Source organism: Hanstruepera sp. CR43 (assembly GCF_055227665.1).
Map to the genome: position 1 here is coordinate 2,537,308 of NZ_CP200078.1, position 56,058 is coordinate 2,593,365.

Consider the following 56,058-nt stretch of genomic DNA (forward strand, 5'->3'; position numbering starts at 1 on the left):
TCTTATGTATAGATTTATTTGAATTAGAAGATATTTTATTTTTATTGGATTATCATGGTTATGATGAGACTGTTGTAGTAAATTCATACTGTTCTTTTGTTCCTGGTGGAGAGTTCTATGCGATACAGGGTCAGAGTTTGTATGATTATAATTCTAATGGGTGCGACAATAATGATATTAATGCGTATAATATTAATTTTAGTATTACAAATGGAACATCTGCAGGAACAATTATTTCAAATACATCAGGTGAATATTTTTTCCCTGTTCAAGAAGGCTCGCATACTATAGTGCCTCAATCAGAAAATTTAGATTATTTTATAATTACACCTCCTAGTGTTATTGTCGAATTTCCAAATGATTCAAGTTTATTTAATCAAGATTTTTGTGTGACTCCAAACGGGATTCATAATGATTTAGAAATTTTTATCATTCCAATGCAATCTCCACGGCCAGGGTTTGATACAGATTATAAGGTTATTTATAAAAACAAAGGCAATACAACACTTTCAGGAACTGTATATTTTGATTTCAATGAGCCTGAAGAAACAATGTCTTTTGTTACATCAACACCAGGGCATGATACTTTAGAGAACAATATATTAAGTTGGAATTATACCGACCTTCATCCTTTTGAAAACAGAGAAATTTTAATCACCTTAAGTATGAATACGCCAATGGATATACCACCTTTGAATGCGGGAGATGAAGTTGGTTTTGTAGCAGATATTTATCCTAAAGATATTGATGAAACGAGTAATGATAACAATTTTCAATTAAAAGAAACAGTCGTCAATTCTTATGACCCTAATGATAAAACTTGTTTAGAAGGGGCAACTATTACACCCGAAAAAGTGGGTGATTATTTACATTATTTAATTCGTTTTGAAAATACAGGAACAGCTAATGCTGTAAATATTGTTGTAAAAGACGAATTAGATTTAACCAAGTATGATGTGTCTACATTAATCCCTTTATCTGGTAGCCATGACTTTTTGACAAGAGTAATAAATGATAATGTTATTGAGTTTATTTTTGAAGGTATCGACTTACCTTTTGATGATGCTAATAACGATGGTTACGTATTGTTTAAATTAAAGACATTGAATTCTTTGGTTATTGGAGACTCTTTATCAAATGATGCAGAAATTTATTTTGACTATAACTTTCCTATTGTAACTAATGACGAAATAACAACTGTAGCTGCTTTAAGTACTGAAGAATTTGAATTGACAAATAATATATCTCTTTACCCAAACCCAACAACCAATACATTGCATGTTGAAGCAAATAATGAGATATCTTCTTTAAACATTTTCAATCTTTTGGGTCAACAGATATCTGGTTTTAAGACTAATACCTTATCAACGGTTGTTGACCTTGCCAATTTTAAATCAGGTATATATTTAGTTAAGATTGTGATTGGAGAACAGACAGCGACTTATAAGATTGTTAAGGATTAGCTTTCGTTAAGACGTTGTTAATTAGTTTTATATGTAAAATTTTGTTTGTTAACTTGATGACATCTTAAAAACCATAAACTATGAAAACACTCGCCAAATTATTGGTCATACTTATTATGACTGTGTCCGTAAAAGCTCAAAACACGATTGGTCCCATGGACGATTACTCACCTCAAGTTGGCACCTTGGTGTCCATGCTTAACGATATGAAAAATCGTGTTGAACGTACAGTAAAAGATTTATCAGTAGAAGAATTGGATTATTTAATGGATGATAAAGCAAACAGAATAGGTTCCTTAATTATGCATTTGGCAGCTACTGAAGCTTTTTATCAAGTCTATACCTTTGAAGGGAGAGAATTTAATAAAGAAGAGGAAGAGCAATGGGGAACGGCTTTGAGTCTTGGTGACGAGGCTCGTGAGAAATACCAAGGGCATGATGTGCAATATTATTTGGATGCCTATACTGAAGTTAGAAATAAGACCATGCAGCTTATGAAAGAAAAGGATGATGCTTGGTTAGCAAAGCTAAATGCGAGTGGTAACATGAATAACCATTGGGGCTGGTACCATGTTATGGAGCATCAATCCAGTCATTTAGGTCAGATTTTATTATTGAAAAAACGGTTGCCAAATAATTAGATAATGAATTTAAAAAATAAAGTAGCATTAGTAACAGGAGGAAGTAAAGGCATTGGATTTGGTGTCGCACAAAGTTTACTTCAACAGGGTATTCATGTGGCCATTACAAGTCGGAGTAGTGCGGCTGCAAGTGAAGCTGCAGACTTATTAAACGCCAAAAACAATACCGAAGCAAAAGCGATTGGTTTACAAGCAGATGTTCGCAATTTAGAAAGCCAAAAAAATGCAGTGAACCAAGTTTTACAAAGTTTCGGGTCTTTAGATGTTGTGGTTGCCAATGCTGGCATAGGACATTTTGCGAGCATTGAAGACTTAACTAGTGATCAATGGCAAGAAACCATAGATACCAATTTAACAGGGGCTTTTTATACTATAAAAGCGAGTGTAGATGCTCTAAAAGCTTCTAAAGGTTATTATATCACTATTTCAAGTTTGGCAGGCACAAATTTCTTTGCAAATGGGTCAGCTTACAATGCGAGTAAGTTTGGAGTTACCGGATTTACGCAAGCAGTCATGCTAGATTTAAGGAAATACGGTATTAAAGTGAGTACTATAATGCCAGGTTCTGTGTCTACATATTTTAATGGTCATGAACCTAGTGACAGTGATGCCTGGAAAATACAGAGTGAAGATATTGGTGAACTGGTTGTTGATTTATTAAAAATGCATCCAAGAACACTACCAAGTAAAATTGAGGTGCGTCCAACGACACCACCAAGTAATTAAAATAAAGCTTCAAATTTTGAAGCCTTTTTTGTTTAATTGATAACCGATATTCTAACACCTTCACTATGACTGCTGAATTCTGGTGCATACATACTTTGAATCGTTGTAATGCCATCGCTCATTTTGCCAGCATTATTAACGCATAAGCCATATTCAAACATGTAAACACCAGCAAGATATTTTATATTTTGGTTTAGGGAAGTTGGCTATTTTTTGAGTGAGATAGAAAGGTTATCTTTGTAAAACCGACGTTTTCAATGTTATGCAAAAGCTTTGTTTCCTATTATTAATTCCTTTCACCCTAAATTCACAGAATGTGGTTCAGGAAACAGAATTCTTACTCGACAAGAAAAAATACGAGCAAGCCGAAGTCATTATAGAAGACCACCTGCTGGAAAACCCAAATGACCCAAAAAGTATAGAATTACTAGGAGATGTTTATGCCTATCAGGAAAAGTGGGATGACGCCATTGAACAGTATGAAAAACTAGTGAGATTAAGTCCCGATAATGCGGAATTCCACTATAAATATGGTGGAGCCATGGGTATGAAGGCTCTGGAAGTTAATAAAGTGACCGCCTTATTTATGATTGATGATGTGGAAGAAGCCTTTTTAAAGGCCATTACTTTAGATAAAAACCATATTAATGCGCGTTGGGCTTTGGTGGAGTATTATGTGCAATTACCGGGAATTATTGGTGGTAGTGTCAGTAAATCGTTGCAATACGCCAATGAGCTTGAAGCTATTTCAAAAGTAGATGGCTATTTGGCTAAAGGCTATATTTATGAATATGATGACGAACCCGAATTAGCCGAAAAATACTATAAGATGGCGATAGAAACGGGAGGTTCTTTAACCTGTTATGAAAAGCTAACGGCTTTTTATGAAAAGCAACAGCAGCCTGAACATGCCATTCAAAATATGGAGGCATCCCAGAAAAAACACCACCGAAATGCATTGCACTACCAAATAGGAAAGGTAGCCGCAGAATATAACGTGCAATTGGATAAAGGCGAAGCCTGTTTGCAAATCTACCTCAAGAATCACTCTGCTGAAGATGGTGTTCCCAAAGCATGGGCACATTACCGATTGGCGCAGATCTATAAGCATCAAAACAACAAAGACTTGGCGCTCACTCATATTGACCAAGCCATTACACAGCTTCCAAAAATTAAAGTATTCAGGGAAGAAAGAAGCCATATTTTAAAACTGTAATTGCCTAAAAAACTTCGGGCTAGCCACTTCACACTTCCAATCGCAATCCTTATATTTGAATTCTACAAAATCATTCTATGAACGTACATTTTATAGCTATTGGAGGCGCTGCTATGCATAATTTGGCCATTGCATTGCATAATAAAGGATATCACGTAACTGGCAGTGACGATACTATTTTTGATCCTTCCAAATCTCGTTTGGAATCCAAAGGCTTGTTGCCCGAACAGTTTGGGTGGTTTCCTGAAAAAATCAATGATTGTTTAGACGCCATTGTTTTGGGTATGCATGCCAAAGCGGATAATCCGGAGTTGTTGAAAGCCCAGGAGTTAGGACTAAAAATTTACAGCTATCCCGAGTTTTTATACGAGCAGTCCAAAGATAAAACCCGAGTCGTTATTGGTGGCAGCCATGGAAAGACCACTATTACATCCATGATTTTGCACGTGATGCATTATCATAATCGCGATGTGGATTATATGGTTGGCGCCCAATTAGAAGGTTTTGATGTGATGGTAAAACTCACCGAAGACAATGATTTTATGGTTCTGGAAGGCGATGAGTATTTGAGTTCACCTATTGACAGACGACCAAAATTTCATTTGTATAAACCTAATATTGCTTTGTTAAGCGGTATTGCCTGGGATCATATTAATGTGTTTCCAACTTATGAGAATTATGTGGAGCAGTTTAGCATTTTTGTAGATAGTATTGTACGTGGAGGTAGTATCACTTACAATGCCGAAGATCCTGAAGTGGCTAGAGTGGTAGAAGCTTCTGAAAACACCATTCGGAAGTTACCATATTACACACCCGAATACACGGTTGATAACGGCGAAACCTTATTGGAAACTCCCGAAGGGCCTCTGCCCATTGAAGTATTTGGTAAACACAATCTGAACAATCTGGCAGGTGCCAAATGGATTTGTCAACACATGGGCATAGATGAAGACGATTTTTATGAAGCCATTGCGACTTTTAGAGGTGCCAGTAAACGTCTGGAAAAAATTGCCGAAAGTAAAACCAGTGTGGCTTATAAAGATTTTGCCCATTCGCCCAGTAAAGTGGCGGCAACCACCAAAGCCTTAAAAGAACAATTTCCTGATAGAACCTTGGTAGCCTCTTTGGAATTACACACTTACAGTAGCTTAAATGCCGAATTTTTAAAGGAATATAAAGGTGCTTTAGATGCTGCCGATGTAGCTGTAGTATTTTATTCACCTCACGCAGTTGAAATTAAAAAGCTGGAAGAAGTTACCCACCAACAAATAGCTGATGCCTTTGAACGTGATGACCTCATTATTTATACCAACCCAGGCGATTTTAAAAACTACCTGTTTTCCCAAGATTTTAACAATAAAGCCTTATTGCTCATGAGTTCTGGTAATTATGGAGGATTGGATTTTGATACTGTGAAAAGGTTGATTGACTAGTCGTGTCATCATGACAAGTCGTTTGGTCAATATATGGAAGTGCGACCAAAGTAATCCGTGTGTTAAGATTAGTGAACTTGATATGGTCTCCAAACAAACGAACTGGCAATTACTTATAGTTGGTGTTGTACTTCGTTAATTATCATTTTTCCATTTTTCCAATTCAATATCCAATTTTTCCATTTCATTAGTAATATCAATGGAATCCTTTTGAAGGTTTCTTAAATAGGGTTCTTTATCCAGTAAATTCTTATCAGATGTAATTTTAGTGTCTAAAATTTTAAGAATTTCGGTTGCTAGATTTTTTCGATGTATAGATCTTTTTATTAAGTGGTTTGAAGTGCTTCTTGAATAATCAAGTGCTATTTTAAATTCGTTAGATTTTTTTAGCTTTTCAAAATCATCCGGTACAGCTTGTCTTCCTCTATAGCTCGTGAAGTAATTGGGATAAATTTTCTCTTCTAACAGCTTTTCAGCAAGATCTCCTCGGTCTTCTAAAGTTTTTGAGTCTTCATAATAATGGATAACTTCATTGATAAAGTCTTTATCATCCAATATTTCTATACCTATGTTCAAAAGTCTATCATATACCAAATAGTCAGCTCTTGTGCTTTGTACCCTTGAAATTAACGCTAAAGATGAGTCTAATGCTTCTGTATATGGTAAATCTTCTTTTACGACCCGCTGTAATAGTTCGGCATTTAAATAAGCAGATTTTAATCTTGCTTTTTCACGGGTTAGGGCAACAGTATCAGCCATGATTTTTGCCTTTAGTTCTATCAAAAGCCCTTGTTTTAATTTTTCTCGTTTCCAATTTTCATTCGCATTATTAATTTGTAGAGCAATGAGTATTCCTAGTACAACAAGAATAATTTCGCCAATGGCATATTTTAAATATTTTCCAGTCTTGTTTTGTTCCATAAGATTGAATCTAATCTTTCTAAAAAACTTTATCATGGTTTGGTTGTTGGTTATAATAAAGCATTGCAGCTATTACACTTACATGTTGTTGGTAAACGTATTTATATTTCATCCCAAGTCATTTTGATTTGACTTTCTCCGCACTTTTCAAGCGATTTAATTAGGCCATCTTTGTCATAATACATTTTAAATTTTTCAGGGACTATTTTGTTTATCAATTCTATCGATGGGCTTAAATCTTTTTGGTAGTAATTTTGAATCTGAATTTGTTTTGTTTTTCCATTTTTGGTAAATCGGTAAACTTTTATATCTCCATCAGATATACAGGGATTGGAATAAAAAACTCCTAAACTATCTAAATTTATTTTTGACAATTTCCTCATTTCCTTTTTTGGTAAGTCTGTCGATGTGTAAAGTATAATGTCTTTTTCATTTTCTAATTCTCCACGAAAAGTTATTGTCAGCTTTTTGTCTGTTAATTTGTAGAGTACTGAATAGGCAAGAGAGTAATTATAATCGGCCACTGACAATTCAAATGGTTTAATTGGTTCAGATTTGCAAGACCCTAATATTGAAGTTAGTATTATAAATCCTATAATTTGTAGATTTCTCATAAGGTTGCCAACAATGGAATAAACACAATTGTGTTTATTATCCATGATGTTTATCCCACTAAAAATAGTTAAAATTCTTACAATTTATGTGGGTTTTTACTTGTAATTATATAGCTTATCCTACTTTCCTTCGAGAATCGTCCCTAAAAGTGTTGTAAAGTTAGTTTCTTGTTGTGGATAAATACACTTACTTTTTTTGTAAATTTAAATACGTAACTTTTATCTATAAACCAATGAAACAATTAAATACATCAGGAAGATTTTCCAAAATCGTTAAAGTCTTCTTCTTAACCATGGGGTTGGGTTTATGGTCATTTAACGGAGTATGGGCTCAGGATATTAAAAAGGAGCAGGTGCATTTTAAAAAAGGTAGCACCAGTGCTACCATAGAAGCCAGTATTACGGGCTATGAAATTATAGATTATGTGTTGAACGTTAGTAAAGGGCAATCCATTAATGTGAGTATGGCAACCGATAATACGGCCAATTACTTTAACGTTATGGAACCAAATGAAGATGCAGTAGCTATTTTTAATGGTTCCATAAATGACAACATGTACGAAGGTGTGTTGCAAAAAAGCGGCAATTATACTATTCGCGTTTACCTCATGCGAAGTGCTGCCCGAAGAAATGAAAAGGCCAATTTTAGATTGGAAATGATAGTGAGTGCCTTGAATCAGGTAGCTCATGATGCTAAAGTAGCTGGAACCAATTACCATGCAACCGGTAAGATTACATGTCAGATAGGCAGTGGACAATCAGCCGGTAATTGTGATTTTGGTGTGGTGCGAGTGGGTAATGGGACAGCTCAAGTAACAGTTACCAAACCTGACGGAAATACACGAACTATTTATTTTGAAATGGGTAAAGCCACGGGATACGATAAAGCAGATTCTGAAAACCTGGAGTTTAAATCATCCAAGCAGGGTTACGATCTTTACATCATTCACATTGGTGACGAACGCTATGAAATTCCGGATGCCGTTATTTCTGGTGGGTGATTATCTAGAATCAAATACCTTGTCCAAAAAAGCATGAATGCTTTTTAATATGGGGCTTTATGGGTTAATTTTTAAAGAACTTTAAGCTTCTGTTATCGCCATTTTTAGAAAAATTAATAATATAAAATCCTTTGGACAGCTTTGATGTGTCAATATAATTTCGGTTAGCAGCGAATTTTGTTTTCACAACAGTTTTTCCTTGCATATCCATAATTTGAATAGTATCAAATTGCGTATTTGAGATGTAGAAAAGTTGATTTTCAACAGGGTTGGGATATATTTTAATAGGCTTTTGCAGACTTTCATAATGACTCATTCCCAAAGTAGGGCAGTTGGGTTCCAATAATCTTAAACTTAAAGCATCATAATAACTATCATTATCACTACCAGCCAATCTATTGCCCCGTAAGGTAACTTTTAGGGTACGGGTTCCTACAGGTATAATGGCATTACTGCTCTTTAAAGTCCAATTTGGTGTGGCATTTGATACAGAGGTTGTTGTACTGATACTTATGTCGTTTTCGTTTAAAAACTCCACAAATAATTCAGGTAAATCATTGTTGTTGGCATACGATCTTAAATAGCCGGAATATTCAACAAGGTAGTTTTGTGCATCTATTTGTGATGCAAAACTACTAACATCAATGTTTTGAAATGCGATTCCTGTATCTTGCTCATTGGCACAAACACCACCTACAGCAAAAAAGCGCGAACCCTCATAGGTTGGAACAGAGTTACATTCGTTGCTGGTAAGTGACTCAATATCGCCTATCCAATTGGAAGTTCCGGATTCGGCATCACTATTTAATAACAGATTGGCTGTAATGTAATTGGGCTCGGTAGTAGAAAAACTCAAGGGAGTAGACCAATCACTCCAAGTAAGATTTTCGTTTCTATAGCGAACACGCCAACAATAGTTAGCATTAGCCGATAGAGAAAATATTTCTTCATCGGTGAGATCGTCATTTAGTTGCGTGTTGACTTCATTGTACCAGTTTTCTGATTGTTTCCATATATCAATTACGGAAGAATCATTAAAATCACAGCCTTCAACTATTTGCCAATGGGTAGCTTGGTGGGAATTGGAGCTGTTTACAAAATCTGAAGCTTTCAAATTCACACAGCTTATAGAGGTGCTTCCACTGGGTGATATGCCAATTGGCGTATCAGGTGCTGTATCAAACCGTTTTATGGTTATTTCGTCGCTCAAGGTATTGTTTTCAAACGTGTTTTGATCGCCTTGCGAATATCGCTTTAATACAAATTTAGGGTCTGATCCTGCTTCAACTTCGAGCATTACAAAACCATATTCATCTTCACTTAAAGTAAACTCTTCATAATCGGCATTTGGAAATTCTCCCCAATTATCTATGGCACCACCAGCAGTGGCCACATTAACCCAAAGATGATTGTGGTCTCGAGAACTGACCTCTGGAATAGGCATGGGTATGGCCAAAAAAATGAATGGACGGTTTCCCATAAGTTGTTGAAAAGGTTTCCAAAAGCGTAATGATTTCTCCGGTAAAATCTAATTCACCTGGTGTCCAAAGTTCTGATTTAAAGGGATGGTGCAATTGTACAAAAACAAAATCTATGGTATCATCGGTTCCTGCTTCATCTAAAACCTGTTGTAACCATGTTTGCTGTGTTGTTAAATCGACCGCTGGGCTGTTGGAATTCAAACCAATAATTCGCGTATTGGAAATATCTTTATACCACCATTCTTCAGGATTGGATGCTGAACCATTTAGAGGTAAATTAAAGTAATTTAAAAATAATGATACGCCAGAACCGTAGTATTCGTGGTTCCCCGGTACTGGATATATGGGTACAAAGGGAGAAATATTATCTGCAGGTCTAAAAAAGTCGTTTCGCCACGAATTATAACTACCGGTTGCAACCAAATCACCAGGAATCAATATAGCTTCTAAATCATCTATACCGTTGGTATAATTGGATACAGCAATAGGTATAATGCCACTATCAACTATAGTTTCAAAGACATTAGGGTTGGAACCATCTCGTTGCATATCCGACATGGCGACAAGATTGATATTACTCTCTGAAATTTTGGTTGGATGTGTGTTGAAGGTGTAAAGCGAAGAAATGACACCAGTACCAGTTCTAACCTTATAGTAATATTTAGTGTTTTCAGTTAACCCGGATAATATAGCCGTATGAATTCTATTGCTGCCGTCATTTGCAATGGAGGTGCTGGTAACTGTATTGTCTAAAGAAAAAGCATCTGTTCCCCAATCTACAAAACCGTCATTAGTACCATCGGTTTCCCACATAATAAGCATACTGGTTGAGCTTCCATTCTGTAAATATGGCTCGACAATAATGTTTTGGGATTGAATTACAGAGCTAGTGCATATAAGAATTACTACCAGGAAAAATCTCTTTACTGCAAACATTTTTTAAGGTGTTGGTTAGGATATATAAGATGAGTAATGTACAAAATTTGTGTAAATTTTAAGCTATTAGAAAATGCTATTCAAAGTGGTCTTAATACCTTTTCGTTCTCACAAAAAAGTTTGACGATTATTATGAATGGGCATGAGAAACAGGTAACATTTTTTAGTTAATCAAATTATCCGTTCCCTTTTCAGACTTTGGTAGTTCTTTAATGTGCACATCCCGTTGTGGGAAAGGTATCTCAATACCCAGTTCCTTGAATTTATTATAGATGGAAATGGAAACATCGCTTTTGGCTTGCAAGCCAATTTCATAAGATACCCAAAAACGCAACGTGAAGTTTAGGGAGCTGTCACCAAATTCGGTAAACAGTGCTTGTGGCGGCGGTGTTTTTAACACACTTGGATAATTATTGGCAATGTCATTAAGGATTTCTATAATCCTGTTGGGGTCGGCATCATAAGTGGTCCCTATGGGAATCTCAACCCGCTTGATACTATCAGAAAGTGTCCAGTTAATAAGGTCATTGGCTATGAGGTTATTATTGGGTACAATAACTTCGGCACCATCAAAGGTTCTGATACTGGATGAACGTATACCAATTCGGCTCACAATGCCCAGGAGGTTATTCACTTCAACAGTGTCGCCAGGTAGTATGGGCCTTTCAAAAACCAATATCAATCCGGATATAAAATTGGATACCACGGTTTGCAATCCAAAACCAATACCAACACCCAGCGCTCCTGCCATCAGGTTGAATTTGCTCAATTCGATTCCCAAGGATGACAATGCCAATACAAAACCAAATGCAATTACAAAATATCTGATAACCAATGAAATAGCGGCCGGAACACCTTTTGGGAGTTTTAAAAACCTTAAAACACCTTCGCCATCGTTAATGATAAAGGCTACAAAACGCGTTATGATATAGGAACACGATAATATGAGTATAAATGAAACAATGGCTCCTAGTGTAAAGTTTAGATCACCTACCTTATAAGGTTCGGTTAAAACATCCCTTAAATATTCTACCAAAGGACGCAACTGGTCTATCATTCCCAAAAAGAAAATAAACCAAAGTATGAAAACCGTGACTTTGATGGCATGTAATAACTTGTCCTCTACAGCTATTTTTTTTGATAAATCGACTGTAGATTTAACGCCATAGTGCCTATGGATTAATCCCATGGCGATGCCTTCTGTTATAAGTAAAATACAGAAGAAAATCACAGATATCACACCACTTTGCGTGCATATATCCAAGGTAATATCGGTTAAATTTGTGTAGCCTAAAATATTTGAAACAATTGAGACAATACTCAAGAAATACAATAGGGGTGTAAGCCTCACGATAACGATACTTAACTTATTTAGAGGGAGTTTACGTGTTTGTAAATAAGGGTGGGTAAAGTAAAATAAAGCAGCAACGACCAAGGCCGCCTCCAATAGCAGATAAATTCTGTACAAAGACGAGTTGAACCATATAAATGTTTTGGCGGCATCAATGATATAGAAGACCATAATGACATAAACAATCTTCTTGAATTTTGGATGAATACTCGGTTTGATAATTTCACCTCCAAAAAACAAAATGGATAGAGTAATAATATTGCCTAACAACTCGGGTGAATCGGTAAAAAAGAACTCACCAAAAAGTAGGGCTAAAAATAAGATGCAGGCTAACGTATGTTCTACAATGACGCTTTTGGCAGTCTGAATATTGATGTTGGCGTTGTCTATTTCGTATTTTAGGAACCCTTTCTTTAAGTAAAGCACGAGCCATACCAAAACCAGGGAGAAAATAATAAAAGTAACTATATGGTTTATGCTGTTTTTAAGGTAATTGACAGAATCAGTAATATTGGCGGTAATCGACTCGGCTTTATCGATGTTGTTTTTTGGAACGTTTTTAAAGGGCGTTTGCCATAGGGGTTCGTGCCGTAAATTGAACAAATCATAAACTTCAGAGTTTTTCAATTCCAACAAAGAGCCCATGACATTATCTATTTCGCCTACTTGCGAATTGATTTTTGACTCGAGCTTCAGGAATTCATTGTTTTCATTAATGATATTGGTCTGTACCGCTTTGGTTCTGTCCCAAATATCCTTGATACTAGTCAACAGTTCTTCGGGGGCTTCCTCATTGGTGGTGTTTTCATAGGTAAGTTCCCATGTTTTTTCATTGAAAGCAACCTGCTCATACAATCTAGAGTTACGTTCTTCCTGAATGTTTATGATAGAAAGCCAATTTTGTAATTTGGTTTTGTTGTTGAACCATTTGGAATGTAGGTTGTTTATTTTTTGTTTGTTAGGGTTGGCTTTAATAAAATTTTCGGTATAGGTTTTTTGTTCTTCAAAACTGCTTTGGAATATTGAAAACAGGGAATCTATTCGTTTAATATCGCCTGAAATAGCTGTTTTCTTTTCAATGATTTTAAGTTCGTCAATGGCCTCGCTAATTTTTTGAATGACATTTATAGTAGGAATGGCCGTTGGCATGACTACCTGTGTGGAGTCCGTGGTACTCTCGGTTGACGGGTTTTGTGAGAACAGGCTCGAACTCAAAAGAAAACAACAAACGGTTATGGTAGTTTTCAATATTGGCCTTAATTGTGTTATCATGTTTACGTAACGTTAATGGTGAAACATAAATAGTGGTCAGTTGGCATCATTGATTTCTATCCAATATCCATCCGGATCTTGGATAAAGGTTTGCCTGACACCATCAGGCCTTTTTTGAACGTCATATTTTTTGGCACCACCCAAACTGGAATATTCCACGCCTTGGGATTTTAAATAAGCCAAATAACCATCTAGATCATTGGTTGATAGGGCAAAATGGTTAAAACTGCTGGGATTGATTGCCACACCCGCAACTTCACCAACATGCAATTCCAAATTGTTGCCCAAGGATAGGAACATCTGGTTTTTTGGTAGCCAGTCGGCATTGAGGTTTCGCAAGCCCAGTATTTCGGTATAGAACTTTTTACTCACCTTAAAATCGCTGACAACCAAGGTGGTGTGTTGCAAGGTTAGATTGAATTTGGTCGTTATGGAATCTGTGGCAGCTTTTGATGGTTTGACATTCTGCGCATTTGTAGAAAAAACAGCTAATGAAAACAGAACTATTAATAAAACCAATCTACGGGTAAATACATATGATTTCATAATGCTAAAGTTTTGGTTGGTTAAAATGTTATGATGTATCACAATCATACCATTTGTAAACGAAGTTCGGGTATTTTTTTAATAAAATCAAATTATGCAGAAAGAGTATGCTTATAATGAACAGTGTGTTTTGACGTATATTAAAAGTAATCAACAACCCAATTCCAGCTATAGAAAGACGCTTGGATTCTTAAGCTGTGCAATAAGTGAAAGTATTTTATTTAGAATAGTTTTGCCACCCAGAACTTGATTCAGGGTCTCAAAATGGATTCAGCATCAAACTTAGCTATCTTTAGGCAGAACGGAATGAGAGAAAGGTTGGTGTTTTACTACGGTACTTTGTCATGAGTAGTTATTAAGTGTTATGATTAATACAAACTAGGAGCCTCCTTTTGGGAGATAAAATGTAAAAATCGATATCACCAACCAATTCTTCAGAATGCATATTATAACTATATGCATAATAATTCCCATGTTCTTTTAATATACTTCGAATCAATTGCACTCTTTCGTCCTGATTTGATTCGTCAAATCTACTATTCACCCGTACAGCAAAATTCACAAAATTATTTTCTAGACTATCATAAGGTGTTTTTTTCCATTTTACTTTTTCCCATTGATCTCTTGATGATTTAGGATATTGTTGAAAAAATAAAGAATCTGGTTTGATAAATTCGTTTGCTATACTTTCGCTAAACGACAAGAAATGTATTGAGTGACCATCACCATTAAATGCTCTTGGTGAATCCATATTATAAACTTCTTTGACCCAAAATGTTTTACCTGTAATGTCTTTTACATAAAACAGATCACTAACCTTTTTTGATCCCGGTATAATTTGAGTTTTATATCCAATAAATAGAAAAGTCGCAAAGAAAAGGATTATATTAATGATAATAGTTCCTTTCGATTTGGAATCTCTATTTTTCCATATCCAATATGCCCAAAGAACAATTATGGAAACAAAGAACAGAAGAATGACTAATAATATTATCATAAATAGTAATTTCTAACAACGTTTTGGATATGAAGTCGTTTAAGTGTTTTATATCCATCGATAACGAAGTACGGGTATTTATTTGATAAAGCCAAATCAAAACACCTTGTCCAAAAATGCTTTAATACTTTCTTGGTTTTTTTGAATCAATTCGGTTTTAGCGTTTTGGGTGTCAGCCGTTTTCTTGTCTTGAGAGAGTTTAAATTTACCTTCCCAATCCGTAATGGTTATTTCAAACATCTTGATATAGTCCAAATTAGCTTCCAATCTGGGGTTATTGGGTTCCAATACGTACTTATGGTCTGGGGCTTCCAAAAATGCTGTCATGGTAATCAAAGACTGCTTAAGAGCCTCCTTGCTTTCAATGGCTTTTACGGTCCCTTTTAAATGTACTTTAATGTAGTTCCAGGTTGGTAGCTGGGTGGTTGTGTATACCGTTGGCGAAATATAACACTGTGGTCCAGAGAAAATGAGTGTTACATTATTGTTGTTTTTTAGAAGTGGTGTTTGCGGATTGTAAATATCAATATGTCCAATAAGTTTACCATCATTATTCAATATTAATGGTAAGTGTGTTATGAGTGGTTCTTGGTCCTTTACTGAAATAACCGTTGCCAATGGATAGGTTTTGATTACTTCAACCAGGTGTTCCCTGTGGTTGTCTTGATGGTGTGGTGGTGGATAGGTCATTACACACCAAATTGCGTTAAATGATGATCTAGGTGTTTATATTGCATTTGTCCCCAATGATCATGTGAAAAATATCCAAACATAGGATGTGGTGGCCATTCGGTTTGATCTTTTTTGGCGTAAAAGTCCTGAATATCGTTAAGGAGTTTCGTTTTTTCAGTACTGAAATCAAAATCATTGGACACTACAAACTCCTTCGAAGTTGGCAGACTTTTTTGCCAAGGCTTATCGTTGTAAAGCGACGATTTAAATAATGAAAATATGGAACGCTTTATAAAATTTGTTTTTTTTAATTGTAATTTCCCTAAAGCAACTTCCAATGGAAATTGGCAGTGTTTCAACATTTGAGAGACGTTCATTTCGCCCCATTTGGGAGTTTGTTCTTGGGAGAGTTTGTCTATTCTGGAATTAATTTCAGCTACAGCGTCTTCGGAAAACAGAGATTTCATATGTTTAGTATAAGGATGTATATTAAAAATTGCTTCTGAAAGTTACAATATTTATATTTACTAAATGACTGAAAAACCTGCTTCATTTTCCATAAAAAATTGGTCACAAGATGATCAGCCTAGGGAGAAACTCCGCGACAAAGGCAAAGCGGCCTTGAGTGATGCCGAGCTGGTTGCTATTTTAATTGGTTCTGGTACTAAAAATGAAAGTGCTGTGGACTTGTGCAAACGCATTTTGGCTTCTGTTGATAACAACTTGAATGAGCTAGGCAAGCTGTCTTTAAAACAATTGATGGCGTTTAAGGGCATTGGTGAGGCCAAAGCGATAACCATTGCTGCGGCTATGGAATTGGGTAGAAGACGTAGAGGCGAAGAAGCTTTGGAAAAGAAGAAAATTTCTTCCAGCATTTCAGTGTTTGAATTGATGCAGCCTATTATAGGCGAATTACCGCACGAAGAATTCTGGATTATTTATCTGAACAATTCCAATAAAGTCATTCAAAAACAGCAATTAAGTAAAGGCGGCATTACTGGAACACTGGTTGATGTTAGATTGGTTTTAAAGATGGCTCTGGAATTGGGTGCTACGGGTATCATTTTGGTGCACAACCATCCATCAGGTACTTTAAAACCTAGTGAAGCTGATAAACAGATTACCCAAAAATTAAAAAATGCTAGCAATAGCCTTGATATCAAAACACTCGATCATTTAATAATAACAGAAGAGGCTTACTATAGTTTTGCCGATGAAAATTTACTTTAAATGATTCTAGTTTATACGCATAAAATCTCGCCACGTTTAAAATATGCTTTTAAACATATTTTCACCAGAATTTTAGGAATACCGGTTTCATTTACTACGGTTATTGAAGAATTTATTGCCCATGATAGTTTGAAAATGTCGTATACCAAACAACCTTTGGGGAATGAAATATTTGTTAGAAGTCATGAACTGATTTATGAGCAAGGCCTTTCGGATTTGGATATTCAGGTTCATGATTGGGAGGGTGTGAAATGCTTTTTTATGACCAATGATCGAGGAGAAATACCCTACGATTTATTTTCAGCAACATTTTATCTGTTGAGCAGGTATGAAGAGTATTTGCCGCATGTTAAAGATGAATATGGACGCTACACGGCTGAAGAAAGCTTGGCATTTAAAAATAATTTTTTACAAGAACCCATCGTTGACATATGGGCTTATAAGTTTAAACAGATTCTTTCAGATCGGTTTCCAGATTTTGTTTTTCCGGTGCGTCAGTATTCGGTTAAACCCATAATAGATGTCCCATCTCCCTATAGTTTTAAATTAAAGGGATTTATGCGGAATTTTGGTGGAACGGTTAAAGATATATCAGGCTTAAAGTTTAAACGACTTTATAATAGATACTTGGTTTTATTTGGCTTAAAGCATGATCCAGATGATACGTTTAAATATATTTTAAATAGACAGAAACAATCACCCTTTAAATTTTTGTTTTTCTTTTTAATAGGGGATTATTCAACATATGACAAAGGAATTAATGCGCAAAAAAAACAATATGTGTCGCTTATAAAACATATAGCAGATTATTGTTCTGTGGGATTAAAGGCCTCGTTTTTTGCATTAGATGATATTCAAGTGCTCAAAAAAGAAAAGAATAGGATGGAAGGTATTTTAAATACCACATTAGTGGCTTCAAGACAGTCGTTTTCGAAACTTAATTTGCCAACTTCCTATAGAAACCTGGTCGATTTGGAAATCTCTGAAGATTATACCATGGGTTATGTAAACCATGTTGGGTTTCGCGCGGGAACCTGTACACCATTTTTCTTTTATGACTTGGATTTTGAAATTCAAACACCATTGAAAATTAATTCCTATCATGCTTTGGATTATACTTTGTTGAAACATAATTCATTATTGGACAAAAAGGAAACATTACTAAAAATTATCAAGCAAGTTCAGGCCGTTGAAGGGGAGTTTGTTCCTGTTTTTCATAATTATACATTTAGTGAAATAGAACGGTGGAAAGGGTTTAAGGAATTGTTTAATGTTATTTTGGAATCTGCTGATGGGAATTAATAGTATTACCGATATATTTTTTGATTTGGATCATACACTTTGGGATTTTGATAGGAATTCGGCTTTGACTTTTGAGAAAATTTTTCGAATTCATAATATTCGTGTTGACCTTCCTGAATTTTTGGAGGTTTATGAACCTATTAATCTGGAATATTGGAAACTGTATCGTGAAGATAAGATTGACAAGCCTTCATTGCGCTATGGTCGTTTAAAAAATAGTTTTGATAGAATTTCCACGTCTGTTTCCGATGAGGTTATTAATTTATTGTCTGAAGATTATATTAACTATTTACCTGAAAACAATTTTTTACTTGAGGGGGCATTTGAAATTTTAAATTATTTAAAACCGAAATATAGTTTACATATTATCACCAATGGATTCCATGAAGTACAACACGGTAAATTGGATAAATCCAAAATTGCATCTTACTTTAAAACGGTCACTACTTCAGAAATGGTTGGTGTCAAAAAGCCTAATCCCACCATTTTCCATCATGCTTTGGGTTTGGCAGGTGTCGAGGCAAAAAACAGTCTGATGATTGGTGATAACCTGGAAGCCGACGTTATGGGTTCTTTGAATGTTGGATTGGACGCCATTTGCTTCAATATTCATGGAACAAAGGTTGCTGAAAATGTCAAGCAGGTATCAAATTTGTTAGAATTAAAATCGATTTTGTAATCCAAAGCGTATCTTTACACTTTGTAATAACAAGCATTATGTTAAGAAAAATATCTTTAGTTATTTCAATGATGTTGTTGAGTTTTTCAATTGATGCTCAAGAAAACATCAATCATTATAAATATGTCATAGTCCCTGAAACGTTTGACTTTATGAAGGAACCCGATGAGTATCAATTAAGTTCATTGTCAAAATATTTGTTTGGTAAATATGGTTTTGTTGCTATTCTTGATAATGAGCCTTTACCTAATGAACTTATAAAAAATGGCTGTTTGGCACTCAACGCAAATTTCATCAAAGATCCAGGAATTTTTAAAACTAAAATCTCATTTGAACTTATAGATTGCAGAAAACAAGTTATCTATACATCTGGTATAGGAGAATCTCGGGAAAAAAAACTAAAAGTTGCCTATAATCTGGCCTTACGGGAAGCTTTCGAATCGTTGAAGTCTTTGAACTATCATTACAAACCCGCCAGCCCGAATGAAACTGTAGCTGAAACTGTGCATATAGCAACTAATTCGAATATTAATCAACCGGTTGATTTGTCTCAAGGAAACTCCGCTGATGATATGGAATCTCAAGTACTATACGCCCAACCCGTAAATAATGGATACCAATTGGTAGATAGCACGCCGAAGATTATTTACACATTAATTTTTTCAGGGAAAAAGGATTTTTTTATGGTAAAAGGCAGAGATGCAACCGTATATAAATTGGATGGCACCTGGGTCATTGCTGAAACAATTGGAGACGACTTACAGGTTAAGACTTTAAATATTAAATTTTAATATCCATACTTGTCTTTCCATCGCTTTTTTAGAAATTCCCGTTGCGCTATTTCCCGACTGTTGTTGCCTGGTTCGTAGAGCGTAGTCCCTTTGATAGGTTCTGGCATAAATTCCTGATTGGCAAAATTGTCATCATAGTTATGGGCATATTGATAATTATCGCCATAACCCAATTCTTTCATCAATTTGGTTGGTGCATTTCGTATTTCCAGAGGCACACTCAAATCACCTGTCTGTCTAACCAATTTTTGCGCGTTATTGATAGCTTGATATGAGGCATTACTCTTAGGCGAACAGGCCAGATAAGTAACACACTGACTTAAAATAATTCGTGATTCCGGGTATCCAATTGTCGAAACAGCTTGAAACGTATTATTCGCAATTACCAAAGCAGTAGGGTTCGCATTGCCAATATCTTCACTGGCCAAAATGAGTAAACGTCTTGCTATAAACTTGACGTCCTCACCGCCTTCAATCATTCGAGCCAAATAATAAACGGCCGCATTGGGATCACTACCGCGAATAGATTTTATCAATGCCGAAATAATATCGTAATGTTGCTCGCCAGTTTTGTCATAACGAACCATATTATTTTGAACATGTTTGGAAACGAGGTCATTCGTGATAGTGATGGTATCTTTTGACTCTGAATTCACCAAAAGCTCAAAAATATTCAACAATTTTCTGGCATCTCCTCCAGAAAGACGTAATATGGCATCGGTTTCTTTGAGTTTTATATTTTTTTTGGATAAGATGTCATCTTTTTTGATGGCACGCTTTAAAAGTGCCTCTAAATCGTTTTTGTCAAATGAATTCAAAATATACACTTGGCATCGTGATAAAAGAGCAGAAATAACCTCGAAACTTGGGTTTTCTGTTGTGGCACCAATTAGAGTAACCCATCCTTTTTCAACAGCTTGCAAAAGGGAATCCTGTTGTGATTTACTAAACCTGTGAATTTCATCAATGAACAGGATAGGGTTTTTGGTTGTAAACAGGCCCCCAGATTTTTTTGCCTTGTCAATGACATCCCTGACATCTTTAACACCGGAGTTTATGGCACTTAATGTGTAAAATGGTCTTTCAGATTCATGGGCTATAATATTGGCAAGGGTTGTTTTGCCAACACCTGGCGGACCCCAAAAAATCATGGAGGGAATAATACCCGATTGAATTTGTTTAGTCAAACTCCCGTTAGGCCCAACAATGTGGCTTTGACTAATGTAGTCATCCAATGTCTTGGGTCTTAAGCGTTCTGCCAAAGGTTCGTTCATGATGTAAAATTAACCATTTATGGTCAATAAATTGAGAATTCCTGCAATGACTTTAAGGAGTTTTAATTGAAGAGAATGACAATTTATCAGCTATATTTAGTTTGGTTTGTATTTTGTAAGTACATTGTTATATGAGCAAGACACAAGAACAGTTCAAATTCACAAATGGCGTAATAGTTTATCCATTGCTATTTGTTTTAGTATTATGGCTGGTATTTTGGTTTGAAATACGATTTGGCTATGATTTTACAGAATTTGGAATTTATCCTCATCGAATAAGTGGATTAAGAGGTATTCTGTTTAGTCCGTTTATTCATTCAGGAATAGAGCATTTATATCACAACACTATTCCTTTATTTGTTTTATCTGCAGGGCTTTTTTATTTCTATAGGTCTATAGCCTGGAAAATATTGTTTTTTGGTATTTTATTGTCTGGATTATTGACATGGATAATTGGAAGGCCATCCTATCATATAGGCGCAAGTGGATTGATTTATGTTTTAGTGAGCTTTTTATTTTTTAAAGGAATAATCGCTAAACATTATCGTCTCATCGCATTATCATTGTTGGTGGTATTTCTTTATGGTAGTATGGTTTGGTATGTATTACCAATTAAGCAGGGAATGTCCTGGGAAGGACATCTATCTGGATTGATGGTTGGTATCCTGTTTGCGTTATTATTTAAAAAAGATGTGCCTAAACCCAAAAAATATCGTTGGGAAGAAGCAGATTACAATGAAGAAGAAGATGAATTCCTGAAGCATTTTGATGAGAACGGCAATTTTATAGAAACAACTACATTGGAGGATCTGGAAGAGAATAAAACAATCACAAAGATCAATTATATCTACAAAAAAGATAATGATTAATTGCGTTGTCTAACGGCTTCATAGAGAAAAGCGCCACAGGCCACAGAAACATTTAGCGATTCTATCTCACCCAAAATAGGGAGTTTAGCTTTGTGATCAGCAAGTTTTAATACCGAAGGATTTATACCACGTCCTTCAGAACCCATAATAATGGCACAGGGTTCTGTAAAATCTATTTGATAAAGTGTATGGTCTGTTTTTTCAGTTGCGGCAATAACTGTAATACCCGAAGCCTGCATATGAAACAGGGCATCCTTAATATGATCAACCTTACAGATAGGTATTTTAAAAACGGCACCGGCACTTGTTTTAATAGTGTCTCCATTTATGGGAGCACTACCTTTTTTCTGTATGATAATGCCATGGACACCTGTGCATTCAGCAGTTCTGATTATAGCACCAAAATTGCGGACATCATTAATCTGGTCAAGTAATAAAAACAAAGGGGTTTGGCCAGATTCAAAGACGTTTAAAATAAGCTCGTCAATATCATGGAATGCTATTGGTGATATTTGAGCAACAGCACCTTGATGGTTTTTATTTGTCAATCGGTTGAGTTTTTCAACTGGCACAAAAGAGTGACTAACATTTGCTGTTTTTAAAAGGGCTTCCAATTCTTGAGCAAGGGCACCTTGCAACCCTTTTTGAAGAAAAACTTTTTCTATGGTTTCTCCAGAATTAATAGCTTCCATAACAGCTCTTAAACCAAATATCTGTGTGTTGTTTTGCATGGTGTAAAAGTATAAAAAAACCACCTCTTTTTGAGGTGGTTTAATATAATATATTGGCTTTATTCTTTAATGACTTTTCTGGAAACCATACCAGATTCATTATATATCAATGCCAGATAAATACCCTTGCTACAGTTTTGTAGATTAATTTGATTGTTACTAATTTCAGTATTGATCAATTGCCCCAGTGCATTATAAATTTCAATTTTAGCGACTTTAGATTTGGAGTCTACCTTTATTAAACCAGAAGTAGGGTTCGGGTATAATTTTAAATCATCATTGAAAGTGTTATCAGCGATGCTCAACAATGTGCAATTACTTAAATCAGGATTAATTTCAATTGGGTCACCAGGTGTTAAATCCCTGCCAGTAAAAGCCGGGTAGTCATAGGAGAATTTTTTTACTCGAAAGACATTGTTTTGGCTAGCTGTTTGACCTTGCGTTAAAATACCACCTACGGTATTTGGATTGATGTATTCCCATACAATTTCATTTGATGGTGTTATTTCAAAGAAGTAACCTGAGTCACCATCACAAATTAATGTATTGCCGTTGGGTAGTCTCTCACCACTGGATAGAATGGCTGAAAAGAAATCAGGAGGATTTGGACTGGTATAGGTCCATTCAGCAGTTGCTGGCTCAAAACCAGTGGTATTATTATAACTATAGACACCTGGTGAACTTTCTTCTGGATCAATTAAATCAATTGAAGAATATCCTCTGCCGTTGCCATTATTGAATATTAATAACTTGCCACTATCCGTTAAACCTTCATCAATCCAATGTGGATAATGTTGTGAATCAAGAGTCTGATCACTTATGGTGCCTTTATCATAGGCTATCGGGTTTCCCCAACGGAATAAAAAATCGCCACCTTTAGCATAAGTACCACCTGCATGAGAGGCTGCCTCTTCAGTTGTTGTAGAATGGTCAATTATATAAATTTCACTCAATCTTCTGGAACTCATGACAATTTGGTCTAATGTGGAATTATATTGAATGGAATTTATATGTAGCCAATTAGCTTCCCCATTATTGTTGTTTAAAAAATTTATATCCAACAATTCCGGGTTATCAGCAACTACGCCAAAATTATCTTTGGTAGCATCAAAATCTTGAACTAAATGATCATTAATATTCCACTCCCATACAATATTTGCTTGATTGGTTCCTACAGGTTCGAGTTCTAAAATTTGCTCATTATATAATTTATTTTGTGTTAGCATACCTGGGTCTCTTCCTGCTTGAATCGCTTCTGCTTGAGTCATAGTTGTCACCGCTAACATTAAAATATTGCCATTTGGAAGAGGATAGATGTCGTGATGTTGAGAAAATGTAGATGAAGAGTAATTAAAAGACCATAATAGGTTATTATCCCAATCAAATAGTTCAATTCTACCACCTACACCACCAAATGTAATGTCGCTATTTGAAATTTGACCTGTTCGCAATAAATTGCCATTTTCTAACAAGTAAACTGAAGCTGAAGGGTTATAGTTGCTTGACCATTGATGAACAACTTCCCCGCAATTATTAATTAGATAGGTTTCAGTAGAGTGTAAGGGTGCAAACAAACTTAACCCATTATATGATTCAGCATTATTTGTTAAAACCCCGACTGTATTTTGTGTAAAGCTGTTCAATGAATAATAGAACAGTAAAAGGAAAAAAGTATATTTCATTTCATGATTTTTAGCACATGCAAAATTACTAATAAGCATTAAAAGTTTAAGGTTTAAAATAAAAAAACCGTCTCTATTGAGACGGTTTTTTTAAATATGGTAAAGAATTTATTAATTACAAGTACCAGAAACCACTTCCCCTTCTGTAGGGATTGGTCCATCAGTGTATTCAGTTCCATCAGGAGCTGTAATAGTATACACATTCTCACTTTCCCATCCTGGGCCAGCACCAGTTCCACCACCAGAAACATAGTTGATAGTGAAATCAGCATCTTTAGAGATTTGTACTACAACAGTAGTTGTTTCAGGAACATTAACTGCACCATCTTCGTCCATTGCATAGAACTCTCTAGTGACACCTTCAGAAATAACTTCTAAATAACCACCATTCCAGCCATCGCCGTAAAGGTCAGTCATTTCAAAAGTCCAAGGACAGTATTCATAATCCAAAATAGTCAAATTCACAACATAATAAGGCTCTGGTGTTAAGATAGTTCTTACACCTGCAGCTGAAATTTGTAATTGAACTGTTTCAGATCCTTCTGTTTGATCTAAATCACGAATTGTTTCAACAGGAATATCAAATGATGTTGCATAAGCTGGAACAGTAATTTCGAAACCTTCATGAGGTACACCTGTATCAGCATCCATATCTCCGTCACCTGCTGTGTAATCTACATTTTGTTCAGCATTACCGGAAAGTACAACTATTTTGAATTGAGAAACTTTATTAATCGCACGACTAATAGTAAATGGAATGACACCTGATTCACCTTCCAAAAGTGTTAAACTTGTTGTTGTAGTGGTTGCAACTGGTTTTGGTTGCGTATCCATTCCATCTAAATCATCATCTGTACAGCTTGAGAAAGCAATTAAGCCTAATGCAACTGTAAGTAATTTTATATTTAATTTATTTATTTTCATCTTCTATCAAGTTTTGAGTTAAAATTATTGAGGTACATATTCAGATGGTCCTAAATCAAACCAGATACCTGAACTTGGAGCACTACCGTTATAGATTGTTAAGTAATCAAAACTAATAATACCCGTAGCATCGTCTACTGAACCAGTTCCCTCTGCAAGAGTACCAGCTACCCAATCACCTGAAAAATTAACATCACCACAAACATTTGTGAAATCAATCCAAGCTGGAGACCCATCAAGACCACCAAATGCAATATAAGGCATTGATTCAATTCTGTAAGTGTTAGGCGCTAATTCAAAGATATTTGTATTAGGACGTCCACCGTCAATAGTTTGAGCACAAGTGTATGGTCCAGCATGATCTGATTGACATCCTACAAACGTAATAGTATAGGTATCATTGATCGATGATACGGACGCACCACTAGCAGAAGTTAATTTTAAAACTAAAGTCGTTGGTTGGTCTGGATCTAAACCTCCCGTATTAATTTGTAATGGTAAAAATCCAAATGAGCTACCAGACTCAATAGTAAATGAATTTCCTAAAAGCGTAAATTCGTTACCTTCTGTTGCTGTACTTGAAGGATCAACAGCATAATTCACATCCACGTTGTTAGGAAGTGCAATACCTGAATTACCACCAAGAATATTAACTGTAATATCAATGTTCACTGCTCCTACGTCCTCAAAATAACTCTCAAGAGTAGAAGATCTAGCAAAACCTAGTGTGTAAGGGCTCGATTGGAACCCGTTGTCGTTTTCATCGTCTACTATACATGACACAGACAAAAGTGGCAAAATTAGTAGAACAAATAGTTTTCTTAAATTTTTCATAATTATCAATTTTTTTATTTTAGTTAGCGTCCCAGAAAATGTTATCTGTAAAAGCATCAGATGCTGATTGACTTGGAACGTTTGCCGAATTCGTTGAATATTCAGATGCAGGATATAATAATCTAACAGGTCTAGCAGGCTGTTCAGCTATAATAGATAATGGTACATTAGGGTATCCTGTTCTTGTAAAATCAATCCAAGATTCAATAGCATTGTAACCACATAACGCAATCCATTTTTGAGTCATAATAGCTTCAATTTTATTAGAAGAACCAGTCCATCCAATTAAATTAACATTTTCACTAGCTGTAATATAAGCAGCAGCACCTGAAGCACCTAATCTGTTGAAAGATGCTGTTATACCATTGTGGAAAAATGATTGAGCATCTCCTGAAATCCAACCACGGTGAGCCGCTTCAGCTTGTAAGAAATAGCTTTCTGCAGCTGTGAATAGTGCGTTAGGTTGTGAAGAACCTACTAATAATCCAGGTCCTAATTCAGATAATTCTGGAGGAGCCGTAGTATTAGTTGCACCTTGTTGTACTCCAACAACGCCACTAGCACCACTTGCTCCTGGAATTGGTCTAAACAAGCGTAAAATACGTGGATCTTCAACACCTGTAGAGATACCATTTTCAGTTACATCACCTTGTAAAAACTTAGCCATGTAATCAGAAGGTACGATATAATCATTATCGAATGTATCAACACCTTCAGTATCTTGACCGTAATTAGCGAAGAAAGGCTCTTGTTTTCCTGGTGCATTTTCGTAAGGAGGATCAATTAATGCATCTGAAGTCAAGAAGTTTTGATCTAAAGCTGCAAATTGTTCAGCCAAATAAGTTGAACTAGAAGATAATTCAGACTCACGCATTAAAATACGTAATTTCAATGTATTGGCAAATTTCACCCAACTTGATAAGTCACCTCCAAAAACAATATCTTCAGTTCCTAAAGGGTTATTGTTGTTTTCAGCAGCAGTTAAAGTTGCAAGGGCACCGTCAATATCCTCAATCAATGCACGGTAAATAGCCATGTCATCATCATAAGCTGGTGTAAAATTTTCACCAAATTGTAAAGCTTCAGAATATGGACAGTCTCCATAAATATCTACTAAATACTGAAAGTAGTAAGACTTCAGGATTCTGGCAACCGCCTTGTGGTTATCATAACCTTCACCATCATAAGTAATTATAGATTGATAAGTACCCATTCCTCTGTAAAGGTTTTGCCAGATAGACGTGTAGAAGTTTTGAGTGACATTCAATCTGAACTCATCTAGCATACCACCTGTTACATTGTTAACATCTGGTCCCCATTGGTTCATCCAAATACTTCCTAATTCGCTCGTTGTTACTGAAAATTGTGCTCTTGGCGCTGTAATAGCACCAGCCAATAATAAATCAGGTGTAACAACATCTACAGTAGCATCAACTTGAGATTCGTTAATATCCAATGTGCTTTCACATGAAAATACCGCAACCGCTAATGCTAGTAATAAAATTGTTTTATTAATATATTTTTTCATAATTATTTTTTTTAAAAAGTTAAGTTAACACCTAAACCAAATGTTCTTGTTGGAGGATAGTTACCAGCTTGTGTTGTAATACCCTGAGCGTTACCAGTTGAGAAACCAGATTCTGGATCGTTGTAACCTCTGTTTTCAGATGGTAAGATGACGATTGGGTTTCTAGCAGTAGCACTCACACTAACACCTGTAATAAAAGTATTTCTTAATAAATCTTTGTTCATATCATAACGTAATGATAATTCACGAACCTTAAACGCTGTAGCATCTATAACATGGTTTTCTCCAATACCTCTATATTGGTTGAAGAAGTTAATGAATGATCCTGCATTAGTACCACCAGAAGGAACCGTTGTGTTAGCAATGTAACTTCCTGGGTTGTTAGGATCTTCGATAGCTGAATTAGGGAAAATAAATGCCCCTCGACCACCTTGAGCGGTTTCAACTGCGTGGCCAGACCATGTCATGTTTGATTTCGTATCAGAATAGAATACGTGACCTGTTCTGTAATCCATAGTTGCTTGAAGCGTAAAGCTTTTATAAGTAAATGATGTATTTAAGTTCACCGTATACTTAGGAGTTGTTCTTCCAGCAATTTTAAGACCAGATGCCTCAATTGGGTTACCACTGGCTGCGTCTATTATAACACGACCTTGATCATCTCTCTCATAATAGTTAGTTTGGATTACTGGGAAAGCTTCACCTTCAATAGCGAAAACTTCAGCATAACCTAAGAAACCACCAAGAGATACTTGAGATGCCTGATCAGATACTTTAACAACTTCGTTGTCTGAAGCATAATAACCAATATTTACATCCCATTTGATGTCATCAGTTTTGATAACTTTAACACCTAAATCAATTTCGTAAGCAACACCTTTTGTTTCACCAACGTTGATAGTTGCTCTGCTCAAACCAGATGCAGCCGATGTACCAATATTGGTAATTTGATCGGTTGTATTAAAAGCTTGGTAACTGGCATCTAAAGTAAGTCTGTCTCTAAAGAATCCTAAATTAAGACCTGCTTCAAAAGTAGTTGTAAACTCAGGCGTTAATAATGGGTCAGTTTGTGTTTGGTCAGCCACAAAAGAGTTTTGACCACCTAGTGGGAAACCACCGGCTCCATTATATACTTGTTGGATTGCATATGCACCAATACCACCATCGTTACCTACTTTTACGTAAGATGCTGTTAATTTCATGTAGTTTAACACATCACCACCAAAATTATCAAATGCCTTGGTTGGGATGAAAGATAAACTAGCAGAAGGATAGAAGAATGATTGATTTGATTTAGCTAATGTAGAAGACCAGTCATTTCTTCCTGTTAAGTTTAAGAATAAGAAATCCTTATAACCTAAATCCACATTGGCAAAAACACCAATTCTAGAACTAGAACGTCTGTCGTCAGTAGTTGTTCCATCAGAAAAACCATTATTTAAGAATCCTGAATTGTAGATACCTGGAATAGTTAGACCAACACCACCAACTCTAGCAAAACTACTTTTGAAGTATTGGTTGTTAGCACCTATTACAGCACCAAACGAAATATCATCAGTTAACATATAATCAAAGTTCACGAATAAATCCGTATAGTATTGACTACTTCTTGAGTTAGAATAAGAGAAATTAGATGCCAAAGATCTATTTGCACCAGTGTTACTAATAATCTCTTGTGGCTCAACATACTCATTCTGGTAAGCAAGACCAGATGCGTCATTAATACGCGCGTTACTTAATAACTTTACAGAAATGTTATCATTAACAGCGTACTGTAAGTCACCAGTCATACTGATATTGTTTGATTCTGTATCAGCTCTTTGGTTATCACGGTTCCAATAAGGGTTTGTAAAATAAGCATTCCAGTGACCTTCGTTACCTGAATACTCAAATTGTCTAATTGGCACGTTTGTAGGTGTTTGAATTAACTGCGTATATAAATCACCATTGTGAGCAGATGCAGATGTGTTAGTGTATAAAACATTAGCACTTGCAGACCATTTTCCTAAAGTCTTACCTGCATTTAAAGTGAAAGTATTTCTTTTACGAGTATCATTGGCGATAACGAACTCAGTATTTACATTTCTACCGCTTAAGTTAAAGTAGCCATCAGCATCACCTGCAGAAAGTGAAAATGAGTTTTGTCTTGTTAAACCAGTTTGGAAAAATTCTTTCATATGGTCACTACCTCTTGAAGAGTATGGCGCCATGATGAAAGTTCCATCAGCTTGTGGTAAACCTACAGGAACCATTTGACCATCAAATTCAGGTCCCCAACCACCATTTTCATAAACTACGTTTTCAAAGCCGTTACCTAAATCCCAGCCTTGTCCATAACGCGTTTGCTTTTCAGGTACATAGTGAACTGATTCAAAATCCAATGAACTGAAAATCTGCAAAGTCATCTTTTCATTTCCAGTAGCTTTTTTAGTAGTAACTACAATCGCACCGTTGGAACCTTGAGAACCATATAAGGCCGAACCAGCTGCACCTTTAATAACGTTGATAGACTCAATAGTATTTGGATCTAAAGCGTTAAGAAACGTTGTACTAGAAATTGCACCATCAATAACAACTAAAGCTTGGTTGTTTCCAGAAATAGAACGGTTACCACGCAATACGATACGTGTTCCACCGTTTACACCATTACTGTTTTGTGTAATTTGAAGACCAGTTACCTTACCAGATAAACTGTTTACAACATCTGGGTTGTTAGCTTTAACAAGTGCTTCAGTGTTAACTTCTTGGTAAGCTGTTGTTATCTCGTCTTTCTTTCTTTTGATACCAAGAGCTGTTACAACAACTTCCTCTAAAGCCTCGCTATCAACTTCCATTGCAAAGCTAATGTTGCTGGCTGCACCAATAGTCATTTCTTTTGTGGTGTAACCTAAAAAGGAATAAGATAGAACATCTCCGGTATTGGCAGTGATGGAGTAGTTACCATCAAAATCTGTCTGAGTACCAGTTGTTGTACCTTTTACAATAATATTAACTCCAGGGAGCGGCAATCCGTTTTCATCGGAAATAGTTCCTGAAATTGTTTTTTCTTGTGCGAACGTAAGTTGCACAACAAACGCTAGGAATAGCGTTAAAATTCCACTAAACTTTGTTTTCATTTTATATTTTATTTGAATTAGTCTACGCCAAAAATCATAATAAAAAGTTAATTAAACAATAATTATTGGTTAAAATTTTCATTTTTTTTTCAAAAAAAAAGCTTTTAAGAGGTTATTATACCTAAAAAATTGCAGTCAAGCTCAAATGGATTTGTGAGTTGGAAAACTTGAAACTTTGGTTTTCTGTTTTTCCATTGGCATAGTTGAAACGCAAAAGCCCTGCTTTTGTTAAAAGACCAAACCCAATACCAAAACTGTAAAGCTTTTCTTTTTGGTTTATTAAATCATTCTCAAGGTATGCAATATCAATTATGGAATGGGCATAGATACTTTCGCTTAACTGATAACGATATTCTGTATTTAGAAGTGTGTAAAATGAAGCGCTTAAGCTGTTTTCATTAAAACCACGAATCGAATTTATGCCGCCAAAACGAACCAGTTCATTTTCAAGATAATTATCTGAAATTAAACTAAACCCTTGCGAGCGCAAAAAGATACTGTTCCTGTTGTTTAAATTGAAAATTTTAAAGGCATCCAAAACAAATTGGACCTGGTTGGTTTTTGTGTCGGGCAATTTTCGATTGCCAAATCCAACTTCAAAGTCTATGAATGCATTTTTACGAAAAAGTCTACTCTCATTTTGTCGTAATAAAAACTCATACCTTACATTATATAAATTGACTGTGTAATCTTTTATATTCGGGTCAAAGGTTTCGTTTTTTAAAAGATTATTGGATTTCGCCGATTTCAACCCAACTGAAAATCGATGCTTTGAATTCATTTGGTAGAATATCCGAAGATTTTGGTTGGCCGTTGTAAAGGAAGAATCTTTTTTGAAAATCCGTAATTCAAACTCCGTTCCAATAGGTGTGTTAAATAAGTAAGGTAATGTCAAGCGAGCATTAAATGTTTTTTGGTCGTTCTCATCACTTTTGTAAATAAGGGATAGTGTTTCGCCAAAGTTCAGATTGTTTACAAGATCCAAATTCAAGTAGCCATTAAATTCAAGGTTGCCACTTTCCTCATTGGTACCAAACCCCAAAAAACCATCAAAGCTATTACTGCGATTTTTTTCTACATATATATATAATATGGTAGAGTCTTTACTAAATAGAATTTCTGGTTCTTTGATTTGATTGGCAAACTGTAAATCCTGCAGGTTTTTTGCCTTGGTTTTTATTTCGGTTAGGTTAAGCGTATTTCCTGTTCGTAATTTCAGATAATGTTTTAAATAGGATTTTGGAAATTTCTCATAGCCTTTGACGATTATTTTGTCAATGGTTCTTTGATAATCGATTTTTCCTGAAATCAGTTTGGCCACTAATTGATCTTCACCAACCTTTTTAATTTCTGACAGGGTTATTTCGTTGAAGGGGAATCCCTTTTCTGATAATTTCAGATTAATAAATTCCAACGACTGTTCTATAGAGTGAAAAGGAATGATAAAAGTACTATCCGTTACGGTTTTTGTAATCGCTTCAATGATATTCTTGGATACTAATTCGGAATTGTAGTGAATTTCGATTGACTTGTATTTTGGCCCAAGCATTATGGTTGTTTTAAAGAGGGAGTCATTAGCTCTTGCAATTGGAACTTGATTACTTTCAATATACCCTAATGTTTCGATTCTTTTTTTTAAGTCATTTATCTCATTTTCTATCGACTGAAAGTCTTGGTGTGATTTTCGGTAATTTAAAGAGTCTATGATAAATGTTTCAGCTTCGCTACTACCAATGATTTTTAACTGTAAATTTTGACCAATGAGTCCCAAAGAAAAACCTATATATATAATAAGGAGTAAAAGAAGTGATTTTCGCACGTTATCATTTTAGGTTTGCTGTGTAAAATTAACGTAAAAAGTTATGTGTTTGTATGCTAAAGGAATCGATTTTTAGTTTCCCTTGAAAATTAATCTATTAACATTTGAAAAATTAAAATTAATTTCTACCTTTGCAGCCCTCAAAAGTGAGGTTAAACAAAAATTATATAGAAATATATGCCAACAATTTCACAATTAGTACGAAAAGGAAGAGCCAAAATAACCAAGAAGAGTAAATCGGCTGCTTTAGATTCGTGTCCACAAAGACGTGGGGTTTGTACGCGTGTTTACACTACAACACCAAAGAAACCAAACTCGGCAATGCGTAAAGTTGCAAGGGTAAGGTTAACTAATGGTAAAGAGGTGAACGCTTACATCCCAGGTGAAGGTCATAATCTACAAGAACACTCGATAGTATTGGTTAGAGGTGGAAGGGTAAAAGATTTGCCAGGAGTTAGATATCACATTGTTCGTGGTGCCTTAGACACAGCAGGTGTTGCAGGTAGAACACAACGTAGATCTAAATATGGTGCAAAACGCCCTAAGAAGTAATTAAAAAACTTTAAGAAGAAGACATGAGAAAAAGACAAGCGAAAAAAAGACCGCTTTTGCCAGATCCACGTTTTAACGACCAGTTAGTAACGCGTTTTGTTAATATGATGATGTGGGATGGTAAAAAGTCTGTAGCTTTTAAAGTGTTTTACGATGCTATTGATATCGTAGATCAAAAGAAAACAGATGACGAAAAAACAGCTTTAGAGCTTTGGAAAGATGCGTTATCAAATGTGATGCCTCACGTAGAAGTACGTAGTCGTCGTGTTGGTGGTGCTACATTCCAAATTCCAATGCAAATTCGTCCAGACCGTAAAGTTTCAACAGCAATGAAATGGTTAATTGGCTATTCACGCAAAAGAAACGAAAAATCTATGGCTCAAAAATTAGCTGCAGAAATTTTAGCTGCTGCTAAAGAAGAAGGAGCTGCTGTTAAGAAAAGAGTTGATACTCACAAGATGGCAGAAGCAAACAAAGCATTCTCACACTTTAGATTTTAATTTAGGATGGCACAAAGAGATTTAAAATATACAAGAAACATAGGTATTGCTGCACATATTGATGCAGGAAAAACAACAACTACAGAGCGTATCCTTTTCTATACAGGTGTATCTCACAAAATTGGTGAAGTACATGATGGAGCGGCTACAATGGACTGGATGGAACAAGAGCAAGAAAGAGGGATTACCATTACTTCTGCTGCTACAACTTGTACATGGCAGTTTCCATTAGAGAACGCGCAACCAACTCCTGAAACAAAAGGATATCACTTTAACATTATCGATACTCCAGGTCACGTTGATTTTACGGTGGAAGTAAACCGTTCTTTACGTGTATTGGATGGATTGGTATTTTTATTTAGTGCGGTTGATGGTGTTGAACCACAATCTGAAACTAACTGGAGATTGGCTGATAACTATAAAGTTCCAAGAATAGGTTTCGTTAATAAAATGGACCGTCAGGGATCAAACTTTATGGCTGTTTGCCAACAGGTTAAAGATATGTTGAAGTCAAACGCTGTTCCAATTGTATTGAACATTGGTGACGAAGCTGACTTTAAAGGTATTGTTGATTTAGTAAAAAACAGAGCTATTGTATGGCATGAAGATACGCAAGGGGCAACTTTTGATGTTATCGAAATTCCAGATGATTTAAAAGCTGAGGCTAAAAAATACAGAGCGTTACTTATCGAAGAGGTTGCCACTTATGATGAAAACCTTTTAGAGAAGTTCATGGAAGATGAAGACTCAATCACTGAAGACGAAATCCACGCGGCATTACGTGCAGCGGTTATGGATATGGCAATCATTCCAATGATTTGTGGTTCGTCATTCAAGAATAAAGGTGTGCAGTTTTTATTGGATGCTGTTTGCCGTTATTTACCATCGCCTGTAGATAGAGATAATATTGTGGGTACTAACCCAGATACTGGTGCTGATGAAGTGCGTAAGCCGGATGTTACTGCGCCTTTCTCTGCATTGGCATTTAAGATTGCTACTGACCCATTCGTAGGTCGTTTGGCTTTCTTCCGTGCCTATTCAGGACGTTTAGATGCCGGTTCTTATATATTAAATAACCGTTCAGGTAAGAAAGAGCGTATTTCTCGTATCTACCAAATGCACTCAAACAAGCAAAATGCTATCGAATATATCGAAGCTGGTGATATTGGAGCGGCAGTTGGATTTAAGGATATCAAGACTGGTGATACCATGTCAGATGAGAAACACCCAATCGTATTGGAAAGTATGGATTTCCCTGATCCAGTAATTGGTATTGCAGTTGAGCCTAAAACAAAAGCTGATGTTGATAAATTGGGTATGGCTTTGGCTAAATTAGCTGAAGAAGATCCAACATTTACTGTAAGAACAGACGAAGCTTCAGGACAGACCATCATTTCTGGAATGGGTGAGCTTCATTTAGATATTATTGTTGACCGTTTGAAGCGTGAGTTTAAGGTTGAAGTAAACCAAGGACAACCTCAAGTAGAGTACAAAGAAGCTATTACACAACGTGCTGAACACAGAGAAGTTTATAAGAAACAATCTGGTGGACGCGGTAAATTTGCTGATATTGTATTTACATTGGAGCCTGCTGAAGAAGGAAAACAAGGTCTTGAATTCGTTTCAGAAATTAAAGGTGGTAACGTTCCAAAAGAATTTATCCCTTCTATAGAAAAAGGATTTACTATGGCTATGGTCAATGGTCCATTGGCAGGATACGAAGTTGATGCTATGAAAGTAACATTAACGGATGGTTCTTACCACGATGTGGATTCAGATCAATTGTCATTCGAATTGGCTGCAAAATTAGGATTTAAAGCTGCTGCAAGAGCTGCAAAAGCCGTAATCATGGAGCCTATCATGAAATTAGAAGTACTTACTCCTGAAGAAAATATGGGAGATATTGTAGGTGACCTTAACCGTCGTCGTGGTCAAGTTAACGACATGAGCGACAGAGCAGGTTCAAAAGTTGTTAAGGCAAATGTGCCGTTATCAGAAATGTTTGGTTATGTAACAGCGTTGCGTACTCTTTCTTCTGGTAGAGCAACATCAACAATGGAATTTTCACATTATGCTGAAACACCTTCAAACATATCTGAAGAAGTGATTAAGGCAGCTAAAGGAGTTGAAGCTTAAATCTTAAGAAAATGAGTCAAAAAATTAGAATAAAATTAAAGTCTTACGATCACAATTTAGTAGATAAGTCTGCTGACAAGATTGTAAAAACAGTTAAAAGTACGGGTGCTGTGGTTACGGGTCCAATTCCGTTACCAACTCACAAGAAAATTTTTACTGTATTACGTTCACCTCACGTAAACAAGAAGTCAAGAGAGCAATTCCAATTAAGTTCTTACAAGCGCTTATTGGATATTTATTCTTCTTCTTCAAAGACTATCGATGCTTTAATGAAACTTGAATTACCAAGTGGTGTTGAAGTAGAGATCAAAGTGTAAGTAAGACAAGCGAACATGTCCTTGACGATGGTCAGGGAAAAACGGAAAAAATACAATTCAAGGCTGAAACGTATTTTTCAGCCTTGAATTTTAATAAATAGAATAATAACAATTAATAATTAATAAATATGTCTGGGTTAATAGGAAAAAAAATCGGTATGACCAGCATCTTCGATGAGAATGGAAAGAATATTCCATGTACAGTTATCGAAGCAGGTCCATGTATCGTTACCCAAGTCAGAACCGAAGAAGTTGATGGTTATAATGCCGTGCAACTTGGTTTCGATGACGCGACAGAAAAAAGTGCTACAAAAGCTGATCTAGGTCATGCTAAAAAAGCAGGTACTTCTGTAAAACGCAAAGTTGTTGAATTCCAAGGTTTTGAGGAGGAGTACAAATTAGGTGATGCTATCACTGTAGAGCACTTTATTGAAGGAGAGTTTGTTGATATCTCAGGAACTTCAAAAGGTAAAGGATTCCAAGGTGTTGTCAAGCGTCATGGTTTTGGTGGTGTCGGTCAAGCTACGCATGGTCAGCACAACCGTTTAAGAGCACCTGGTTCTATTGGAGCCGCTTCTTACCCTGCTAGAGTATTCAAAGGAATGCGTATGGCCGGAAGAATGGGTGGAGAAAAAGTGAAAGTTGAAAATTTAAGAGTTTTAAAAGTAGTTCCTGAAAAGAACTTACTTGTTGTAAAGGGATGTGTTCCTGGTCACAAAAACGCTTATGTAATTATTAGAAAGTAATGAAGGTAGCAGTTTTAGATATAAACGGAAAAGACACAGGTAGAAAGGTAGACCTTTCTAATGATGTGTTTGCTATTGAGCCTAATAATCACGCAGTATATTTAGATGTTAAGCAGTATTTAGCTAACCAAAGACAAGGTACACACAAGGCTAAAGAACGTGCTGAAATAGCAGGAAGTACTCGCAAGATTAAGAAACAAAAGGGAACTGGTACAGCAAGAGCTGGTAGCATTAAGTCTGGAGTTTTTAAAGGTGGTGGTCGTATGTTCGGTCCAAGACCAAGAAACTACAGCTTTAAATTGAACAAAAGTTTAAAGCGTTTGGCTCGTAAATCGGCTTTATCAATGAAAGCTAATGAGAAGTCAATTGTGGTGTTGGAAGACTTTAATTTTGATACACCAAAGACTAAAAACTTTACAGCGGTTTTAAAGGCTTTAGACCTTGAAAACAAAAAATCTCTCTTTGTGTTGGGTGCGTCAAATAATAATGTATATTTGTCGTCACGCAATTTGAAAGGCTCTGAAGTCATAACTAATTCAGAATTAAGTACTTACAAAATACTTAACGCAAATCAAGTTGTGCTTTTAGAGAGTTCTTTAGAAGAAATTGAAACGAATTTAAGTAAATAAGAAACAGATGAACATCTTAATTAAACCCATAATCACGGAAAAAGCGACTGCAGATAGCGAGTTAAGAAACTGCTATACATTCGCTGTGAATACGAAGGCGAACAAGGTTGAAATCAAGAAAGCGGTTGAGGCTGCTTATGGCGTTTCTGTTGAAAAAGTTCGTACTATAAATGTCCGTCCAGAAAGAAGTACCAAGTATACAAAAACTGGTATTCAACATGGTAAAACAAATGCTGTTAAAAAAGCAATTGTACAACTGGCGGAAGGTGAAATGATTGATTTATACAGTAACATGTAATTAAAGACAAATGTCAGTAAGAAAATTAAAACCAATCACACCAGGGCAGCGTTTTAGAGTAGTAAATGGGTATGACGCCATTACTACTGATAAGCCGGAGAAAAGTTTATTAGCTCCGAAAAAAAGGTCTGGTGGTAGAAACAGTCGCGGAAAAATGACCATGCGCTACATTGGTGGTGGTCACAAGAAAAGGTATCGTATTATCGATTTTAAACGTAACAAAACTGGAATTCCAGCAGAAGTTAAGTCTATCGAATACGATCCAAACAGAACAGCGTTTATTGCGTTGTTGAACTATCAAGATGGTGAGAAACGCTATATCGTTGCTCAAAATGGTTTACAAGTTGGACAAACTGTAGTTTCTGGTAAAGAGAATATTGCTCCAGAGATTGGAAATACCATGCCGTTATCGCAAATTCCTCTAGGAACGATTATTTCTTGTGTTGAATTACGTCCAGGTCAAGGAGCTGTTATGGCTCGTAGTGCTGGAACGTTTGCACAATTAATGGCGCGTGATGGGAAGTTTGCTACTATTAAATTACCATCTGGTGAAACACGTTTAATATTAGCTGATTGTATGGCTACTATAGGTGTTATTTCTAATTCAGATCATCAGTTGTTAGTATCAGGTAAAGCTGGTAGAACAAGATGGTTAGGTAGAAGACCACGTACAAGACCAGTTGTTATGAACCCTGTCGATCACCCAATGGGTGGTGGTGAAGGTAAGTCTTCAGGTGGACACCCACGTTCTAGAAATGGTATACCTGCTAAAGGTTACAGAACCCGTTCTAAAACAAAAGCGAGTAATAAATATATTGTAGAACGTAGAAAGAAATAATAAGTCATGTCAAGATCATTAAAAAAAGGACCTTACGTTCATTATAAATTAGAGAAGAAAGTTGCTGCAAACGTAGAAGCTAACAAAAAAACGGTTATCAAAACGTGGTCAAGAGCCTCAATGATAACACCTGATTTTGTTGGTCAAACGATCGCAGTGCATAACGGACGCCAGTTTGTTCCAGTTTATGTAACTGAAAACATGGTAGGACACAAGTTAGGAGAATTTTCACCAACACGATCTTTTAGAGGTCATGCAGGTGCTAAAAATAAAGGTAAAAAGTAGTAAGCTATGGGAAGTCGTAAAAAACAAATGGCAGACGCTATTAAGGAAGAAAAGAAGCAAATAGCTTTTGCTAAACTTAATAACTGTCCTACGTCACCGAGAAAAATGCGTTTAGTAGCCGATTTAGTAAGAGGTGAACGCGTAGAGAAAGCGCTTAATATTTTGAAATTTAGCCAAAAGGAAGCGTCTAATCGTTTAGAGAAATTGTTATTGTCTGCAATTGCAAACTGGCAAGCTAAAAACGAAGATGCAAGTATTGAAGAGGCTGAATTGTTTGTTAAGGAGATTAGAGTAGATGGTGGAACAATGCTAAAAAGATTGCGTCCAGCACCTCAAGGTCGTGCACACAGAATTAGAAAACGTTCAAACCATGTTACATTAGTGGTTGGAGCTAACAATAACACACAAGCTTAAGTAGAGATATGGGACAAAAAACAAATCCAATCGGAAATCGTTTAGGAATTATCAGAGGATGGGAATCTAACTGGTACGGAGGAAATGATTATGGCGATAAACTTGCCGAAGACGATAAGATCAGAAAGTACGTTCACGCACGTCTATCTAAAGCTAGTGTTTCCAGAGTAATTATTGAAAGAACTTTGAAACTTGTAACCGTTACTATCACTACGGCTCGTCCAGGTATCATTATTGGTAAAGGCGGTCAAGAGGTAGACAAGTTAAAAGAAGAGCTTAAGAAAATTACCGGAAAAGAAGTTCAGATCAACATTTTTGAAATCAAAAGACCTGAACTAGATGCATTTTTAGTAGCATCAAGTATTGCACGTCAAATAGAAAATAGAATTTCTTACCGTCGAGCAATTAAGATGGCTATTGCTGCTACAATGCGTATGAATGCTGAAGGAATTAAAGTTCAAATCAGTGGTCGTTTAAATGGTGCTGAAATGGCACGTAGTGAACACTACAAAGAAGGACGTATTCCTTTATCAACATTTAGAGCCGATATTGACTATGCTTTAGTTGAAGCCCATACTACTTACGGTAGATTAGGTGTTAAAGTATGGATCATGAAAGGTGAAGTATATGGTAAAAGAGAACTTTCTCCGCTTGTTGGTTTATCTAAAAAGCAAGGAAAAGGTGGACGTGGTGGTGCAAGAGAAAACAAATCACGTCGTAGAAAGTAATTTTTTAAAGAAAAGAAAGCATGTTACAGCCTAAAAGAACAAAATTTCGTAAGCAAATGAAAGGTCGCATGAAGGGCAATGCCGAAAGAGGGCATCGTCTATCAAGTGGAACCTTTGGTATAAAGTCGCTAGACTCAAATTTTATCACAGCTCGTCAAATTGAAGCTGCGCGTATTGCTGCAACCCGTTACATGAAAAGGGAAGGATCAATCTGGATTAAGATATTTCCAGACAAGCCTATCACTAAAAAGCCTCTTGAGGTACGTATGGGTAAAGGTAAAGGTGCCGTTGAATATTGGGCAGCAGTTGTTAAACCAGGTCGTATACTTTTCGAAGTAGGTGGTGTGCCATTAGAAGTTGCTAAAGAAGCGTTGCGTTTAGCTGCACAGAAGTTGCCAGTTAAAACTAAATTTATAATTGCTAGAGATTACGAAGCATAATTTATTTGATACTATGAAACAATCAGAAATTAAAGAATTATCAGTAGCTGAGTTACAAGAGAAACTTGGTGAGACAAAAAAGAGTTATTCAGAAATGAAGTTGGCTCATGCAATTTCTCCTCTAGAGAATCCAATTCAATTGCGTTCAGTAAGAAGAACAATAGCTAGAATTGCAACAGAATTAACAAAAAGAGAATTACAATAATTCTGCAGAAAGATGGAAACAAGAAATTTAAGAAAAGAACGTATAGGAATTGTTACTAGTAATAAGATGCAGAAATCTATTGTAGTTTCTGAAGTTAAGAAAGTAAAACATCCTATGTATGGAAAGTTCGTGTTAAAGACTAAAAAATATGTTGCGCACGACGAGACAAACGATTGTAACATTGGAGATACTGTAAAGATCATGGAAACAAGACCTATGAGTAAATCCAAATGTTGGAGATTAGTTGAAATAATTGAAAGAGCGAAGTAATTATGGTACAGACTGAATCAAGATTAAAAGTAGCTGATAACACCGGAGCGAAAGAGGTTTTAACCATTCGCGTATTAGGTGGAACCAAAAGAAGATACGCTTCTGTAGGAGACAAAATTGTTGTATCTGTCAAAGATGCAACTCCTAATGGAAACATTAAAAAAGGAGCTGTTTCTACCGCAGTTGTTGTACGTACTAGAAAAGAAGTAAGAAGACCAGATGGTTCTTACATTCGTTTTGACGACAATGCATGTGTATTATTGAACCCAACAGGTGAAATGAGAGGTACACGTGTATTTGGTCCTGTAGCTAGAGAACTTCGTGATAAACAATTCATGAAAATTGTATCATTGGCACCTGAAGTGCTTTAATGAAAAATAAAATGACAAAGCTTAAAATTAAATCAGGAGATACTGTAAAAGTAATAGCTGGAGACCATAAAGGATCTGAAGGTAAAGTACTTCAAGTATTAATAGATAAGAACAAGGCGATCGTTGAGGGCGTAAACTTGGTGAAGAAGCACATGAAACCAAGTGCACAAAATCCTCAAGGAGGAATCGTTGAAAAGGAAGCAGCTATTCATATTTCTAACTTATCATTGTTGACCTCTAAAGGTGAAGCAACACGAGTTGGATATAGAATGGAAGGCGATAAAAAAGTGAGATTTTCCAAAAAATCAAATGAAGTAATATAGTTATGGCGTATTTACCGAGACTTAAAGAAGAGTATAAAAGCAGAGTAATTGCAGCTCTTACAGACGAATTTGGTTATAGTAATGTAATGCAGGTGCCTAAACTTCAAAAGATAGTGTTATCTAAAGGAGTTGGTGCAGCCGTTGCTGATAAAAAGTTAATTGATCATGCTGTTGAAGAATTAACCACTATAACAGGACAAAAAGCTATAGCAACCATGTCTAAAAAAGACGTGGCATCTTTCAAACTACGTAAAGGAATGCCAATTGGGGCAAAGGTTACGTTAAGAGGTGAAAGAATGTACGAATTTTTAGATCGTTTAATTACATCGGCCTTACCACGTGTAAGAGATTTTAACGGAATTAAAGCTACTGGATTTGACGGAAGAGGTAATTACAATTTAGGTATTACCGAGCAAATTATCTTCCCAGAAATTGATATTGATAAAGTCAATAAAATCTCTGGTATGGATATTACATTTGTAACTTCTGCAGCTACAGATAAAGAAGCAAAATCATTATTAACCGAATTAGGATTACCGTTTCAAAAGAATTAAGATATGGCTAAAGAATCAATGAAAGCCCGTGAGGTAAAAAGAGCAAAAATGGTAGCAAAGTATGCTGAAAAACGTAAAGCTTTAAAAGAAGCTGGCGATTATGAAGCATTACAAAAATTACCAAAAAATGCTTCTCCAGTTCGTATGCACAACCGTTGCAAACTTACTGGAAGACCAAAAGGGTATATGAGAACATTTGGTATTTCTCGTGTATTATTTAGAGAAATGGCTAACCAAGGGTTAATTCCAGGTGTTAAAAAAGCAAGTTGGTAAAAATTATTAATTGGTTTCAGGTTTAATTCCGATAGTCGTAATTAAAAACCGTTACCGCAAATTTATAACTATGTATACAGATCCAATAGCGGATTATTTAACAAGAATTAGAAACGCAGTGCGTGCTAATCACAGAGTGGTTGAGATTCCTGCATCTAATCTTAAAAAAGAAATCACTAAAATATTATTCGATCAAGGATATATTTTAAGTTACAAATTCGAAGATTCAGCTGTACAAGGGACTATTAAGATAGCTCTTAAGTACAACAAGGAAACTAAAGAACCTGTAATTAAGAAGATTCAAAGAATAAGTAAACCTGGTTTACGTAAGTACGCAAGTTCAAAAGATCTTCCAAGAATTCTTAACGGTCTTGGTATTGCAATCGTTTCTACCTCTCATGGTGTAATGACTGGAAAACAAGCTCAACAAGAAAATGTTGGAGGAGAAGTACTTTGTTACGTTTACTAATTAAAAAGACTATAAGACATGTCAAGAATAGGTAATAACCCAGTAGGAATTCCGGAAGGAGTTACAGTTGAAGTCAACGATAACATAGTTACTGTAAAAGGAAAATTAGGAGAATTAACTCAAGAATTTTCAAATGTATCTATCAAAGTTGAAGATGGAAATGTTTTAGTGGAGCGTTCTTCAGATAAAAAAGAAGACAAAGCAAAGCATGGTCTTTATAGAGCACTTTTATCTAATATGATTGAAGGTGTTTCTAAAGGATGGACAAAAGAATTAGAGTTAGTAGGTGTTGGATATAGAGCTACCAATCAAGGTCAAAAATTAGATTTGGCTTTAGGTTTCTCTCATAACATCATTATGGATTTAGCTCCAGAAGTTAAAGTGGAAACTGTAACTGAAAAAGGGAAAAATCCAATAGTAAAACTAACCTCTCACGATAAGCAATTGGTTGGACAGGTAGCGGCTAAAATTCGCGCGTTTAGAAAACCAGAGCCTTACAAAGGTAAAGGTGTGAAGTTTGTTGGTGAACAAATAAGAAGAAAAGCAGGTAAATCAGCTTAATAAGTAAGTTATGGCATTAACAAAGAACGAAAGACGATTAAGAATTAAGAACAGAGTTCGCCAGATAGTTTCAGGTACTGAAGCTAGACCAAGGTTATCTGTTTTTAGAAGTAATAAAGAAATATATGCTCAAATAGTTGATGACGTTACTGGTAAAACTATCAGTGCTGCATCTTCTAGAGACAAAGACATTAGTTCTGCAAAAGGTACAAAAATGGAAATTGCTGCATTAGTAGGAAAATCTGTTGCTGAAAAAGCCCTTAAAGCAGGTGTGGAAACAATCTCTTTTGATAGAGGAGGTTATTTATATCACGGTAGAGTAAAATCATTAGCAGAAGGTGCTAGAGAAGCAGGACTTAAATTCTAAGAAATTATGTATCAGAAATACAAAAGCGCAGAACTAGTAAAGCCAAGTGGATTAGATCTTAAAGATCGTTTAGTTGGCGTACAAAGAGTAACAAAAGTAACCAAAGGAGGTAGAGCATTCGGATTTTCAGCAATAGTTGTTGTTGGTGATGAAGCTGGCGTCGTTGGTCACGGTTTAGGAAAGTCTAAAGATGTAGCGAGTGCAATTGCTAAAGCAGTTGAGGATGCTAAGAAAAATTTAGTACGTATTCCAATCGTAAAAGGAACGTTACCACACGAACAAAAAGGTAAGTATGGTGGAGCACGAGTAAACATCATTCCTGCAGCTCCTGGTACAGGGGTTATTGCTGGTGGTGCTGTGAGAACAGTATTGGAAGCAGTAGGTGTACACGATGTATTATCAAAATCTCAAGGTTCATCTAACCCACACAACGTAGTTAAGGCAACGTTTGATGCTTTATTACAATTAAGAGACGCAAGAACTATTGCTCGTGACAGAGGAATTTCTCTTGAAAAAGTGTTTAAAGGATAATAAGGAAAACGATGGCAAAGATTAAAGTAAAAAAAGTAAAGAGTGCAATCAATCGTACGAAAAGACAAAAGCTAACATTGGAAGCTTTAGGTCTTAAGAAGATTGGTCAAGTAGTAGAGCACGATGCCACACCAAATATCCTTGGTATGGTTGCTAAAGTTTCACATTTAGTTTCTGTTGAAGAAACAAAATAATATATACTGAAAAATGGATTTAAGTAATTTAAAACCTGCAGAAGGTTCAGTTAAAAGTCAAGGAAAACGAGTAGGTAGAGGACAAGGTTCTGGTAAAGGTGGTACCGCAACACGTGGTCACAAAGGTGCCAAGTCACGTTCTGGTTATTCTAAAAAGATTGGATTTGAAGGTGGACAAATGCCGCTTCAAAGACGTGTTCCTAAATTTGGCTTTACAAATATCAATCGTGTGGAATATCAAGGAGTTAATCTTGATACCCTTCAACAATTGGTAGATGATAAGAAAATTAAAGATACTGTAGATTTAGATACATTAATGGCCTTTAACGTAATTGGCAAGAACGATCTTGTTAAGATTTTAGGTAGAGGTGAATTAAAATCAAAATTAACAGTAACAGCTCATAAGTTTACTGCTTCGGCTAAAGCTGCTATTGAAGCTGCTGGTGGTGAGGCTGTAACTTTATAATCCCGATATAAGCGCATGAAATTTATAGAGACATTAAAAAATGTTTGGAAAATAGAAGAACTGAGAAACAGAATCATTGTAACATTAGGTCTGTTATTGGTTTACCGTTTTGGTGCACAAGTAGTTTTACCTGGTATTGATGCTGCGCAATTAGAAGGATTACAAGGTAACACAGAAGATGGTTTATTAGGTTTATTAAATGCTTTTACAGGAGGTGCTTTTGCTAACGCTTCTGTTTTTGCATTGGGTATTATGCCTTATATCTCGGCTTCAATTGTTGTACAGTTAATGGGAATTGCTATTCCATATTTGCAAAAATTACAAAAAGAAGGTGCTAGTGGTCAAAAGAAAATCACACAAATTACACGATGGTTAACCATTGCTATTTGTTTGGTTCAGGCTCCTGGTTATTTAGCGAGTTTGCCAACGTTAGGTATTCCTGCGTCAGCATTCTTGTTAGGTCAGGGAACCTTGTTCTATTTCTCTTCTGTAATTATCTTAGTAACAGGATGTATTTTTGCTATGTGGTTAGGGGAGAAAATTACAGATAAGGGAATTGGAAATGGTATCTCATTATTGATTATGGTTGGTATCATTGCAACATTACCTAAAAACTTCTTGTTAAATGCTTCTTCTAGATTAGAAAGCAACAGTGTGATGTTGATTCTATTTGAATTGGTTATCTGGTTGTTAATCATTCTAGCTTCAATTATGTTAGTAATGGCTGTAAGAAAGATTGCTGTTCAATATGCAAGACGTACAGCTTCGGGAGGTTTTGAAAAAAATGTTTTTGGATCAAGACAATATATCCCATTGAAGTTAAATGCTTCTGGTGTAATGCCAATCATTTTTGCTCAAGCCATTATGTTTGTGCCAACGTTGATAGGTGGTTCGTCATTCTTAAAAGAAACAGCTGTTGGACAGTGGATGCAAACTAATTTTGCTGATATATTCGGATTTTGGTACAACTTAGTGTTTGCTTTATTGATTATCGTATTTACATATTTCTATACGGCAATTACAGTACCTACTAACAAAATGGCAGATGATTTAAAGAGAAGCGGTGGATTTATTCCAGGTATTCGTCCTGGAACTGAAACATCAGAATATCTTGACAAGATCATGTCTCAAATAACATTACCAGGTTCTATATTCTTGGCTTTAATAGCTGTGTTCCCAGCCTTTATTGTAAAGTTAATGAATGTACAATCAGGATGGGCCTTATTTTTTGGTGGAACGTCACTATTAATTATGGTCGGAGTTGCAATTGACACTATGCAGCAGGTAAACTCTTACTTGTTGAATAGACACTATGACGGCTTGATGAAAACAGGTAAAAATAGAAAAGCAGTAGCTTAATATCATACTATGGCAAAACAAGCAGCAATAGAGCAAGACGGAACAATTATAGAAGCATTGTCAAATGCTATGTTTCGTGTTGAATTAGAAAACGGTCACATTGTGACAGCACACATTTCTGGTAAAATGCGTATGCACTACATTAAGTTGTTACCAGGGGATAAAGTAAAATTGGAAATGAGTCCTTACGATTTAACGAAGGCTCGAATAACTTATAGATACTAATACGATGAAAGTAAGAGCATCAGTAAAAAAAAGAAGCGCAGACTGTAAAATAGTTCGCAGAAAAGGTAGACTTTACGTCATTAACAAAAAGAATCCTAGATTCAAACAAAGACAAGGATAATTATGGCAAGAATTGCAGGTGTAGACATACCAAAAAACAAAAGAGGAGTTATCTCGCTAACTTATATCTATGGAATAGGTAAAAGTAGAGCAAAAGAAATTTTAGCCACTGCTAAAGTTGATGAAAGTACAAAAGTTCAAGACTGGACAGACGACGAAATTGGAAACATTCGTGAGGCTGTTGGATCTTTTACTATTGAAGGTGAATTACGTTCTGAAACACAATTGAACATTAAACGATTAATGGATATTGGATGTTACAGAGGTATTCGTCACAGAGCTGGTCTTCCATTAAGAGGACAGCGTACTAAAAACAACTCTAGAACTAGAAAAGGTAGAAGAAAAACAGTTGCTAACAAGAAAATGGCAACTAAATAATAAACAGACGATAGTCATTAGCGTTTAGAAGTTAGATGAATCTGTTTGAAATAGCAATGTTTAGGATTCTAACAACTAAAAACTAACAACTAGAACATTAAAAAATATGGCAAAGTCAAGTACAAAAAAACGTAAAGTAGTAGTAGATGCTATTGGTGAAGCACACGTAACAGCTTCATTCAACAATATTATCATTTCACTTACTAACAAAAAAGGGGATGTAATTTCATGGTCATCTGCTGGTAAAATGGGATTCCGTGGATCTAAAAAGAACACACCTTATGCTGCTCAATTAGCTGCTGAAGATGCTGCTGGAGTAGCTCAAGAAGCTGGATTGAAAAAAGTAAAGGTCTATGTTAAAGGTCCTGGTAATGGTAGAGAATCTGCTATCCGTTCTATTCACAATGCTGGTATTGAAGTAACTGAAATTATTGATGTTACTCCATTACCACACAATGGATGTAGACCTCCAAAACGTAGAAGAGTTTAATTATTAATAAATAACAAGTATCAACGAGAGATCAACGATTATCGAAGGATAAGATTAAGACCTTAATTCATAATCACTCTCATAATTTAATTTTTTAAAATGGCAAGATATACTGGTCCTAAAACTAAAATAGCTCGTAAATTTGGCGAAGCTATCTATGGAGAAGACAAATCTTTTGAGAAAAGAAATTATCCTCCAGGTCAACATGGTGCAAACAAGCGTCGTGGTAAAAAATCTGAATATGCAATCCAATTAATGGAGAAGCAAAAAGCTAAATATACCTATGGTATTTTAGAGCGTCAGTTCAGAAATATGTTCAAAAAAGCAACTGCAGCTCCTGGAATTACAGGTGAGGTTTTATTACAATTGTGCGAGTCACGTTTAGATAACGTGGTTTTCAGAATGGGTATGGCACCTTCAAGAAGCGGCGCTAGACAATTAGTATCTCATAGACACGTTACCGTAAATGGTGAGTTGGTAAACATTCCATCATACCAATTGAAAGCTGGTGATGTTGTTGCTGTTAGAGAAAAATCAAAATCTCTTGAGTCAATTAATAATTCATTAGCGAACTCAAGCCACATATATGAGTGGATTACTTGGAATAATGATAAAAAAGAAGGAACCTATGTATCGGTTCCAGCTAGAATTCAAATTCCAGAAAATATCAACGAGCAATTCATCGTCGAATTGTATTCTAAATAATAATTTAAAAACATTGGTATTTAGCCAAAGGGTTTATTCGTACTTCTTCAAACTTATAGACCGCGCAACTAAATAACAATTAAAACGAAGAAATAATATGGCAGTATTTAGTTTTCAAAAACCCGACAAAGTAATCATGATTGATTCAACTGACTTTGAAGGGAAATTCGAGTTCAGACCTTTAGAACCAGGTTATGGTTTAACAGTTGGAAATGCATTACGAAGAGTTTTATTATCATCTCTTGAAGGATTTGCAATCACATCCGTTAGAATTGAAGGTGTTGATCACGAATTCTCTACAATAGCAGGTGTTGTGGAAGATGTTACTGAAATCATTTTGAATTTAAAACAAATCCGTTTTAAAAGACAAATTGATGATGTTGATAACGAATCCGTTTCAATTTCTATTTCAGGACAAGAACAAATTACAGCGGGCGATTTCCAAAAATTCATTTCAGGATTCCAAGTATTAAATTCAGAATTAGTAATCTGTAATTTAGATCCTAAAGTGAACATCAACATGGAAATCACTATTGAAAAAGGTAGAGGATATGTTCCTGCAGAAGAAAACAAAAAAGCTTCTGCACCAATTGGAACAATTTTTACTGATTCAATCTACACACCAATCAAAAATGTGAAATATAGCATTGAGAATTACCGTGTAGAGCAAAAGACAGATTACGAAAAATTAGTTTTCGAAATCATTACAGATGGTTCTATCAACCCACAAGATGCGTTGACTGAAGCCGCTAAAACATTAATTCACCACTTCATGTTATTCTCTGATGAGCGTATTACATTAGAAGCTGATGAAATTGCACAAACTGAAACTTATGATGAAGAATCACTTCACATGAGACAGTTATTGAAAACCAAATTGGTTGACATGGATTTGTCAGTACGTGCATTGAACTGTTTAAAAGCAGCTGAAGTTGATACGTTAGGTGATTTAGTATCATTCAACAAAAACGATTTAATGAAGTTCCGTAACTTCGGTAAGAAATCTTTAACAGAGCTAGAAGAACTAGTAAATGTGAAAGGATTGAATTTCGGAATGGACTTATCAAAATACAAATTAGATAAAGATTAATTAATCATATTTTGCTCCCACGTTATAGCGTGGTCTGGTAGCAAGATGATAAAACAAAGGTCATGAGACACGGAAAAAAAGTTAACCATTTAGGTAGAAAAACAGCTCACAGAAAGTCCATGTTGGCTAATATGGCTTGTTCATTAATTGAGCACAAACGTATTAACACTACTGTAGCTAAAGCAAAAGCTTTAAAGCAATTTGTTGAGCCTTTAGTAACTAAATCTAAAGAAGACACAACTCACAACAGACGTATTGTTATGTCGCGTTTAAGACAAAAAGATGCTGTTGCTGAATTATTCAGAGAAGTGGCTCCTAAAGTTGGTGACAGACCAGGAGGTTATACAAGAATTATCAAGTTAGGAAACCGTTTGGGTGATAACGCGGATATGGCAATGATAGAGTTAGTTGACTACAACGAACTATACAATGCAGGTAAAGCGAAGAAGAAAACAACACGTAGAAGTAGAAGAGGTGGTTCTAAACCAGCTGCTGCAGCTCCTGTTGAAACTCAAGCAACCAACGAAGAAGAATAAATGTTAATAAGCATTGAAAATAAAAAGGATAATCTATTTTAGGTTATCCTTTTTTTTATGCAATTTTGCAAAACCTTTTTTTAGAAATGAAATACAACAAACGAGACAAAGCCATTGTTCTGCTAGCAGACGGAACAATATTTCACGGTAAATCAATTGGTAAAAAAGGAACTGCTTTCGGCGAAGTATGTTTCAATACCGGAACCACAGGTTATCAAGAAATTTTCACAGATCCTTCTTACTTCGGACAACTCATGGTAACCACCAATGCACACATTGGAAATTATGGAACCCATGAAGACGAAATGGAATCCGATTCCATAAAAATTTCAGGTCTGATTTGTAAAAATTTTAGTTTCAATTATTCCAGACCATCTGGAGAGGGAAATCTGGAAGATTTTTTTGAAAAATATAATGTGTTAGCCATATCTGATATCGATACCAGAGCTTTGGTTGCATACATCAGAGACAATGGCGCCATGAATGCGGTTATTACTACTGAAGTAGATAAAATAGAAGAGCTTAAAAAGCAATTAGCAGAAGTACCTAATATGGAAGGCCTGGAATTGGCTTCTAAAGTTTCAACCAAAGAACCTTACTTCTATGGTAATGAAAACGCCAAGTATAAGATTGCAGCTTTGGACATTGGTGTGAAGAAAAACATTTTACGCAACCTAGCGAAACGTGATGCCTACATTAAGGTTTTTCCATACAATGCCAAGTTTGAAGATTTGGAAGCATTTAAACCAGACGGCTACTTTTTGTCAAATGGTCCTGGTGATCCAGAACCTTTGATGGAAGCCCAATCGGTTGCCAAAGAAATTATTAGTAGAAATTTACCATTGTTTGGTATTTGTTTAGGACATCAGGTAATTGCTTTGGCCAATGGTATTTCAACATACAAAATGCATCATGGACACAGAGGAATAAACCATCCAGTCAAAAATATGCTAACAGGTAAAGGTGAAATTACCTCGCAAAACCATGGTTTTGCTATCAATCGCGAGGAAACTGAAAAGCATCCTGATGTTGAGATTACGCATGTACACTTAAATGACCATACAGTAGCGGGTATTCGAATGAAATCCAAAAACTGCTTCTCGGTGCAATACCATCCGGAAGCCAGTCCAGGACCACATGATTCCTCGTATCTGTTTGACCAGTTTATAGAGAATATTCAAAAAGCCTAATTTAAAAACCTCAAAGAATCCGAAAATTCCTTGAGGTTTTTTTAATACGAAAACATTATCGTAAAAAATTAATGTAATACTCCAATTGAAAATACGGTTTCGTAGGAGTATTTTGTAAATTTGTAATAATAACTAAATAATCAAAAAACTTTCCAATGAGCATTATAATTGACATTCATGCCAGACAAATTTTAGATTCACGTGGTAACCCAACTGTTGAAGTGGACGTAATAACCGAAAATGGAATTATGGGCCGTGCAGCGGTACCTTCAGGAGCATCAACAGGAGAACATGAAGCTGTAGAATTACGAGATGGTGGTTCGTCCTTTATGGGAAAAGGAGTCACTAAAGCCGTTAAAAATGTCAATACGATTATTGCACAGGAATTATTGGGTGTATCTGTTTTTGAACAGAATATGATTGACCAAACGATGATTGAATTGGATGGTACAGCTAATAAATCTAAATTGGGAGCTAATGCTATTTTAGGAGTGTCTTTGGCAGCAGCCAAAGCAGCTGCTAACGAATTGGGTTTACCGCTTTACCGCTATGTTGGTGGTGTATCTGCCAATACCTTACCAGTTCCAATGATGAACATCATCAATGGAGGCTCACATTCCGATGCGCCTATTGCCTTTCAGGAATTTATGATTATGCCCGTAAAGGCTAAAAACTTTACCCATGCCATGCAAATGGGAACCGAGATTTTCCACAATCTGAAAAAAGTATTGCATGATAGAGGTTTAAGTACGGCTGTAGGTGATGAAGGTGGTTTCGCGCCAAATTTGGAAGGCGGAACAGAAGATGCTTTAGATACCATAGAAAAAGCAGTTGCTAAAGCAGGTTATAAATTAGGTGATGATGTTATGATTGCCTTAGATTGTGCTTCAGCAGAATTCTATATTGATGGCAAATATGATTACACCAAGTTTGAAGGTGATAAAGGTCAAGTAAGAACCAGTCAGCAACAGGCTGATTATTTAGCACAGTTGTGTGAAAAATACCCGATAATCTCCATTGAAGATGGTATGGATGAAAACGATTGGGAAGGTTGGAAATACCTAACCGATAAAGTTGGTGATAAGGTGCAATTGGTTGGTGACGATTTATTTGTAACCAATGTAGAAAGACTCTCTCGTGGAATTGAAAATGGCATTGCCAACTCTATTTTAATAAAAGTAAACCAGATTGGAACCCTAACAGAAACCATTGCTGCTGTAAATATGGCACACAATGCTGGTTATACCTCTGTGATGTCGCATCGCTCTGGGGAAACAGAAGACAATACCATTGCCGATTTAGCTGTGGCATTGAACACAGGCCAAATAAAAACAGGCTCGGCGTCTCGTAGTGACCGTATGGCAAAATACAATCAGTTATTACGCATTGAAGAGGAACTGGCTCATGTGGCCTATTATCCGCAAGAAAGAGCGTTTAAAGTGAAATAATAGCATTTGCTAATATTAAATAAAAGCCTGCAAATATCGTTGCAGGCTTTTTTTATGGTAATTTGACGCAACCTTTTTACGCTTTTTGCATCTATAGAGTAAACGCTAACCATGAAAAAACTATTACTTCCTTTATTTTTTATTCTTACAACCCTTGTCAATGCCCAAATAGTTAATATTCCTGATGCTAATTTTAAAGCCAAACTTATAAACGTGGGTGTTGATACCAATGCAGATGGAGATATACAAGAAAGTGAGGCATTGGCAATTTCTTCCCTTAATCTTTTTAATTCCAATATATCAGATTTGACAGGTATAGAAAGCTTTGTTAATTTAATTAATTTGAGTTGTTCACTAAACCAAATTGTCACTTTAGATCTCAATGGATTAACCGAACTAGAATTTTTGTATTGTGATAGAAATCAATTAACCTCAATTGACTTTGGTGAACACAATAATCTATTATATTTAGATTGTGAGAATAATCAATTAACAAGTTTAAACCTAACAAATCTGCCTTCACTTATCGATTTAAATTGTAAGAATAATCAATTAACAAGTTTAGACCTAACAAATCTACCTTCACTTGTCTATTTAGATTGTGCAAATAATCAATTATCAAGTTTAATAACAAGTAATAATCATAGTTTAAATGAATTAAATTGTGATTCTAACCTGCTTACAAGTTTAGAAATTCACTCTAACTCCATTAATTATTTTTATTGTAATAATAATCAATTAACAAATTTAGACATTTCGGAGTGTTCAAGCCTATCTGAATTAATCTGCGGAAATAATCTATTAACAAATTTAGATATATCTCAAAATATAAATTTATCTTATTTTTATTGTGGTTACAATGAACTAATCGACTTAGATGTTAGTCAAAATACTAGATTAGGAAACCTTTATTGTGAGAATAATCAATTAACAACGTTAAACCTTAATTTTAATACTACACTTTTTAGCTGTGACTTTAGTGGTAATCCAAATCTTTCAGAAGTATTTATTAAAAATGGATCTAGAAATACTACAGTAGATTCATGGTCAGATTTACCAAGTTTAAGATATATATGTACGGATGAAGATGAAGTAGAAGGTATAAGAAATGACTTGCTTCTTTACGGTATTACAGATGTGGAGGTTAATTCTTATTGTTTTTTTAATCCAGCAAGTAATTATAATGTGATCACAGGTGAAGTTGTTTTTGATGGTAATGGAAACGGTTGTGACGAATCAGATATTCCAAACCCTTATATAAGGGTCAATATTAGCGATGGGACAAATAATGACTTTGGTGTTTTGAACGCATCTGGAGAATACACCTTTTATACAGATAGTGGTAATTTTACATTAGAACCGAGTTTTGAAAACCTAACATGGTTTGATATTTCGCCAGAATCAGCTACCATTGAATTTACTGACAATAACGACAATACAGCTACTCAAGACTTTTGTATAACGGCTAATGGAGTCCATAATGATTTGGAAATCATAATTAGTCCTTATCGTGAAGCTCAACCAGGTTTTGATGCCATTTATCAATTGGTTTACAGAAATAAGGGTAATCAGACTTTATCAGGCGAAATTAATTTTGAATACGACGAAGTCTTATTGGATTATATATCCGCTTCCATAGCTCCAGATAGCCAAGGGTCTGGTCTTTTATCTTGGAATTATACTGATTTGTCACCGTTTGCAAGTAGATCTATTTTAGTAACCCTCAATGTCAATGCACCTACCGAAACTCCGGCTGTTAATATTGGCGATGAATTGGATTTTATAGCCACCATTAATCCAACAGTAGACGACGAAACGCCTACTGATAATGAATTTGAGTTAAGGCAAATTGTTGTAGGTTCCTATGACCCAAATGACAAGACTTGTCTGGAAGGTGATACTGTAGAACCTATTCAAATATGTGAGTACCTGCACTTCAACATCAATTTTGAAAACACGGGAACAGCAGCAGCAACATTTGTAGTAGTCAAAGACGTTATTGATGAAACCATGTTTGACATGAGCACCTTACAGGTTATGTATGCTAGTCACGATATGATGACACAGGTAGCAGGCAATAAAATTGAATTTATTTTTGATAATATTAATTTAGGTCCAGAAGAAAAGGGCAATGTGGTCTTTAAAATTAAAACATTGGATACCTTGAATGTTGGTGACTCGGTTACCAATGATGCCGAAATCTTTTTTGATTATAACTTCCCCATTGTTACCAACGAAACCAATACCACGTTCCAAACACTATCGGTTGATGAATATGAGTTAGATAATGCTGTCACAGTCTATCCAAATCCGACATCTGGATTATTGCACATTAATGCTCAATCGGTTATTCAGAAAATTGAACTATATGACGTTCGAGGGAGATTGGTATTAAGTCAAAATAGCAATCAGCAAGAACTGACTTTAGATACTTCGAGTTTAACAAAAGGTGTTTATTTTTTACAACTGAAGACCGATCAAGGACGACAAATTGCGAAAATTATTAAGGATTAAGTTAAATAATTCTTAATATCAATTTTAGCAATAGTAAAATTGATAAATCCTCTGTGATATCCTTTATATATCGTGAGATATTTCGTATTTTCGTGCTGTCAAATTCGACATCTTAACATCAAAAATTTTTAGATCAACTATGTCAGATAAAGCTACAATAGAAGTTAACGGCCAAAAATATGATTTTCCGCTTGTAAAAGGGACAGAAAATGAAGTTGCCATTGATATTAAATCATTACGTGGTGCCACCAATGGAGTGGTCACTATTGATCCAGGTTATAAAAATACGGGATCTTGTACCAGTGCCATTACATTTTTAGATGGTGAGAAAGGAATTTTGAGGTACCGTGGTTATGCTATTGAAGAATTAGCTGAAAAAGCCGACTTTTTGGAAGTGGCTTACTTGTTGATTTTCGGTGAATTGCCAACAAAAGAGCAATTGGATAAATTCCATGCTGACATCAAAAGTTATTCAGTTGTTGATGATGATGTTCGTAAGATTGTTGATGCGTTTCCTAAATCTGCCCATCCAATGGGTGTTTTGGCATCGTTAACCAGTGCGTTAACTGCTTTTAATCCGTCTTCAGTCAATGTGAATTCAGAAGAGGATATGTATAAGGCTATTGTACGTATAATGGGTAAATTCCCAGTATTGGTTGCATGGACTCTACGTAAAAAGCATGGTTTACCATTAGATTATGGAGATAAAAATTTAGGATATGTTGAGAACTGCTTAAAGATGATGTTTAAGCAGCCAAATGAAGATTATGTTTTAGATCCTGTTGTGGTTGATGCTTTAGACAAGTTGTTAATCCTTCATGCAGATCATGAGCAAAACTGTTCAACATCAACTGTTAGAATAGTTGGGTCTTCACATGCTGGATTGTTTGCATCCTTGTCATCTGGTATTTCTGCACTTTGGGGACCGTTACATGGTGGTGCTAACCAGGCGGTTTTGGAAATGTTGGAAGCTATTAAGGAAGATGGTGGGGACACTAAAAAATATATGGCGAAAGCCAAGGATAAGGATGATCCGTTCCGCTTAATGGGATTCGGACACCGTGTTTATAAAAACTTTGATCCACGTGCCAGAATTATCAAAAAATCAGCTGATGATGTTTTAGGAAACCTAGGTATTGAAGATCCTATTTTAGATATCGCCAAAGGTTTGGAAAAAGAAGCACTTGAAGATTCTTATTTCGTGGATAGAAAATTGTATCCAAATGTCGATTTCTACTCGGGAATCATTTACCGTGCTATGGGAATCCCAACCGATATGTTTACCGTGATGTTTGCTCTTGGACGCTTACCAGGATGGATTGCACAATGGCGTGAAATGCGTTTAAACAACGAGCCAATTGGTAGACCAAGACAAATTTATATTGGTGAAACCTTAAGGCCTTTTAAGACTATCAATCAGCGATAGTATTCATAATATCATATTTAAGCTTCATAGATTCTATGGAGCTTTTTTTATATTTACAACA

General features: G+C 35.7%; 65 protein-coding genes (2 of these 65 cut by a window edge). 48 read left to right on the forward strand and 17 right to left on the reverse strand.

What is annotated here, in order from left to right; genetic code table 11:
• The 5 genes from ACKXGU_RS11585 to ACKXGU_RS11605 form a co-directional block, all read left to right on the forward strand.
• A protein-coding gene (locus ACKXGU_RS11585) for a DUF7619 domain-containing protein (RefSeq protein WP_463465470.1) crosses the window boundary here: on the forward strand, positions 1–1,463 show its 3' portion. It extends 832 nt beyond the left edge of the window; the window shows 1,463 of its 2,295 coding nt (coding positions 833–2,295); its start codon lies beyond the left edge, outside the window; its stop codon occupies positions 1,461–1,463.
• A gap of 80 nt (positions 1,464–1,543) precedes the next feature.
• A complete protein-coding gene (locus ACKXGU_RS11590) occupies positions 1,544–2,104 on the forward strand; it encodes a DinB family protein (RefSeq protein ID WP_463465471.1) in 561 nt (186 codons plus the stop codon).
• Between the two features lie 3 nt (positions 2,105–2,107).
• A complete protein-coding gene (locus tag ACKXGU_RS11595) occupies positions 2,108–2,830 on the forward strand; it encodes an SDR family oxidoreductase (RefSeq protein WP_463465472.1) in 723 nt (240 codons plus the stop codon).
• A 262-nt stretch (positions 2,831–3,092) separates the two neighbouring features.
• Complete coding sequence (locus tag ACKXGU_RS11600) at positions 3,093–4,046, forward strand: tetratricopeptide repeat protein (protein ID WP_463465473.1); 954 nt, start codon at positions 3,093–3,095, stop codon at positions 4,044–4,046.
• 77 nt (positions 4,047–4,123) lie between these two features.
• On the forward strand, positions 4,124–5,479 hold the full coding sequence (locus ACKXGU_RS11605) for a UDP-N-acetylmuramate--L-alanine ligase (RefSeq protein WP_463465474.1): 1,356 nt from the start codon (positions 4,124–4,126) through the stop codon (positions 5,477–5,479).
• A 135-nt stretch (positions 5,480–5,614) separates the two neighbouring features.
• On the opposite strand, the gene ACKXGU_RS11610 is transcribed toward ACKXGU_RS11605, so the two are convergent.
• Both ACKXGU_RS11610 and ACKXGU_RS11615 read right to left on the reverse strand, forming a co-directional pair.
• On the reverse strand, positions 5,615–6,400 hold the full coding sequence (locus tag ACKXGU_RS11610) for a hypothetical protein (protein ID WP_463465475.1): 786 nt from the start codon (positions 6,398–6,400) through the stop codon (positions 5,615–5,617).
• A gap of 101 nt (positions 6,401–6,501) precedes the next feature.
• Positions 6,502–7,059, reverse strand: a complete 558-nt coding sequence (locus tag ACKXGU_RS11615) for a hypothetical protein (protein ID WP_463465476.1) — start codon at positions 7,057–7,059, stop codon at positions 6,502–6,504.
• 188 nt (positions 7,060–7,247) lie between these two features.
• Here ACKXGU_RS11615 and ACKXGU_RS11620 point away from each other — a divergent pair, with 188 nt between their 5' ends.
• Positions 7,248–8,015 carry a hypothetical protein gene (locus ACKXGU_RS11620; RefSeq protein WP_463465477.1) on the forward strand — a complete coding sequence of 256 codons (768 nt, stop codon included), beginning with the start codon at positions 7,248–7,250 and terminating at the stop codon, positions 8,013–8,015.
• A 64-nt stretch (positions 8,016–8,079) separates the two neighbouring features.
• Here ACKXGU_RS11620 and ACKXGU_RS11625 read toward each other — a convergent pair whose 3' ends face one another.
• From ACKXGU_RS11625 to ACKXGU_RS11655, 7 genes are all read right to left on the reverse strand, one after another.
• Positions 8,080–9,495 carry a T9SS type A sorting domain-containing protein gene (locus tag ACKXGU_RS11625; RefSeq protein WP_463465478.1) on the reverse strand — a complete coding sequence of 472 codons (1,416 nt, stop codon included), beginning with the start codon at positions 9,493–9,495 and terminating at the stop codon, positions 8,080–8,082.
• On the reverse strand, positions 9,410–10,432 hold the full coding sequence (locus ACKXGU_RS11630) for a purple acid phosphatase family protein (protein ID WP_463465479.1): 1,023 nt from the start codon (positions 10,430–10,432) through the stop codon (positions 9,410–9,412). The genes ACKXGU_RS11625 and ACKXGU_RS11630 overlap by 86 nt, the downstream gene beginning before the upstream one ends.
• 163 nt (positions 10,433–10,595) lie before the next feature.
• Positions 10,596–13,055, reverse strand: coding sequence for a mechanosensitive ion channel family protein (locus ACKXGU_RS11635; protein ID WP_463465480.1), 2,460 nt, complete (start codon positions 13,053–13,055; stop codon positions 10,596–10,598).
• A gap of 36 nt (positions 13,056–13,091) precedes the next feature.
• On the reverse strand, positions 13,092–13,601 hold the full coding sequence (locus ACKXGU_RS11640; RefSeq protein WP_463465481.1) for a VOC family protein: 510 nt from the start codon (positions 13,599–13,601) through the stop codon (positions 13,092–13,094).
• Positions 13,602–13,956: 355 nt separating this feature from the next.
• Positions 13,957–14,598, reverse strand: a complete 642-nt coding sequence (locus ACKXGU_RS11645; RefSeq protein WP_463465482.1) for a hypothetical protein — start codon at positions 14,596–14,598, stop codon at positions 13,957–13,959.
• A gap of 96 nt (positions 14,599–14,694) precedes the next feature.
• A complete protein-coding gene (locus tag ACKXGU_RS11650) occupies positions 14,695–15,288 on the reverse strand; it encodes an FMN-binding negative transcriptional regulator (protein WP_463465483.1) in 594 nt (197 codons plus the stop codon).
• Positions 15,288–15,737 carry a DUF1569 domain-containing protein gene (locus tag ACKXGU_RS11655; RefSeq protein WP_463465484.1) on the reverse strand — a complete coding sequence of 150 codons (450 nt, stop codon included), beginning with the start codon at positions 15,735–15,737 and terminating at the stop codon, positions 15,288–15,290. Before ACKXGU_RS11655 ends, ACKXGU_RS11650 begins: the two co-directional genes overlap by 1 nt.
• 64 nt (positions 15,738–15,801) lie before the next feature.
• On the opposite strand from ACKXGU_RS11655, the gene radC reads away from it, so the two are divergent.
• The 4 genes from radC to ACKXGU_RS11675 are packed head-to-tail and all read left to right on the forward strand — an operon-like array spanning position 15,802 to position 19,272.
• Positions 15,802–16,500: a RadC family protein gene (radC, locus tag ACKXGU_RS11660; protein WP_463465485.1), complete on the forward strand. Its 699-nt coding sequence runs from the start codon at positions 15,802–15,804 to the stop codon at positions 16,498–16,500.
• Entirely contained in the window at positions 16,501–17,802 is a 1,302-nt protein-coding gene (locus tag ACKXGU_RS11665; RefSeq protein WP_463465486.1) for a polysaccharide deacetylase family protein, read from the forward strand. It abuts the gene before it with no gap.
• Positions 17,792–18,481 carry a YjjG family noncanonical pyrimidine nucleotidase gene (locus ACKXGU_RS11670; RefSeq protein WP_463465487.1) on the forward strand — a complete coding sequence of 230 codons (690 nt, stop codon included), beginning with the start codon at positions 17,792–17,794 and terminating at the stop codon, positions 18,479–18,481. Before ACKXGU_RS11665 ends, ACKXGU_RS11670 begins: the two co-directional genes overlap by 11 nt.
• 38 nt (positions 18,482–18,519) lie before the next feature.
• Positions 18,520–19,272 (forward strand): hypothetical protein, encoded by a 753-nt coding sequence (locus ACKXGU_RS11675; RefSeq protein WP_463465488.1) that lies wholly within the window; start codon positions 18,520–18,522, stop codon positions 19,270–19,272.
• Here the strand turns inward: ACKXGU_RS11675 and ACKXGU_RS11680 are convergent.
• On the reverse strand, positions 19,269–20,546 hold the full coding sequence (locus tag ACKXGU_RS11680) for a replication-associated recombination protein A (RefSeq protein ID WP_463465489.1): 1,278 nt from the start codon (positions 20,544–20,546) through the stop codon (positions 19,269–19,271). The two genes, ACKXGU_RS11675 and ACKXGU_RS11680, sit on opposite strands and share 4 nt — an antisense overlap.
• A 131-nt stretch (positions 20,547–20,677) precedes the next feature.
• Between ACKXGU_RS11680 and ACKXGU_RS11685 the strand changes: the two genes are divergently transcribed.
• Positions 20,678–21,415, forward strand: coding sequence for a rhomboid family intramembrane serine protease (locus tag ACKXGU_RS11685; RefSeq protein ID WP_463465490.1), 738 nt, complete (start codon positions 20,678–20,680; stop codon positions 21,413–21,415).
• Here ACKXGU_RS11685 and rlmB read toward each other — a convergent pair.
• The 7 genes from rlmB to ACKXGU_RS11720 form a co-directional block, all read right to left on the reverse strand.
• A complete protein-coding gene (gene rlmB / locus ACKXGU_RS11690) occupies positions 21,412–22,146 on the reverse strand; it encodes a 23S rRNA (guanosine(2251)-2'-O)-methyltransferase RlmB (RefSeq protein WP_463465491.1) in 735 nt (244 codons plus the stop codon). The genes ACKXGU_RS11685 and rlmB overlap by 4 nt on opposite strands.
• A 59-nt stretch (positions 22,147–22,205) precedes the next feature.
• Positions 22,206–23,828 (reverse strand): aryl-sulfate sulfotransferase, encoded by a 1,623-nt coding sequence (locus ACKXGU_RS11695; protein WP_463465492.1) that lies wholly within the window; start codon positions 23,826–23,828, stop codon positions 22,206–22,208.
• Between the two features lie 111 nt (positions 23,829–23,939).
• Positions 23,940–24,752, reverse strand: a complete 813-nt coding sequence (locus ACKXGU_RS11700; protein ID WP_463465493.1) for a hypothetical protein — start codon at positions 24,750–24,752, stop codon at positions 23,940–23,942.
• Between the two features lie 24 nt (positions 24,753–24,776).
• A complete protein-coding gene (locus tag ACKXGU_RS11705) occupies positions 24,777–25,586 on the reverse strand; it encodes a hypothetical protein (RefSeq protein ID WP_463465494.1) in 810 nt (269 codons plus the stop codon).
• A gap of 19 nt (positions 25,587–25,605) precedes the next feature.
• Positions 25,606–27,114: a SusD/RagB family nutrient-binding outer membrane lipoprotein gene (locus ACKXGU_RS11710; protein WP_463465495.1), complete on the reverse strand. Its 1,509-nt coding sequence runs from the start codon at positions 27,112–27,114 to the stop codon at positions 25,606–25,608.
• 11 nt (positions 27,115–27,125) lie between these two features.
• Positions 27,126–30,230, reverse strand: a complete 3,105-nt coding sequence (locus tag ACKXGU_RS11715; protein ID WP_463465496.1) for a SusC/RagA family TonB-linked outer membrane protein — start codon at positions 30,228–30,230, stop codon at positions 27,126–27,128.
• 121 nt (positions 30,231–30,351) lie between these two features.
• Positions 30,352–32,049 (reverse strand): POTRA domain-containing protein, encoded by a 1,698-nt coding sequence (locus tag ACKXGU_RS11720; protein ID WP_463465497.1) that lies wholly within the window; start codon positions 32,047–32,049, stop codon positions 30,352–30,354.
• Positions 32,050–32,226: 177 nt separating this feature from the next.
• On the opposite strand from ACKXGU_RS11720, the gene rpsL reads away from it, so the two are divergent.
• The 37 genes from rpsL to ACKXGU_RS11905 form a co-directional block, all read left to right on the forward strand.
• Positions 32,227–32,601, forward strand: a complete 375-nt coding sequence (gene rpsL, locus ACKXGU_RS11725) for a 30S ribosomal protein S12 (RefSeq protein ID WP_006795815.1) — start codon at positions 32,227–32,229, stop codon at positions 32,599–32,601.
• Positions 32,602–32,624: 23 nt separating this feature from the next.
• Positions 32,625–33,101: a 30S ribosomal protein S7 gene (rpsG, locus tag ACKXGU_RS11730; protein WP_463465498.1), complete on the forward strand. Its 477-nt coding sequence runs from the start codon at positions 32,625–32,627 to the stop codon at positions 33,099–33,101.
• A gap of 6 nt (positions 33,102–33,107) precedes the next feature.
• Entirely contained in the window at positions 33,108–35,237 is a 2,130-nt protein-coding gene (gene fusA / locus ACKXGU_RS11735) for an elongation factor G (protein WP_463465499.1), read from the forward strand.
• Positions 35,238–35,248: 11 nt separating this feature from the next.
• On the forward strand, positions 35,249–35,554 hold the full coding sequence (gene rpsJ, locus ACKXGU_RS11740) for a 30S ribosomal protein S10 (RefSeq protein ID WP_007650482.1): 306 nt from the start codon (positions 35,249–35,251) through the stop codon (positions 35,552–35,554).
• A gap of 128 nt (positions 35,555–35,682) precedes the next feature.
• A complete protein-coding gene (gene rplC / locus ACKXGU_RS11745) occupies positions 35,683–36,300 on the forward strand; it encodes a 50S ribosomal protein L3 (RefSeq protein WP_103051224.1) in 618 nt (205 codons plus the stop codon).
• Positions 36,300–36,929: a 50S ribosomal protein L4 gene (gene rplD / locus ACKXGU_RS11750; RefSeq protein ID WP_463465500.1), complete on the forward strand. Its 630-nt coding sequence runs from the start codon at positions 36,300–36,302 to the stop codon at positions 36,927–36,929. Before rplC ends, rplD begins: the two co-directional genes overlap by 1 nt.
• A 7-nt stretch (positions 36,930–36,936) precedes the next feature.
• Positions 36,937–37,227, forward strand: a complete 291-nt coding sequence (gene rplW, locus ACKXGU_RS11755) for a 50S ribosomal protein L23 (RefSeq protein ID WP_103051226.1) — start codon at positions 36,937–36,939, stop codon at positions 37,225–37,227.
• Between the two features lie 10 nt (positions 37,228–37,237).
• Positions 37,238–38,065 (forward strand): 50S ribosomal protein L2, encoded by an 828-nt coding sequence (gene rplB / locus ACKXGU_RS11760; protein ID WP_463465501.1) that lies wholly within the window; start codon positions 37,238–37,240, stop codon positions 38,063–38,065.
• Between the two features lie 6 nt (positions 38,066–38,071).
• Positions 38,072–38,350 carry a 30S ribosomal protein S19 gene (gene rpsS / locus ACKXGU_RS11765; RefSeq protein WP_072349809.1) on the forward strand — a complete coding sequence of 93 codons (279 nt, stop codon included), beginning with the start codon at positions 38,072–38,074 and terminating at the stop codon, positions 38,348–38,350.
• A 6-nt stretch (positions 38,351–38,356) separates the two neighbouring features.
• Positions 38,357–38,764, forward strand: a complete 408-nt coding sequence (gene rplV / locus ACKXGU_RS11770) for a 50S ribosomal protein L22 (protein WP_463465502.1) — start codon at positions 38,357–38,359, stop codon at positions 38,762–38,764.
• A gap of 8 nt (positions 38,765–38,772) precedes the next feature.
• Positions 38,773–39,492, forward strand: coding sequence for a 30S ribosomal protein S3 (rpsC, locus tag ACKXGU_RS11775; RefSeq protein ID WP_103051229.1), 720 nt, complete (start codon positions 38,773–38,775; stop codon positions 39,490–39,492).
• Between the two features lie 20 nt (positions 39,493–39,512).
• On the forward strand, positions 39,513–39,932 hold the full coding sequence (gene rplP / locus ACKXGU_RS11780) for a 50S ribosomal protein L16 (RefSeq protein ID WP_103051230.1): 420 nt from the start codon (positions 39,513–39,515) through the stop codon (positions 39,930–39,932).
• A gap of 13 nt (positions 39,933–39,945) precedes the next feature.
• A complete protein-coding gene (gene rpmC, locus ACKXGU_RS11785; RefSeq protein ID WP_463465503.1) occupies positions 39,946–40,137 on the forward strand; it encodes a 50S ribosomal protein L29 in 192 nt (63 codons plus the stop codon).
• A 12-nt stretch (positions 40,138–40,149) separates the two neighbouring features.
• A complete protein-coding gene (gene rpsQ, locus ACKXGU_RS11790; RefSeq protein ID WP_040492188.1) occupies positions 40,150–40,407 on the forward strand; it encodes a 30S ribosomal protein S17 in 258 nt (85 codons plus the stop codon).
• A gap of 2 nt (positions 40,408–40,409) precedes the next feature.
• On the forward strand, positions 40,410–40,778 hold the full coding sequence (rplN, locus tag ACKXGU_RS11795) for a 50S ribosomal protein L14 (RefSeq protein ID WP_103051232.1): 369 nt from the start codon (positions 40,410–40,412) through the stop codon (positions 40,776–40,778).
• Between the two features lie 11 nt (positions 40,779–40,789).
• Positions 40,790–41,101, forward strand: a complete 312-nt coding sequence (gene rplX / locus ACKXGU_RS11800) for a 50S ribosomal protein L24 (RefSeq protein ID WP_463465504.1) — start codon at positions 40,790–40,792, stop codon at positions 41,099–41,101.
• Between the two features lie 2 nt (positions 41,102–41,103).
• On the forward strand, positions 41,104–41,655 hold the full coding sequence (gene rplE / locus ACKXGU_RS11805; protein WP_103051233.1) for a 50S ribosomal protein L5: 552 nt from the start codon (positions 41,104–41,106) through the stop codon (positions 41,653–41,655).
• Positions 41,656–41,658: 3 nt separating this feature from the next.
• Entirely contained in the window at positions 41,659–41,928 is a 270-nt protein-coding gene (gene rpsN / locus ACKXGU_RS11810; RefSeq protein WP_103051234.1) for a 30S ribosomal protein S14, read from the forward strand.
• A gap of 70 nt (positions 41,929–41,998) precedes the next feature.
• Entirely contained in the window at positions 41,999–42,397 is a 399-nt protein-coding gene (gene rpsH / locus ACKXGU_RS11815) for a 30S ribosomal protein S8 (protein WP_103051235.1), read from the forward strand.
• Between the two features lie 18 nt (positions 42,398–42,415).
• Positions 42,416–42,958 carry a 50S ribosomal protein L6 gene (gene rplF, locus ACKXGU_RS11820; protein ID WP_103051236.1) on the forward strand — a complete coding sequence of 181 codons (543 nt, stop codon included), beginning with the start codon at positions 42,416–42,418 and terminating at the stop codon, positions 42,956–42,958.
• 10 nt (positions 42,959–42,968) lie between these two features.
• Positions 42,969–43,325 carry a 50S ribosomal protein L18 gene (gene rplR, locus ACKXGU_RS11825; protein ID WP_463465505.1) on the forward strand — a complete coding sequence of 119 codons (357 nt, stop codon included), beginning with the start codon at positions 42,969–42,971 and terminating at the stop codon, positions 43,323–43,325.
• Positions 43,326–43,331: 6 nt separating this feature from the next.
• Positions 43,332–43,856, forward strand: coding sequence for a 30S ribosomal protein S5 (gene rpsE / locus ACKXGU_RS11830; protein WP_103051238.1), 525 nt, complete (start codon positions 43,332–43,334; stop codon positions 43,854–43,856).
• 11 nt (positions 43,857–43,867) lie between these two features.
• Positions 43,868–44,050: a 50S ribosomal protein L30 gene (gene rpmD, locus ACKXGU_RS11835; RefSeq protein ID WP_103051239.1), complete on the forward strand. Its 183-nt coding sequence runs from the start codon at positions 43,868–43,870 to the stop codon at positions 44,048–44,050.
• Positions 44,051–44,063: 13 nt separating this feature from the next.
• Positions 44,064–44,516, forward strand: coding sequence for a 50S ribosomal protein L15 (gene rplO / locus ACKXGU_RS11840; RefSeq protein WP_463465506.1), 453 nt, complete (start codon positions 44,064–44,066; stop codon positions 44,514–44,516).
• 15 nt (positions 44,517–44,531) lie between these two features.
• Entirely contained in the window at positions 44,532–45,875 is a 1,344-nt protein-coding gene (gene secY / locus ACKXGU_RS11845) for a preprotein translocase subunit SecY (RefSeq protein ID WP_463465507.1), read from the forward strand.
• A gap of 9 nt (positions 45,876–45,884) precedes the next feature.
• Complete coding sequence (infA, locus tag ACKXGU_RS11850; RefSeq protein ID WP_007094967.1) at positions 45,885–46,100, forward strand: translation initiation factor IF-1; 216 nt, start codon at positions 45,885–45,887, stop codon at positions 46,098–46,100.
• Positions 46,101–46,104: 4 nt separating this feature from the next.
• Complete coding sequence (ykgO, locus tag ACKXGU_RS11855; RefSeq protein ID WP_013305171.1) at positions 46,105–46,221, forward strand: type B 50S ribosomal protein L36; 117 nt, start codon at positions 46,105–46,107, stop codon at positions 46,219–46,221.
• A gap of 2 nt (positions 46,222–46,223) precedes the next feature.
• Entirely contained in the window at positions 46,224–46,598 is a 375-nt protein-coding gene (gene rpsM / locus ACKXGU_RS11860; protein WP_103051242.1) for a 30S ribosomal protein S13, read from the forward strand.
• A 106-nt stretch (positions 46,599–46,704) separates the two neighbouring features.
• Positions 46,705–47,088 (forward strand): 30S ribosomal protein S11, encoded by a 384-nt coding sequence (rpsK, locus tag ACKXGU_RS11865; RefSeq protein ID WP_463465508.1) that lies wholly within the window; start codon positions 46,705–46,707, stop codon positions 47,086–47,088.
• Positions 47,089–47,187: 99 nt separating this feature from the next.
• Positions 47,188–47,793, forward strand: coding sequence for a 30S ribosomal protein S4 (gene rpsD, locus ACKXGU_RS11870; RefSeq protein WP_463465509.1), 606 nt, complete (start codon positions 47,188–47,190; stop codon positions 47,791–47,793).
• Positions 47,794–47,890: 97 nt separating this feature from the next.
• The gene (locus ACKXGU_RS11875; RefSeq protein WP_103051245.1) at positions 47,891–48,883 is read left to right on the forward strand and encodes a DNA-directed RNA polymerase subunit alpha; all 993 of its coding nucleotides are present in this window, start codon (positions 47,891–47,893) and stop codon (positions 48,881–48,883) included.
• Positions 48,884–48,945: 62 nt separating this feature from the next.
• Positions 48,946–49,419, forward strand: a complete 474-nt coding sequence (gene rplQ / locus ACKXGU_RS11880; RefSeq protein WP_463465510.1) for a 50S ribosomal protein L17 — start codon at positions 48,946–48,948, stop codon at positions 49,417–49,419.
• Between the two features lie 86 nt (positions 49,420–49,505).
• Positions 49,506–50,609: a glutamine-hydrolyzing carbamoyl-phosphate synthase small subunit gene (carA, locus tag ACKXGU_RS11885; RefSeq protein ID WP_463465511.1), complete on the forward strand. Its 1,104-nt coding sequence runs from the start codon at positions 49,506–49,508 to the stop codon at positions 50,607–50,609.
• A gap of 155 nt (positions 50,610–50,764) precedes the next feature.
• On the forward strand, positions 50,765–52,057 hold the full coding sequence (gene eno / locus ACKXGU_RS11890; protein ID WP_463465512.1) for a phosphopyruvate hydratase: 1,293 nt from the start codon (positions 50,765–50,767) through the stop codon (positions 52,055–52,057).
• A 111-nt stretch (positions 52,058–52,168) separates the two neighbouring features.
• Positions 52,169–54,571, forward strand: coding sequence for a T9SS type A sorting domain-containing protein (locus tag ACKXGU_RS11895; protein ID WP_463465513.1), 2,403 nt, complete (start codon positions 52,169–52,171; stop codon positions 54,569–54,571).
• 139 nt (positions 54,572–54,710) lie between these two features.
• A complete protein-coding gene (locus ACKXGU_RS11900; RefSeq protein ID WP_463465514.1) occupies positions 54,711–55,997 on the forward strand; it encodes a citrate synthase in 1,287 nt (428 codons plus the stop codon).
• Between the two features lie 60 nt (positions 55,998–56,057).
• Position 56,058, forward strand: a 1-nt sliver of a protein-coding gene (locus ACKXGU_RS11905) for a dimethylarginine dimethylaminohydrolase family protein (RefSeq protein ID WP_463465515.1). The gene runs 914 nt beyond the window's last position; a 1-nt sliver of its 915-nt coding sequence is all that appears in the window; its start codon straddles the right edge of the window (only 1 of its three bases is visible, at position 56,058); its stop codon lies off the right edge, out of view.

What these genes read in the sequence shown, in the direction of transcription:
- ACKXGU_RS11900 (WP_463465514.1), top strand. Translation starts at nt 54,711, where the DNA reads ATGTCAGATAAAGCTACAATAGAAGTTAACGGCCAAAAATATGATTTT.
- ACKXGU_RS11625 (WP_463465478.1), bottom strand. Translation starts at nt 9,495, where the DNA reads ATGGGAAACCGTCCATTCATTTTTTTGGCCATACCCATGCCTATTCCA.
- ACKXGU_RS11700 (WP_463465493.1), bottom strand. Translation starts at nt 24,752, where the DNA reads ATGAAAATAAATAAATTAAATATAAAATTACTTACAGTTGCATTAGGC.
- rpsE (WP_103051238.1), top strand. Translation starts at nt 43,332, where the DNA reads ATGTATCAGAAATACAAAAGCGCAGAACTAGTAAAGCCAAGTGGATTA.
- rplC (WP_103051224.1), top strand. Translation starts at nt 35,683, where the DNA reads ATGTCTGGGTTAATAGGAAAAAAAATCGGTATGACCAGCATCTTCGAT.
- ACKXGU_RS11705 (WP_463465494.1), bottom strand. Translation starts at nt 25,586, where the DNA reads ATGAAAAATTTAAGAAAACTATTTGTTCTACTAATTTTGCCACTTTTG.
- ACKXGU_RS11715 (WP_463465496.1), bottom strand. Translation starts at nt 30,230, where the DNA reads ATGAAAACAAAGTTTAGTGGAATTTTAACGCTATTCCTAGCGTTTGTT.
- ACKXGU_RS11640 (WP_463465481.1), bottom strand. Translation starts at nt 13,601, where the DNA reads ATGAAATCATATGTATTTACCCGTAGATTGGTTTTATTAATAGTTCTG.
- ACKXGU_RS11615 (WP_463465476.1), bottom strand. Translation starts at nt 7,059, where the DNA reads ATGGATAATAAACACAATTGTGTTTATTCCATTGTTGGCAACCTTATG.
- ACKXGU_RS11695 (WP_463465492.1), bottom strand. Translation starts at nt 23,828, where the DNA reads ATGAAATATACTTTTTTCCTTTTACTGTTCTATTATTCATTGAACAGC.
- ACKXGU_RS11650 (WP_463465483.1), bottom strand. Translation starts at nt 15,288, where the DNA reads ATGACCTATCCACCACCACACCATCAAGACAACCACAGGGAACACCTG.
- ACKXGU_RS11895 (WP_463465513.1), top strand. Translation starts at nt 52,169, where the DNA reads ATGAAAAAACTATTACTTCCTTTATTTTTTATTCTTACAACCCTTGTC.
- ACKXGU_RS11595 (WP_463465472.1), top strand. Translation starts at nt 2,108, where the DNA reads ATGAATTTAAAAAATAAAGTAGCATTAGTAACAGGAGGAAGTAAAGGC.
- rlmB (WP_463465491.1), bottom strand. Translation starts at nt 22,146, where the DNA reads ATGCAAAACAACACACAGATATTTGGTTTAAGAGCTGTTATGGAAGCT.
- ACKXGU_RS11670 (WP_463465487.1), top strand. Translation starts at nt 17,792, where the DNA reads ATGGGAATTAATAGTATTACCGATATATTTTTTGATTTGGATCATACA.
- ACKXGU_RS11655 (WP_463465484.1), bottom strand. Translation starts at nt 15,737, where the DNA reads ATGAAATCTCTGTTTTCCGAAGACGCTGTAGCTGAAATTAATTCCAGA.
- rplV (WP_463465502.1), top strand. Translation starts at nt 38,357, where the DNA reads ATGGGAAGTCGTAAAAAACAAATGGCAGACGCTATTAAGGAAGAAAAG.
- radC (WP_463465485.1), top strand. Translation starts at nt 15,802, where the DNA reads ATGACTGAAAAACCTGCTTCATTTTCCATAAAAAATTGGTCACAAGAT.
- ACKXGU_RS11665 (WP_463465486.1), top strand. Translation starts at nt 16,501, where the DNA reads ATGATTCTAGTTTATACGCATAAAATCTCGCCACGTTTAAAATATGCT.
- ACKXGU_RS11680 (WP_463465489.1), bottom strand. Translation starts at nt 20,546, where the DNA reads ATGAACGAACCTTTGGCAGAACGCTTAAGACCCAAGACATTGGATGAC.
- ACKXGU_RS11710 (WP_463465495.1), bottom strand. Translation starts at nt 27,114, where the DNA reads ATGAAAAAATATATTAATAAAACAATTTTATTACTAGCATTAGCGGTT.
- rpsH (WP_103051235.1), top strand. Translation starts at nt 41,999, where the DNA reads ATGTATACAGATCCAATAGCGGATTATTTAACAAGAATTAGAAACGCA.
- rplB (WP_463465501.1), top strand. Translation starts at nt 37,238, where the DNA reads ATGTCAGTAAGAAAATTAAAACCAATCACACCAGGGCAGCGTTTTAGA.
- rpmC (WP_463465503.1), top strand. Translation starts at nt 39,946, where the DNA reads ATGAAACAATCAGAAATTAAAGAATTATCAGTAGCTGAGTTACAAGAG.
- rplQ (WP_463465510.1), top strand. Translation starts at nt 48,946, where the DNA reads ATGAGACACGGAAAAAAAGTTAACCATTTAGGTAGAAAAACAGCTCAC.
- rpsQ (WP_040492188.1), top strand. Translation starts at nt 40,150, where the DNA reads ATGGAAACAAGAAATTTAAGAAAAGAACGTATAGGAATTGTTACTAGT.
- rpsG (WP_463465498.1), top strand. Translation starts at nt 32,625, where the DNA reads ATGAGAAAAAGACAAGCGAAAAAAAGACCGCTTTTGCCAGATCCACGT.
- rplF (WP_103051236.1), top strand. Translation starts at nt 42,416, where the DNA reads ATGTCAAGAATAGGTAATAACCCAGTAGGAATTCCGGAAGGAGTTACA.
- rplR (WP_463465505.1), top strand. Translation starts at nt 42,969, where the DNA reads ATGGCATTAACAAAGAACGAAAGACGATTAAGAATTAAGAACAGAGTT.
- rplN (WP_103051232.1), top strand. Translation starts at nt 40,410, where the DNA reads ATGGTACAGACTGAATCAAGATTAAAAGTAGCTGATAACACCGGAGCG.
- ACKXGU_RS11610 (WP_463465475.1), bottom strand. Translation starts at nt 6,400, where the DNA reads ATGGAACAAAACAAGACTGGAAAATATTTAAAATATGCCATTGGCGAA.
- ACKXGU_RS11645 (WP_463465482.1), bottom strand. Translation starts at nt 14,598, where the DNA reads ATGATAATATTATTAGTCATTCTTCTGTTCTTTGTTTCCATAATTGTT.
- ACKXGU_RS11875 (WP_103051245.1), top strand. Translation starts at nt 47,891, where the DNA reads ATGGCAGTATTTAGTTTTCAAAAACCCGACAAAGTAATCATGATTGAT.
- rpsL (WP_006795815.1), top strand. Translation starts at nt 32,227, where the DNA reads ATGCCAACAATTTCACAATTAGTACGAAAAGGAAGAGCCAAAATAACC.
- ACKXGU_RS11590 (WP_463465471.1), top strand. Translation starts at nt 1,544, where the DNA reads ATGAAAACACTCGCCAAATTATTGGTCATACTTATTATGACTGTGTCC.
- rpsN (WP_103051234.1), top strand. Translation starts at nt 41,659, where the DNA reads ATGGCTAAAGAATCAATGAAAGCCCGTGAGGTAAAAAGAGCAAAAATG.
- rplO (WP_463465506.1), top strand. Translation starts at nt 44,064, where the DNA reads ATGGATTTAAGTAATTTAAAACCTGCAGAAGGTTCAGTTAAAAGTCAA.
- eno (WP_463465512.1), top strand. Translation starts at nt 50,765, where the DNA reads ATGAGCATTATAATTGACATTCATGCCAGACAAATTTTAGATTCACGT.
- secY (WP_463465507.1), top strand. Translation starts at nt 44,532, where the DNA reads ATGAAATTTATAGAGACATTAAAAAATGTTTGGAAAATAGAAGAACTG.
- rplW (WP_103051226.1), top strand. Translation starts at nt 36,937, where the DNA reads ATGAACATCTTAATTAAACCCATAATCACGGAAAAAGCGACTGCAGAT.
- rpsK (WP_463465508.1), top strand. Translation starts at nt 46,705, where the DNA reads ATGGCAAAGTCAAGTACAAAAAAACGTAAAGTAGTAGTAGATGCTATT.
- rpmD (WP_103051239.1), top strand. Translation starts at nt 43,868, where the DNA reads ATGGCAAAGATTAAAGTAAAAAAAGTAAAGAGTGCAATCAATCGTACG.
- ACKXGU_RS11630 (WP_463465479.1), bottom strand. Translation starts at nt 10,432, where the DNA reads ATGTTTGCAGTAAAGAGATTTTTCCTGGTAGTAATTCTTATATGCACT.
- rplP (WP_103051230.1), top strand. Translation starts at nt 39,513, where the DNA reads ATGTTACAGCCTAAAAGAACAAAATTTCGTAAGCAAATGAAAGGTCGC.
- rpsS (WP_072349809.1), top strand. Translation starts at nt 38,072, where the DNA reads ATGTCAAGATCATTAAAAAAAGGACCTTACGTTCATTATAAATTAGAG.
- rpsC (WP_103051229.1), top strand. Translation starts at nt 38,773, where the DNA reads ATGGGACAAAAAACAAATCCAATCGGAAATCGTTTAGGAATTATCAGA.
- ACKXGU_RS11635 (WP_463465480.1), bottom strand. Translation starts at nt 13,055, where the DNA reads ATGATAACACAATTAAGGCCAATATTGAAAACTACCATAACCGTTTGT.
- rpsD (WP_463465509.1), top strand. Translation starts at nt 47,188, where the DNA reads ATGGCAAGATATACTGGTCCTAAAACTAAAATAGCTCGTAAATTTGGC.
- carA (WP_463465511.1), top strand. Translation starts at nt 49,506, where the DNA reads ATGAAATACAACAAACGAGACAAAGCCATTGTTCTGCTAGCAGACGGA.
- ACKXGU_RS11600 (WP_463465473.1), top strand. Translation starts at nt 3,093, where the DNA reads ATGCAAAAGCTTTGTTTCCTATTATTAATTCCTTTCACCCTAAATTCA.
- rplE (WP_103051233.1), top strand. Translation starts at nt 41,104, where the DNA reads ATGGCGTATTTACCGAGACTTAAAGAAGAGTATAAAAGCAGAGTAATT.
- ACKXGU_RS11620 (WP_463465477.1), top strand. Translation starts at nt 7,248, where the DNA reads ATGAAACAATTAAATACATCAGGAAGATTTTCCAAAATCGTTAAAGTC.
- rpsM (WP_103051242.1), top strand. Translation starts at nt 46,224, where the DNA reads ATGGCAAGAATTGCAGGTGTAGACATACCAAAAAACAAAAGAGGAGTT.
- rplD (WP_463465500.1), top strand. Translation starts at nt 36,300, where the DNA reads ATGAAGGTAGCAGTTTTAGATATAAACGGAAAAGACACAGGTAGAAAG.
- ACKXGU_RS11605 (WP_463465474.1), top strand. Translation starts at nt 4,124, where the DNA reads ATGAACGTACATTTTATAGCTATTGGAGGCGCTGCTATGCATAATTTG.
- infA (WP_007094967.1), top strand. Translation starts at nt 45,885, where the DNA reads ATGGCAAAACAAGCAGCAATAGAGCAAGACGGAACAATTATAGAAGCA.
- fusA (WP_463465499.1), top strand. Translation starts at nt 33,108, where the DNA reads ATGGCACAAAGAGATTTAAAATATACAAGAAACATAGGTATTGCTGCA.
- rpsJ (WP_007650482.1), top strand. Translation starts at nt 35,249, where the DNA reads ATGAGTCAAAAAATTAGAATAAAATTAAAGTCTTACGATCACAATTTA.
- ACKXGU_RS11675 (WP_463465488.1), top strand. Translation starts at nt 18,520, where the DNA reads ATGTTAAGAAAAATATCTTTAGTTATTTCAATGATGTTGTTGAGTTTT.
- ACKXGU_RS11685 (WP_463465490.1), top strand. Translation starts at nt 20,678, where the DNA reads ATGAGCAAGACACAAGAACAGTTCAAATTCACAAATGGCGTAATAGTT.
- rplX (WP_463465504.1), top strand. Translation starts at nt 40,790, where the DNA reads ATGACAAAGCTTAAAATTAAATCAGGAGATACTGTAAAAGTAATAGCT.
- ykgO (WP_013305171.1), top strand. Translation starts at nt 46,105, where the DNA reads ATGAAAGTAAGAGCATCAGTAAAAAAAAGAAGCGCAGACTGTAAAATA.